Consider the following 56,041-nt stretch of genomic DNA (forward strand, 5'->3'; position numbering starts at 1 on the left):
GCGAGGATCGCCCCGACGCCGAGTTCGTCTGGGTGCTGGACCCCATCGACGGCACGCGCGCCTTCATCTCCGGCCTACCCCTATGGACCACCCTGATCGGCCTGCGCCACCAGGGTCGCCCGGTGCTGGGCTCCATCGGCCAGCCCTATGTCGGCGAGGTCTTCGTGGGCCACGCCGGCGGCTCGCGCCTGCTGTCGCGCGGCGGGGAAACGCCGATCCGCGTGCGCGCGTGCGCCAACCTCAACGACGCCGTCATCGCCACCACCGACGCCGACGCCTGTTTCGACGGCGCCGAGCGCGGCGCCTGGCTGCAGGTGCGCGCGGCTTCCAAGCTGGCCCGCCTGGGCTGCGACGCCTACGCCTACGCCATGGTCGCCATGGGCAAGATGGACATGGTCATCGAGGCGGGCCTGAAGTCCTGGGACATCGAGGCCGCCATCCCCCTGGTCGAGGGCGCCGGCGGCTTGGTCACCAACTGGCGCGGCGAGCCCGTCGGCCCGAACGGCGGCCAGATGGTCATCTCCGGTGACCGCCGCCCGCTGGACGAGGCCCTGGTCAGTCTGAGGCGTTCGGCGAAATAAGCGGTTCCTTCGGCGCGATCGGATCGACCGTCTCGTCGAAGGCGCGCCAGAAGATCGCCCGGCGCGGGTCGGTCTCGATCAGGATCTCGTGGAAGGCGCCCGGGACCTCCACGTAACGGCCTTTCGGGATGCGGTTGGCGATCGATTCCGCGTCGGCGTTCAGCACCCGGTTGTCCAGCTCGGCGGCGGCGATGGTCACCGGGATGGAGATCGCCTCCACGCCCTTGCTCCGCCGCAGCCAGGCGCAGGCCGAGATGGCGAAATCGGCCCAGCCCCAGGTCATGCCGCCCAGGGCGATCTCGGGATTGGCCCGCAACTGGGCCTGATAGCGGTCGTAGCGGGTCTCGTCGTGGGTCAGGCCATCGCCCTGAAAGGTCTGGACCAGCGGATCATAGGCGGCCGACACATACTCGCCGGCCAGGCCGACACGCGACATCGTCCAGGCCAGGGGCTTGGCCAGCCACGGCGGCACGCCGGCGCTGTTGAGGCCCAGCATCGGCGCGGACAGCACGGCCGCCGAGAATCGCGCCTCGCCATGGGCCAGGGCCAGCATGGTCAGGCAGCCGCCCATGGAGTGGCTCAGGGCGATCCACGGCTTGGGCATGCGGGCCTCGAACGCGTCGAGCAGCGCCTTGTAGTCGGACAGGAAGGTCTTGAAGCCCCGGGCGTGGCCCTTCAGGCGGTCGGGAAGGCCTCGGGCCGAAAGCCCCTGCCCTCGCCAGTCGTGCAGCAGCACGGCGAAGCCGCAGCTTAGGAGGTCCTCGACGACCTCGAAATACTTCTCGATCGGCTCGCTGCGTCCGGGGCTGAGCACCACCGAACCTCGGGGCGGGCCTGGCGGAAAGAACGTCGCGGCGCGGAGGGTCGCCCCATCCGCGCCGCGAAACCATTCGGCCTTACCGTTGTCGGGAACCGGAGCCTCGGGAATCGAGACCAGAAGCGCCGGTGTCTCCGTCATGCTCGGCTTAGCGCATCTTGGCGAACAGGGCGCCCATCTTGGGCTGCAGGGCCATGGCGGCGCCCATGTCCGACAGCTTCAGCTTGCCGGTCATGACGGCCATGGTCGGGTCCAGCGAACCGGCGCCGATGGCCAGCAGATCGTCCAGGCTGAGCGTCATGGTCAGGTCGGCCGGCTTGTCTTCGTTCGTCACCGAGCCGCCGTCGATGTGGATGACGCCGGCGTCCTTCAGGTCGAACTTCAGGCTCTTGCCCAGACCGCTGTCGTCGCCGACGGCGGCTTTGATGCGATCGGTGACTTCCTGAATAGTGGCCATGAGCGCGATCTCCCTCTGCGCGATGTCGTGTTGCGGATAGCTAGACCGGGCCGCCCGGTTAAGTAAACAGCGTTCAGACGACCCAGGGTCTTATTTCTTCCCGTCATAGAAGGCGACCTTAGTCGGGGTTCTTGTCAACTTTACCCGTACGGCGCCCTGGTGGTCGGCCGGGCGGAAATAGGGAAATTCGTTGACCTTCGGCAACGGCGCGCTATGGCCGTCGGCGAAGGCGATCATCCCACTTTCGGCCTTGGGAAAGACGACGCCGGTCATCTTCGGGGCCATGAAGGCCGCCACGCCAGCGGCCTTCCCGATAACGGTGTTGGCCTCGGTCACCGTCGCCGCCAACTCGCGCGCGTCATAGTCCTGCGCCGGCTTCAGCTGGGTGCCAAAAGTCATCATCGAGCCCATCTTCCAGCCCACGGGCACGTCGAACACGATGGCTGGATCGCCCTCCAGCTGGGCCAGGGTCGGCAGGCGCTCGAAATAACCCTCGCCGTCGACCGGCAGCGGCGTGCGCGCGCCGCCGCGCTCGACCAGGGTGGCTTTGAGGTTCGGCAGCATCTGGCCATCGTGGCGGACCGCATAGGTCAGCTTCAGGCGCGAGCGTTCGGCGGCGGGCACCTTCAGGAACTTGTCCAGGAACGGCAGCACCTTGGTCGCCTGGGCCGACTTCTCGGCGAAGGCCGGACCGGCGGTCGCGGCCAGCACGGCGGCCAGGATCAGCGCGAGCGGCCGACTCATTTCGGCTTCACGAACTTGAGGGTCATGCGGTCGCTCTCCCCGATGGCGTCGTACTTGGCGTGGTCGAAGCCCGGCTCGGCCGGCTCGCCGCGAGGCGCCGACAGGCGCGTGGGCGGCAGGGTCCAGACGCCGAACGGATGGTCCTTGGTGTCCTTGGGATTGGCGTTGATCTCGCTGGTCCCGGCCAGGACGAACCCCGCCTCCTTGGCCATCTGGATCACGTAGTCCTGCTGGACATAGCCGTCGGCCGCCAGCACGTCCTGGACCTTGCCCGGTTCGCCGCGATGTTCCTCGATACCCAGGACCCCGCCCGGCTTCAGGGCCGCCAGGGCGTCCTTGAAAGCCTTCTCGGCGATGCCGCCGGCCATCCAGTTGTGCAGGTTGCGCAGGAAGAGAACGAGATCCGCCGTCCCCGCCGGCGCGACCGGGCCGCTGGTCGGTCCGAAGGCGGTGAAGGTCACGTCGCCATAGACCCGCTTCTTCTCGGTCAGCTTGCGGCGATAGCCCTCTACGATCTCGGCGGCGGCCGGATCGGAGGGGTCGTTGGTCTGCAGCACGGCCTCGTAGAGCTTGCCCTTGGTGTCGGCCAGATAGGGCGCGAGGATGTCGGTGTACCAGCCCGCGCCGGGCCAGAACTCGACCACGGTCTGGCCCGGCGCCAGCCCCCAGAACTTCAGGCTCTCGACCGGATGGCGCCAGACGTCGCGGGCGCGGTCGGCGGGTGACCGCCAGTCGCCGGCCACCGCCGCCTCGATCGTCTTCGATCCAGCCTTGTCGGCCGCCTTGGCCTCGGGCTTGGCGGGATCGTTCTTCCGGCCGCAGGCGGTGAGCCCGAACGCGCCGACGCTCGCCAGGACTCCGCGCCGCGACCAATACTGAGCTGGAACCATCATCCCCCCGTTACGCGTACGCCAGCGTGTCCGCCGACCTTGGCCAAAGTCAGGCCGGCCCGATCAGGCTGGCCAGGATCAGGCGGGCCAGGATCAGGCGGGCCAGGATCAGGCGGGCTTGCGGAAGCGCAGGGTCATGCGGTCGCTCTCGCCGATCGCCTCGTACTTGGCGCGGTCGAAGCTCGGGTCGGCCGGCTGACCGCCCGGCGCGGTGCGGCGGGTGGGCGGCAGGGTCCAGACACCGAACGGATGGTCCTTGGTGTCCTTGGGGTTGGCGTTGATCTCGGACTGGGCGTCCAGCTTGAAGCCGGCCTTCTCGGCGATGGCGATCACCGTGGCGGTGTTCAGGTAGCCGTCGGCGCCGGCGGCCTTCTCCGAGCGCGGATCGGCGCGATGGTCCTCGACGGCCAGGACGCCGCCCGGCTTCAGCACCGCGAAGAAGTCGGCGAACACCTTGTCGGCCATGCCCGGCTGGACGGTCCAGTTGTGGACGTTGCGGGCGGTGAGAACGAGATCGGCGGAGCTGGGCGCGCCCAGCGGGCCCGACTGGGCGCCAAAATTGACGAACTGCGGCTTGCCGTACTTGGCGGCGTCCGAGAACCGGGCCTCGAAGTCGGCGCGGCCCTTTCGAGCCCCCTCGGATAGTTTCGGGTTCGACAGGTCGGCGACGCCGGCGACATAGATCCCCCCCGTGGCCTTGGCGTACGGCGCCAGGATCTCGGTCCAGTAGCCGCCGCCGGGCGAGATCTCGATCACGGTCTGCTGGGGCTTCAGCCCCCAGAACGACAGGCTCTCGACCGGGTGGCGCGCCCCGTCGCGGGCGACATCGCCCGCCGGGCGGGTCGGCGAGGCGACGGCGGCCTTCAGGGCCGGGTCCGTCGACGCGAAGGCGGCAGGCGCGGAAAGGGTCAGGGTGGCGGCGAGCAGCAGGACGTGGCGGCGAAGCGGCATGGGAATGTGTCCTTCGACGAGTTGATGCGCCGCGACCTTAGCCGGGGCTGACGGTGCGTCAAACGATTCAGATTTTCCGCTTCGACGCCCCTTGAACCCCAAAATCCGCTCACCAACTAGTTTCACGAAGGCGCTGGAAACCCGGGCCTTCCGGACCACCTGGCGATGCCGATTTCGGGTCGCCGACGGGACGAACATTCAAAGACCTTGCTTGATGAGAAGGATCTGACCCCATGCGTACGATCGACCTTTCGCCCCTGTACCGCTCGCTCGTCGGCTTCGACCGCCTCGCCGACCAGCTGGACGCCGCCGCCCGCACCGAAGCGGCCTCGGGCTATCCCCCCTACAACATCGAACGCACCGGCGAGAACGACTACCGCATCGAGATCGCGGTGGCCGGTTTCAAGCCGGATGAACTGAACGTCGAGGTGAAGGAAAACCTGCTGACCGTCACCGGTCGCAAGGCCGCCAACGATGGCGACGCCAAGCAGTACCTGCATCGCGGGCTCGCCGAGCGTAACTTCGAGCGCAAGTTCCAGCTGACCGACTACCTCGTGGTGGTCGACGCCGATCTGTCGAACGGCCTGCTGTCGATCGCGCTGAAGCGTGAACTGCCGGAAGCCCTGAAGCCCCGCACGGTGGAGATCAAGTCGAGCGCGCCGTCGACCCTGATCGAAGGCGAAAAGGCCGCCTAACCGGCGGCCCTGTTCCTAGTCTCCCCTAATCCCCTCTGAACTTGGGCGGCGTCGAAAGGCGCCGCCTTTTTCATGCCCAGAGGTCTAGTCGGGCATCGAGAGGTCCAGGCCCTGGACCTGGTTCAGGTCGACCTCGCGGAAGCTGGCTCTGGCCACGCGCGCGCCGGTGAAGTCCGCGCCGCGCAGGTCGGCGCCGTCCAGCATCGCCTCGCTGAGGTCCGCCGTCTGGACCAGGGCATAGCGCAGGCGGGCCGATTGCAGGCTGGCCCGGGTCCGGCGATCGGGCCCCAGCGGCAGCGGCGACAGGAACGCCTGGCGCAGGTCGGCCTTGGTCAGGTTGGCGCCGGTCAGCTTGGCGCCACGCAGGTCCGCGCCGCGCAGATTGGCCGTACGCAGGTCGGCGTTCTGAAGGTTCGCGCCCTGCAGCTGGGCGCCGGAGAGGTCCAGGCCGACCATGCAGGCGCCCTTGGCGCTCATGGCCGTCAGGCGCAGGCCCCTCAGCTTGTCGCCCAGCGGGCGCAGGTCCTCGCCGTCCAGGCGGGCGGCCGCGCCCTCCTTGCCGCCGGTCTGGCACCAGCGCTGATTGTCAAGGCAGCGCTGATAGAGCTCCTGCGCCTTGGCCAGGGCCTCGCGGGTCGAGGTCTTCAGCGCGCCGTCCATGCTGGCGCCGCCGACGCGGGCGGTGGAGGTGTCGACATTGGCCATCACCGCGCCGGAGAGGTTCGCGCCCTCCAGGTTCGCGCCCTTGACGTCGGCCCCGTCGAGGATCGCCCCGACCAGGTTGGCTTCCTTGAGGTTGGCACCCGACAGCTTGGCGCCGCGCAGCGAACAGTCGCTGAAGTCGGCCTTGAACGCCGAGACGCCCTCGAACTGCGAGCCGTCCAGGGTGGCGCCCGAGAAGTTGACCTCGTCCACCTCGCCCTGACGGGTCTCGTGGCGAAGGGTGTCGAGACCCTTGCGCGGATGGGGAATGGCCACCTGACCTTCGCGGAAGTCGGCCTGGGTCAGGTCGGCCTGGGCCAAGTTGGCGCCGCGCAGGCAGGCGCCGCGCAGGTCGGCGCGGACCAGCGAGGCCTGGCGCATGTCGCTCTTGCGCAGGTCGCTGCCGAACAGGCTGGCGCGGTCCAGCTTGGTGCGCACCATGCGGCAGCCTTCCAGGATCGAGGCGGACAGGTCCGCGTCGGTCAGATTCCGGAACGACAGATCAAGGCCCGACAGCTGCAAAAAGCGTAGGGAGGCCCGTTTGCCGCCCTGCTTGCCGGTAACGAATTTCTCGTGCGCCGTTACGATCATGTCGAGCTCGGCTTGGCTCAGGCGACGACGCCCGGCCACGCTTTGCGCGGCGTTCATAACGCTTTCCCCGTGGAGTTCTTTTATCAGTTGCGCGGGAGCGTAACGGCGATCGACGAGCGAACCGTTAAGCCCGCGTCGCTTTGTCGCGAAATATCAGATCACGTCTTCCAGGCCGCGCGCGCCCAGGCGGATCGCGCCGGTCAGGTCGATGTCGCGGAGCTGGGCCCCGGTGAAATTGGCGCGCGAGATGTCCGCCCCGGTCAGGCGGGCCTGGCGCAGGTCGGCGCGGGCCAGATCGGCGTTGGCCAGGATGGCCCCGGTCAGGTCGACGGGCAGCACGCGGTCAGCGGCGATCAGCAACGGGCCCAGCTGGGCGTCGCGCAGATCCGAGCCCGCCAGCTTGGCGCCCTTCAGCCGCGCCCCGCGCAGGTCGGCCCGGCGCAGGTTGCAGGCCCGCAGGTCCGCGCCCTCCAGCTGGGCGCCCTGCATCTGCACGCCCTCCATGTCGAGGCCGTAGAACACCGCCGCCTTGGCCGACAGGGCCGTCAGGTTATAGCCGCGGATCGAGCGCAGGTTACGCAGGTCGGCCTTGTCGAACACCGACGGCTTGCCCTCGACGCCGCCCGTGTCGATCCACCGCGCGTGGTCGGCGATCATCTGCTCGTAGGGCAGGTCCGAGACGCTCTTGCCCGACGGCTTGTCGGTCAGGGCGCCTTCCATGTTGGTGTCGTTGATGTTCCACGACATCGTCTTGACGCCGACCAGCACGGTGTTGCGCAGGTCCGCGCCGGTCAGGTTGGCGCCCGACAGGTCGGCGCCGGCCAGGTTGGCCCCGTTGAAATTGGCCTGCTTGAGATTGGCGCGGACCAGCTTGGCGTCCTTGAGGATCGCGTCGCTGAAGTCGGCCTTGGTGGCGACGATGCCCGACAGGCGCGAGCGCTCGAGATTGGCGCCCGAGAGGTTGGTGCTGGAAGCGTAGGCCTCGCGCTGGGTCAGCTCGATGACCTTGTAGCCTTCCTTGCGGTCGGCGGCGGCGATCGTGCCTTCGCGCAGGTCGGCCTCGAACATGTCGGCGCCGGTGAGGTTGGCGCCCCGCAGGCTGGAGCCGCGCAGGTCGGCGCGGCGCAGGCTGGCGTCCGTCAGGTCCGCCCCCTGCATGTCGGCGCCGTAGCAGTTGGCGTTGTCCAGCTTGGTCTTGCGCAGGTCGCAGCCGACCATGACCGCGCCGGTGAAATCGGCGTCGCACAGGTTACGGCCCGTCAGCGAGAGACCGGAAATATCGCAGAAGGCGAAGACGGCGCGCGCGCCGCCCATCCGGGCCGACCACAGGCGGTCGTGCTTGGCGCAGATGAGATCAACATCCTGCTGCGTCAGGCGCTTGTAGTCCTGTGTCGTCGGCGCGGCGGCGCTCATGGCAGGCCTGGAATCCCAAAGTGAGGGTTCACCATGCACCGGCCAAAATTAACGTCGTCTTTCCAAGGGCTTCTGGTGAAGCTTGAAAATTAACCGACTTGCGGAAGAGCCTCGGCGCGCTTCTCGTCCAGGTAGCGCGCGCTGGTGGGCTTCAGGTTCGCATCCAGCTCGATGACTAGCGGGTTGCCGGTCGGGATCTCGACGCCGACGATCTTGTCGTCCGGCACGTTGAACAGGTGCTTGACGATGGCGCGCAGCGAGTTGCCGTGGGCGGCGATCAGCAGGGTCTCGCCGGCCTTCAGGTGCGGGGCGATATCGCTTTCCCAGTACGGCAGCACCCGGACCAGGGTCGTGGCCAGGCTCTCGGTCGAGGGCAGGTCCGCGCCCTTGTAGCGACGGTCCTTGCTGAAGTCGTACTCGCCGCCCGGGGCCAGTTCCGGCGGCGGCACGTCGTACGAGCGACGCCAGATGGTGACCTGGGCCTCGCCGTGCTTCTCGGCGGTCTCGGCCTTGTTCAGGCCGGTCAGGCCGCCGTAGTGGCGCTCGTTCAGACGCCAGTCCTTGGTCACCGGCACGAACGATTGCTTGGCGGCGTCCAGGGCCAGGTTGCCGGTGCGGATGGCGCGGGTCTGGACCGAGGTGAACAGGTGGTCGATCTGGATGCCGGCCGCCGCGATCAGCTCGCCGCCCTTGCGGGCCTGGGCCTCGCCCTCGGCGGTCAGGTCGACGTCGACCCAGCCCGTGAAGCGGTTTTCCAGGTTCCACTGGCTTTGGCCATGGCGGAGCAGGACGAGCGTCGGCATCGGGCTTCCTTCGTAGATCGGGCGAATGTCAGGCGCGGGCTAAGGCCAGCCGACGGCAGCGTCAAGCACGGAAGCCGTCTTTAGCCTCGCCCTTCGCCTTCATCGCCCCTCCCCCGCGCCGCCGCCCGTGCTATAGGCGGGCCATGCCTGATCGCATCTTCATGCCGCTGATGGGGCTGATCGCCCTGGCCTTGATCACCTTCTCGCTCGTCTGGCCGCAAGGCCAGGGCGACCGCTCCTGGGGCCCGTTCGGCCATACGCCTGAGCAGCAGACGCCCGAGATGAAGGCCAGGATCCAGCGTGAGAAGGACGCCGCCACCCGTCGCGACGCGGCGGCCAAGAAGGCCGTCGAGGCCTCGACCCCGCTGCCGCAATGAGCGCCTTCGACGCCGTCGCGGTCGCCCGCCGCGTGCTGAGCATCGAGGCCGACGCCCTGGCCACGCTGTCCGAGTCGCTGGGCGAGGCCTTCGCCCGAGCGGTCGAGACGATGTTCGACGCCAAGGGCCGCATCGTCTGCACCGGCATGGGCAAGTCCGGCCACGTGGCGCGCAAGATCGCCGCCACCCTGGCCTCGACCGGCACCCAGGCCATGTTCGTCCACCCCGCCGAGGCCTCGCACGGCGACCTCGGCATGATCGGTCCTGACGACGTGGTGCTGGCGCTGTCGAAGTCGGGCGAGGCGCGCGAGCTGTCGGACGTCATCGCCTATGCGAACCGGTTCTCGATCCCGCTGGTCGCCATGACCGCCTTCTCGGACAGCCAGTTGGGACGCGGCGGCGACATCGTGCTGCTGCTCCCGGACGCGCCGGAGGCCACGGCGGAAGTCAGCGCCCCCACCACCTCGACCACCCTGCAGATCGCCCTGGGCGACGCCCTCGCCGTGGCCCTGCTGGAGCGGCGCGGCTTCACGGCCAGCGACTTCCGCGTCTTCCATCCCGGCGGCAAGCTGGGCGCGATGCTGCGCACGGTCGCCGACCTGATGCATGGCGACGGCGAGCTGCCGCTGATCGCCGCCGACGCCCCGATGCCCGCCGCGCTGCTGGTGATGAGCGAAAAGCGCTTCGGCGCGGTCGGCGTCGTCGATCCCGCGGGCCGCCTGGCCGGCCTGATCACCGACGGCGACCTGCGTCGCCACATGGACGGCCTGCTTCAGCACACCGCCGGCGAGGTCATGACGCGCGGTCCGCTGACGATCGCCCCCGGCGCCCTGGCCGCCGAGGCCCTGAAGATCATGAACGAGCGCCGCATTACCGTCCTGTTCGTGGTGGAAGCCGACCGCCCCGTCGGCGTGCTGCATGTCCACGACCTGCTCCGCGCCGGCGTGATCTGAAGTCCGCGTAAGCGCCGCCCGCCGATCGGGCGGCGTCTTTCTGACCCAAGCGAGTCTCCGATGTTCACCGCTCCCCGCGCCGATCTGGTCGCGAACACCGCCGCCTATGAGAACGAACCGCTGGTCAAGGCGACCGGCTTTCGCGAATACGACGCGCGCTGGCTGTTCGGGCCGGAGATCAACCTCTTGGGCGTCCAGGCCCTGGGTCTGGGCCTGGGGACCTACATCCACGAGCTGGGCCAGTCGAGGATCGTGGTCGGCCACGACTTCCGCTCATACTCGTCGTCGATCAAGAACGCCCTGATCCTGGGCCTGATCAGCGCCGGCTGCGAGGTGCACGACATCGGCCTGGCCCTGTCGCCGACCGCCTATTTCGCCCAGTTCGACCTCGACATCCCGTGTGTGGCCATGGTCACCGCCAGCCATAACGAGAACGGCTGGACCGGCGTGAAGATGGGCGCCCAGAAGCCGCTGACCTTCGGCCCCGACGAGATGAGCCGGCTGAAGGCCATCGTGCTGGGCGCCCAGTTCGTCGAGCGCGACGGCGGCAAGCTGATCCGCGTCGAGGGCGAGGCCCAGCGCTATATCGACGACGTCGCCAAGCGCGCCAGCATCACCCGTCCGCTGAAGGTGGTCGCCGCCTGCGGCAACGGCACGGCCGGGGCCTTCGTGGTCGAAGCCCTGCAGAAGATGGGCGTCGCCGACCTCGTCCCGATGGACACCGACCTCGACTACACCTTCCCCAAATACAATCCGAACCCGGAAGACGCCGAGATGCTGCACGCGATGGCCCACGCCGTCCGTGAGACCAGGGCGGACCTGGCTTTCGGCTTCGACGGCGACGGCGACCGCTGCGGCGTGGTCGACGATGAGGGCGAGGAGGTCTTCGCCGACAAGATCGGCCTGATGCTGGCCCGCGACCTGGCTCCGCTGCATCCGGGCGCGACCTTCGTCGTCGACGTTAAGTCGACCGGCCTCTTCGCCACCGACCCGATCCTGCGAGAGCATGGCTGCAAGGTGATCTACTGGAAGACCGGCCACAGCTACATCAAGCGCAAGAGCGCCGAGCTGGGCGCCCTGGCCGGCTTCGAGAAGAGCGGCCACTTCTTCATGAACGGCGAGCTGGGGTACGGCTACGACTGCGGCCTGACGGCGGCGGCGGCCATCCTGGCCATGCTGGACCGCAATCCGGGCGTGAAGCTGTCGGACATGCGCAAGGCCCTGCCGGTGGCCTTCACCTCGCTGACCATGAGCCCCAAGTGCGGCGACGAGGTGAAGTACGGCGTCGTCGACGAGGTGGTGAAGGAATACCAGGACCTGTTCGCCGCCGGCGGATCGATCCTGGGCCGCAAGATCACCGAGGTGATCACCGTCAACGGCGTTCGCGTCCACCTGGAAGACGGCTCGTGGGTGCTGGTCCGCGCCTCGTCGAACAAGCCCGAGGTGGTGGTCGTGGTCGAGAGCACCCAGTCAGAGGACGACATGCGCGCCCTCTTCCGACAAGAGGTGAAGCCGCGCCTAGGCGACCGCGTCGGCAAATACAACCAGGAAATTTGAGCCGGCTCGCGGCCTACATAAAGCAAAGGGCCGGGGAATGATCCCGGCCCTTTCATTGTCTGAATTTCAGTCGTCAGCGCTCAGGCGCCTTGGCCGCCCGACAGCGGGTTTGGCCCCACCGTCGTTCCGCGCGCCAGGCGATGGTCCAGCTGTTCGGTCAGCCGGCTGACCTGGGCGCTCAGGTCGGTGACGTCGCCCTGCAGCTGCGCGCAACGCTGCTTCAGATAGGCGTTCTCGCGTTCAAGACGTGCGATGTCGTCCGTCATGCGGATCTCCCTGAGCTAGGACGTCCTGGTTCCGCGACGGGCCAGCGTGTCGACCGGCTTCGACGGCGGAGGGCCGCCGGTAGAGCGCGGATCGTTCAGCCCCCGAAGCGGCGAAGGCTGCGTGCCTGAATAGGTTTTCATGGCGCCACCTTGGAACGGCGATAGGCCGACCGTGATTGGCTCGGTGTGACGACGAAAAGGCGGAAAACAGGAAGCATCAGCGCCGCGGCGAGGATGCAGGCGACGGAAAGCTGGAAGAGCCAGTCCATTGGGGAGATCTCAAGCGTCGCCAAGCCCAAGCGTTGACCGCGAAGCGGTTCGCTTCCGACGGCGACTGAGCCTCATATGGGGAGCCACGGCCGCGTTTATCAGGGGGGGCCTCGATATAGCCGACCGGCTGGCGCGGGAAGCGACGTCGGGTTAGGTCACCGCCCATGATCAAACTCCGCCCTTCCCGGCCCGAGGACGGCCAACGCGTCGTCGAGATCTGGCGCGCCGCGGTCGACGCGACGCATGATTTCCTCTCGGCCGAGGACAAGGCGGCGATCGATGTCGAGGTGCGCGGTTTCCTGCCGAGCGCGCCGCTGATGCTGGCCGTCGACGACCGCGACCGCCCGCTGGGCTTCATGCTGATCGACAACGGCCACATGCAGGCGCTGTTCATCGATCCCGAGCATCGCGGCGCCGGCATTGGCGCGATCCTGATCGACTACGCCCTGGCCGTTCATCCCGTCCTGACCACCGACGTCAACGAACAGAACCAGCAGGCTGTCGGCTTCTACGAGCACATGGGCTTCGAGCGCACCGGCTGGTCGGCGACCGACGGCCAAGGCCGCCCCTATCCGCTGATCCACCTGCGCTTTGGCGTCTGAAGCGGTTTTCGGCTTAGCTGGCGGCGTTCCATCGCGAGTCGCCCCATGCGCCGTCTTCTTGCCGCCCTGACCCTGATCCTGGCGCCCGGCCTGGCCGAAGCCGCCCAGCCAATCCTGCTCAAGCCCGACCGGGTCTGGACAGCCGAGAACGCCGGCCCGCCGCGCGAAGGCTGGGCCGTGCTGGTCAAGGACGGCAAGATCGCCGCCGTCGGCCCCGCGTCTCAGATCGACGCGGCCGGCGCCGAGGTCGTCGCCCTGCCCGGCGCGACGGTGGTCCCGGGCCTGATGGACCTGCACAGCCACCTCTTCCTGCATCCCTACAATGAGACCCTGTGGGACGATCAGGTGCTGAAGGAGACGCCGACCTACCGCACCCTGCGCGCGGCGGTGCAGGCCAAGGCGACGCTGGAGGCCGGCTTCACCACCCTGCGCGACCTGGGCACCGAAGGAGTCGGCGCGGCGGACGTCCCGCTGAAGAAGGCCATCAACGACGGCCTGATCCCGGGTCCGCGCCTGTTCGTGGCGACCAAGGCCATCGTGGCCACCGGCTCGTATGGCCCGGCCCGCAAGAACTACAATCCCGAGGCCGACCTGCCCCAGGGCGCCCAGGAGGCGAGCGGCGTCCCCGAGGTGATCAAGGCCGTGCGCGAGCAGGCCGGCGCGGGCGCCGATTGGATCAAGGTCTATGCGGATTATCGGGTGGGTCCGGACGGCTCCACCCAGCCGACCTTCAGTCTCGAGGAGCTGAAGGCCCTGGTCGAGGCGGCCCATTCCAGCGGCCGGCCGGTCTCGGCCCACGCCTCCAGCGACGAGGGCATGCGCCGGGCGGTGCTGGCCGGGGTCGACACCATCGAGCACGGCTACGGCGGATCCGACGCCACCTTCAAGCTGATGGCCGAGAAGGGCGTCGTCTTCTTCCCCACCCTGACGGCGGTCGAGAGCACCTCGACCTATTTCGGCGGCTATGTCGCCGGCAAGACGCCGCCGACGGCCGCGATGACCAACGCCGAGCGGGCCTTCAAGCTGGCCGTGAAGAACGGCGTCACCATCGGCATGGGCAGCGACGTCGGGGTCTTTCGGCACGGCGACAACGCCCGCGAACTGGTCTGGCTGGTCAAGGAAGGCCTGACCCCGGCCCAGGCCCTGCTGGCCGCGACGGCGGTCGACGCCAAGGTGCTGGGCCGCGCGGGCGACCTGGGCCAGCTGAGGCCCGGCTACCTGGCCGACATCGTCGCGGTGAAGGGCGACCCGACCCAGGCGATCGAAGCGACCCGCGACGTGGTCTTCGTGATGAAGGGCGGCCAGGTCGTCCGGCGTCCCTGACGGCGGATCAGACCGGCTCTGGCCGGGGTTCCCCGTCGGCGATCGCCGTCGCCATGGCCGCGATCAATCCCAGCGCGGACAGAGGCTTGGCCACGTGTCCGGCGAACAGGTCGTCGACCGGCACGGCGGACGCGTCGGCCGAGAAGGCCAGGATCGGCCGCGTCCGGTTGGGCCCCCGCCCCTGGCGGATACGAAGGGTGGCCGTTCTTCCGTCGACGCGCGGCATGCGCAGGTCCATCAGGATGATGTCGAAGGCGCGCGCCTCGGCCTCGACCACGCCTTCGTCGCCGTCGGACGCCTCGGTCAGATCGACCTCGAACGGCGTCAGAATGGCGCGGACCAGATGCCGATTGGCGGCGTTGTCGTCCACGATCAGCACCCGGCAGCCCGGCGGCAGGCCGACCGCCGTTTGGTCCTCCTCCTCGACCGCCGGGGCCTCGACGGGGGAGGCCGGAACCTCGAACCAGAAGCGCGAGCCGGCGCCGGGCGTGCTCTCGACCCCGACCTCGCCGCCCATGGCCTCGACCAATCCCTTGCAGATGGCCAGGCCCAGCCCCGTACCGCCGGACCGGCGGGTCGAGCCGCCGTCGACCTGTGAGAAGCGCTGGAACAGCTGGCCGGACTGCTCGGCGGCGATTCCCGGCCCGGTGTCGGAAACCTCGAACACCAGGCGCGAGCCGCGGGTCTCGAAACGCGTGGCGACGATCACCGCGCCGTGGTCGGTGAACTTCACCGCGTTGCCGATCAGGTTCAGCAGGATTTGGCGCAAGCGGTCGGGGTCGGCCTCGACCAGTGGCGGCAGGTCGCCCAGGCCCACGCTCCGCAGCGCCACGCCCTTGTCGCGCGCCTGGGCGGTGAACAGTTCGACGGTCTCGCGGGTAAGCTCGGCGGGCGACATCGCCTGCGGCTTGATCTCGACCTGCCCCGCCTCGAGCTTGGAAAAATCCAGGATGTCGTTGACGGTCGCGCGCAGGGCCTTGCCGGCGTTAGCCACGCGCTGGACGTAGGCCCGGGTCTCGGCGCTGAGCTCGGGCTGCCGCTCGACCAGCTGGGTGAAGCCCAGCATGGCGGTCAGGGGCGTACGCAGCTCGTGGCTCATATTGGCCAGGAACTCGGCCTTCACGTGCGCGGCCGCCTCGGCCTCGAGCTTGAGGCGGCGGCGCTGGGCGCTGGTCGAGGCCAGCGGCAGGGCGGAGAAGATCGCGACGACCAGGAACAGCTGCAGGAACAGCGCGCGCTCGGTCAGGTCGCCGCTGACCAGGCCGATTGGTCCCGAGCCAAACGCCGTGAACACCACCGCCACGGCGCCCACAATGACCACGCCGACCGCCGCGCCAAGCACTTCCAGCTCCAGGGCCACGAAGGCCAGGACAGGCGGCAGCAGGAACAGCAGCGGATAGCGGTTCTGACCGAACACCAGCAGGGCGGTCGCGCCCAGCGCAGCCAAGGCCAGCCATCCTCGGCGAGTCAGGGGCCGTTCGGCCAGCAGTTCCCGCGCTTGGCTCAACGCCAGGAGGCATGGAACCAAGGCCATCAGGCCCAGGGCGTTGGACAGGATCCAGCTCATCGCCCGCAGCCACAGGCTGTCCACGCCCAGGACGGCGAAGGTGGCGGTGGAGATCACGCCCGAGATCAGCGGGCCGCAGACCGCGAACAGGGCCAGCAGGCCAAGGTCTCGGGGCCGGCCAATCGCGATCTCCCGCCCCACCGTCCGACGCAACGCCCAGGCGCAGAAGACATATTCGGCGGCGTTGGCGAGCATCAGGCCGCCGGCCAGGCCCGGCTTGGCCCGCAGGCAGAAGCTGGCCAGGAAGGTTCCGGTCGCCGCCGCGACGACCAGGAGCGGCCAGCGACGCGTCTCCGTGCGCAAGAGGACGGTCAGCACCACCGCGTTGGACAGCCAGATCGGCGCGCTGTGACCCAGGCGCCGGGGCAGCTCGATGCAGACATAGGCCAGGGCGAAGACCGCCAGCCCCAGCCCGAGCGCGGCCGCCAGCTCGCCTAAGCGGCTCGGGCCTGGTCGAGGTTCGGGGCGGTCGTCCATCTTTCGTCCATACTGCCGGTCACGTCTGTCTTAGCAATTAACAGGCGTCTCGGATGCGACCTTGATCACAAAGCAAAACTCGGCGCGCCGTATGCGCATGGCCCTTGGGTCCGCGCCGCGCGGCGGATAAGCAGAGCTCGCCGTTCCAAGGAGTCGCCATGCGCCTGCCCGCCCTCGTCCTGGCCCTGCTGTGCCTGATCGCCTCTCCCCTCTTCGGTTCGCCGGCCTGGGCCCAGCGCCTGGACGAGACGCCCCGCGTCGCGGTCATCTCAGCCTTCCCGCCCGAGATCGTCGCCCTGAACGCGGCGACCAGCCAGCAGAAGACCTTCGACGTGAACGGGGTGACGTTCATGACCGGCCAGTTGGAGGGCAAGCCAGTCGTGGTGTTCCTGAGCGGCGTGTCGATGGTCAACGCGGCCATGACCACCCAGATGGCCCTGGATCGCTTCAACATCACCCGCATCGTTTTCTCCGGCATCGCCGGCGGCGTCGACGAGCGCCTGGATATCGGCGACGTCGTGGTCGCCGACCAGTGGGCCCAGAACCTGGAAAGCGCCTTCGCCCGCGAGACCGACAAGGGCTTCGAGCTCGCGCCCAGCATCCGCACTGCGCAACTGGCCAATTTCGGCATGATCTTCCCGCGCGGCATCCACATGCCGGGCGACGCCCTGGGCGCGCCGGCCCGCGTCTGGTTCCCGGCCGATCCGGCCCTGCTGGACACCGCCCGCGAGGTCGCTGCGCAGGTCGCCCTGCAGCGCTGCGCCGCCGACAAGTGCCTAGTCCATCCGCCGAAGGTGGTGGTCGGCGGCAACGGCGTATCCGCCCCAGTGTTCCTGGACAACGCCGCCTATCGCAAATACCTGCGCGCCACGTTCGAGGCCCGCGTGGTCGACATGGAAAGCGCCGCCGTCGCCCATGTGGCCCTGGTCAGCAAGACCCCGTTCATCGCCTTCCGCAGCCTCTCGGACCTGGCCGGCGGCGGCGCGGGCGCCAACGAGATGCACACCTTCATGGCCCTGGCCTCGGACAACTCCGCAACGGTGGTGAAGGCCTTCGTGAAGGCGCTGCCGAACTAGGCGCCGGATCGCTTACGGCTCCGTTTGCGTTTCAGGCAGCCAGGAGGCGCTCATCGCCTCGCGGTATCGGAGCCCTAGACCATGAACCTGCTGCGTCCCCTCGTCCTGACCCTAACCGCCACGATCGCGCTGACCAGCCTGAGCGCCTGCGACAAGGAAGCCGGCCGCAAGCAGGAGACCGTCGGCAAGGTCGAGTCCGGCGTGGGCAAGATCGTCGGCGACAAGGACCTGAAGAGCGAAGGCAAGAAGGACAAGGTCGCCGGCAACATCAAGCAGGGCGACCTGAAGGACGCGGTCAAGGACGCCAAGAAGTAGCCGCGACCGCTTACCGCGTCCCGAAGGTCCGGTCGCCCGCGTCGCCCAGGCCCGGCACGATATAGCCATGCTCGTTCAGCTTGGCGTCGACCGCCGCCGTCCAGATCGGCACGTCCGGATGGGCCTCGCGCAGGGCGTCGACGCCGGGCTGCGCCGCCAGCAGGCAGACGAAGCGCAGGTTGGTGACGCCGTAGTGCTTCAGGCGCGAGATGGCGGCGATGGCCGAGTGGCCGGTGGCCAGCATCGGGTCGACGACGATCACCAGGCGGCCGGCGATGTCCTCGGGCGCCTTGAAGTAGTACTCGACCGCCTCGAGCGTATCGTGGTCGCGATAGAGGCCGATGTGGGCCACGCGGGCCGACGGGACCAGGTCCAGCATCCCCTCGCACATGCCCAGGCCCGCCCGCAGGATCGGAGCGAAGACCAGCTTCTTGCCGGCGATCTCGTAGGCCGTGGTCGGGGCGACGGGGGTCTCGATCTGGACCGGATCCATCGGCAGGTCGCGGGTGATCTCGTAGCAGATCAGGGTCGCGACCTCGCGCATCAGGGCGCGGAAGGTCTTCGTCGAGGTCTGCTTGTCCCGCATCTTGGTCAGCTTGTGCTGGACGAGCGGGTGGCTGACGACGGTGACCTGGGACATGGAAGAGCCTTGCTGGGAGCGTACCGTCACGCTCCTAGCACGCCCCCTCGAAATCAAGCCAGTTGGTCGCCGACCGGCAGGGATCGGATGCGTTTGCCGGTGGCGGCGAAGATGGCGTTGCACAGCGCCGCCGGCGCGGGCGGATAGGCCGGCTCGCCCAGGCCCGTCGGGTTGTTGTCCGACAGCTTGAAGTGAACCTCGACGTCGAAGGCGTCGGCCATGCGGAGCAGCGGGAAGTCGCCGAAATTGCTCTGGGTCGTCGCCCCGCCCTCGAAGGTGATCTGCTGGTGCAGCGCCGCGCCGATCGCGTCGAGCACCGAGCCCTGGACCTGCTGCTCGGCGCCCTTGGGGTTGATGATCTGGCGTCCGCAGTCGACGGCGGCCCAGGCCTTGTCGACCTTGATCGCGCCGTCCTTGACGGTCACCTGCACGACCACCGCCACATAGCCCATGTGGCTGTAGTGGCAGGCCACGCCCAGGCCCGAACCCCTGGGCAGTTTGCGGCCCCAGCCGGATTTCTCGGCGACGAGGTCCAGCGCCCCGCGCATGCGGCCGGTGTGGAAGCTGTCGCGCTCGCTGGCCGCCCCCAGAAGGCGCGGCTCGCCCAGCAGGTCTCGGCGGAAGGCCACCGGATCCTTGCCGGCGGCGATGGCGACCTCGTCGGTGAAGCTCTGCAGGACGAAGCCGAACGCGTTGTTGCCCGGCGCCCGCAGCGGCCCGGTCGGCGCGCCCAACGGCATCACCGACACCTGGACTCGATAGTTGTCGACGGCCCGGCACGGGAACTGAGTGGCGTTGAAGCCGGCGCTAGGCGCGAAGCCGTTCCCCTCGCCGAAGCTGACGAAGTGATCGTTCCAGGCGACCAGCTTGCCCGAGGCGTCCAGGCCGGCCGTCAGATTGTGCCAGCCGCCGGGGCGGTAGAAGTCGTGCTGGATGTCGTCCTCGCGCGTCCAGATCAGTTGGACCGGCGCACCGGCCTTGGCGGCGATGGCGGCGGCCTCGACCATGTAGTCGTTGTTCAGCCGCCGACCGAACCCGCCGCCGCCACGGATCAGGTGAATGGTGATCGCGTCCTCGGGCACGTTCAGGGCGGCGGCGACCAGCTTGCGGCCGGGCTCGGGGTTCTGGGTCGGGGCCCAGATCTCGACCTTCCCGTCCTTGACCAGGGCGGTGCAGTTCTGCGGCTCCAGCGGCGCGTGGGCGATGAAGGGATAGCTGTAGGTCGCCTCCACCGTCTTGGCCGCGCCCTTCAGGGCCCCGTCGACGTCGCCGTCGGCCCGGTCGACCCGCTGCGGCGGCCCCTTGGCCAGCTCAGCGGCCTTGGCGGCGAAGGCCGCGCTGCTCTGGGCCGAGGTGGGGTGGTCGGCCCACTTGATGTCCAGGGCCTCGCGCCCCTTGCGCGCCGCCCACCAGCTGGTCGCCACCACCGCCACGCCGGGCAGCAGGCCCTGAAGGCTGGTCCCGCCCTCGATCACGAAGGCGTCCTTTACGCCCTTGACCGCCTTGGCCGGCGCCAGGTCGACCGAGGCGACCTTGGCCCCGAAGACCGGGGCTTTTGCAAAGGTCGCGAACAGCATGCCTGGAACGCGGGTGTCGATACCGTACAGCGGCTGGCCCGTGGTGATGGCGTCGAGGTTCTGGCTCTTGTGGCTCTGGCCGATGATCCGGAAGGCCTTGGGGTCCTTCAGGACCAGGGTCTTGGGATCGGGCGGCGTCAGCTTGGCGGCGTCCTCGGCCAGTTCGCCATAGGCGGCGCGGCGGCTGCCCGAGATCACGAAGCCCCGCTCGGTCGAGCAGCTCTCGACCGGGACGCTCCAGCGCGTCGCGGCGGCCTGGATCAGCAGCGCCCGGACCGTGGCCCCGACGCGGCGCAGGCCGTCATATTCCAGCGTGGTGGCCATGCTGCCGCCGGCCACCTGGCGGCCATAGACCTTGCTGTCGGCGATGGCCTGCTCGACCGTCACGGCCGACCAGTCGACGTCCAGCTCCTCGGCGATCAGCATCGGCAGCGAGGTCTTGATCCCCTGCCCCACTTCCGGGACCTTTGAAGCAATAGTGAGCTTGCCGTCCGGTGCGATGCGGACATACGCGTTGATTTGGGGCGCGTTGACCTGGGTCGCGCCCGCGGCGCCCCCCTCGGTCGCCATGGTGAAGCTGAGCAGCAGGCCGCCGCCGGTGGCGGCGCCGCTCTTCAGCACGAAGCGGCGGGTCGGGTCGCGCAGGATCTCGCCGTCCATGATCAAGCCTCCGCCTGGCCGGAGGCGACCTTGATGGCCTTCCGGATACGGATGTAGGTGGCGCAGCGGCACAGGTTGCCGTTCATCGCCGCGTCGATATCCGCGTCGGTCGGCTTGGGCTTGGCGGTCAGCAGGGCCGTGGCCGACATGATCTGACCGGCCTGGCAGTAGCCGCACTGGGGCACGTCGATCGCCTTCCAGGCCTCCTGCACCTTGGCGCCGACCGGCGTCTTGCCGACGCCCTCGATGGTGGTGACCTTCTTCTTGCCCACACGGGTGACGGGCGTGACGCAGGCGCGGACCGGCGCACCGTCCAGGTGCACCGTGCAGGCCCCGCACAGGGCCGCGCCGCAGCCGAACTTGGCCCCCACCAGACCCAGCGTGTCGCGCAACACCCACAGCAGCGGCGTGTCGCCATCGACGTCCGCTGTCCTGGTTTCGCCGTTGACGGTCAGCGTGAAGGCCATGACGCCGCTCCCATACCCAGAGGTTGCGCCATCCTGCCCTAACGTCGCCGTTCGCGCGAGACGGTGTCACATAACTTTCACAGATAGGATTTGACGGGCAAATCCTTCCGTGGTTCCGGTGCGCCGCGCGCGATCCGTTTACGGACAAACGCCATTTCGCAGCAAGGAAAGACGCTGATGCTGGGCTTGTTCAAGGCCGTCATGCCGAAGGAAGACGCCTTCTTCGACCTGTTCTCCGCCCATGCGCGGACACTGGTCGCGGGCGCGAAGGCGCTGCACGACATGACCGCCGGCGGCGACGCGGTGGAGGCCGCCAGCGCCCGGGTCTACCAGCACGAGGAGGAGGCCGACGAGGTCACCCGCCAGGTGATGGTCGCCGTGCGCCGCAGCTTCATCACCCCGTTCGACCGTAGCGACATCCAGGACCTGACCACCTCGCTGGACGACGCCATCGATCAGATGCGCAAGACCGCCAAGGTGGTCAGCCTGTTCGAGGTCAAGACCTTCGAGCCGCAGATGCGCGAGATGACGCGCATCATCGTCGAGGCCGCCAAGCTGACCGAGGAAGCCGTCGGCCTGCTGCCCAAGATGCGGCTGAACGCGCACAAGCTCAGCGAGATCGCGGTGAAGATCACCCAGATCGAGGAGCAGTCCGACCACATGTACGACCAGGGCCGCAAGGACCTGTTCCTGGCCCACCGCACGGCCGACCCGATGGCCTTCGTGATCGGCGTCGACATCTACAGCCACCTCGAGAAGGTCATGGACCGCTTCGAGGACGTCGCCAACCGCATCAGCGGCATCGTCGTCGAACAGGTCTGATCACCGTGGACCCCACGCTCCTGATCCTGGTCTTCCTGGTCTTCGTCGCCCTGGCGTTCGACTTCCTGAACGGCCTGCACGACGCCGCCAACTCGATCGCCACGATCGTCTCCACCCGGGTGCTGTCCGCCCGCTGGGCGGTGATCTGGGCGGCGTTCTTCAACTTCATCGCCTTCCTGTTCTTCGGCCTGCACGTGGCCAAGATGGTCGGCTCGGGCATCGTCGACCCGCACGTGATCAGCGACCGCCTGATCTTCGCGGCGCTGATGGGCGCGATCAGCTGGAACCTGCTGACCTGGTGGGCGGGCATCCCCTCGTCCAGCTCGCACGCCCTGATCGGCGGCTTGGTGGGCGCGGCCATCGCCAAGGTCGGCGGCATCGGCGCCATCCAGTGGGCCGGCCTCGGCAAGACCGCCGCCGGCATCGTGGTCTCGCCGACCATGGGCTTCCTGCTGGCCCTCGTTCTGGTGCTGATCGTCTCGTGGACCTTCGTGAAGAGCTCGCCGTTCTTCGCCGACCGGGTGTTCCGCAAGCTGCAGTTCGTCTCGGCGGCGATGTACAGCCTGGGGCACGGCGGCAACGACGCGCAGAAGACCATGGGCATCATCGCCGCCCTGCTGTTCGCCCACGGCGCCACCGACCAGCCGGGCCACATCCCGTTCTGGGTGGTGCTGGCCTGCCAGACCGCCATGGGCCTGGGCACGCTGTTCGGCGGCTGGCGCATCGTCCACACCATGGGCAGCAAGATCACCCGCCTGACCCCGATGCAGGGCTTCTGCGCGGAGACCGGCGGGGCGATCACGCTGTTTTTGGCCACCCATGTGGGCGTTCCGGTCTCGACGACTCACACGATCACGGGCGCTATTGTCGGCGTCGGCGCTTCGCGCCGGGTCTCGGCGGTGCGCTGGGGCGTGGCCAAGGACATCGTCATCGCCTGGATCGTCACCTTGCCGGCGGCGGCTCTCACGGCGGCGCTGTTCTACTACCTGGGATTCTGGATGAAGTGACCGAGACGGGGGGAAAGCAGGAGGGACGCAAGTCCGGCGGCAAGCGCCGCCAGGTCGCCGCCCTGCCGTGGCGGGGCGAAGGCGAGGCCTTGCGCATCCTGCTCGTCTCCTCCCGCGAGACCCGCCGCTGGGTGATCCCCAAGGGCTGGCCGATGAAGGACAAGACCGACTTCGCCGCCGCCGCCCAGGAAGCCTATGAGGAAGCCGGCCTGGACGGCGTCATAGCCGAGACGCCGGTCGGCGAGTACGAGTACCTCAAGAAAATGAAGAGCGGCGCGGCGCGGCTGGTGAAGGTCGACGTCTTCCCGCTGCGGGTCACCGGCGAGCACGCCAGCTGGCCCGAGAAGGGCCAGCGCACCCTGGAATGGATGGCCCCCGTCGAGGCCGCCCTGGCCGTCCAGGAGCCGGACCTGCGTGACCTGATCGCCCGCTTCGCCGGCGTCGACCTGCCCGAGGAGGAGCGCCCCTCGCCTCACCTGGCCCCCACGCCGGTGCGCGTGGCCTTCCAGCGCCTGCGCCGCCGCGTGACGGCGCTGTGGGGCCGCTACCGCCCCTGATCCCTGACCGAACGAGACCTGTGGACAAGTCCTCGTCGCGCGCATAATGTTCTCATTATGTTCCGGCGCGGCGAGATCCCATGCAGCTGTCCCTAGGCCTGGCCCGATCCCCGCTGGAAAGCGTGCGCGACGCCCTGCTCTGCGAATTCGGCCCGCAGCGGCCCGTGACGCGGATGGATCCGATCTCACAGCTGGTGAAGTCGTCGATCAGCGGCCGCACCCAGGACGCCGTCTCGTGGGGCGCCTTCCTGCGCCTGCGGGCCGATTTCAGGAGCTGGGAGGACCTGGCCAGCGCCCCGGTCGCGGCCGTGGCGCGGATCATCGACGATGTCACCTTCCCGGGCGACAAGGCCCGCCACCTGACCACCGCGCTGAAGATGATCCAGGACAAGGTCGGCTGGCTGTCGCTGAGCCACCTGAAGGGCCTGGAGGTCGACCAGGCGCGTTGGGAGCTGCAGGCCCTGCCCGGCGTCGGGGTCAAGGTCGCCGCGTGCGTGCTGAACTTCAGCGACCTGGCCATGCGGGCCCTGGTGGTCGACACCCACGTCCACCGCGTCGCCAAGCGCATCGGCCTGGTCGGCGCGGGCGATGCGACCCAGACCTATCACACCCTGATGGGCCTGGCGCCGGACGCGTGGACCGCCGACGACCTGTTCGAGCTGCACTGGCTGATGAAGCGCGGCCTGGGCCAGATGCTGTGCCCGCACGAGGGGCCCCGATGCGGGGCGTGCCCGGTGAAGGCGATGTGCGCCAAGGCCGGCGTCGGCCACAGCGCCGATGTCCTGGCCTGGCGGCCGCGTGGATAGGCTTGGGCGACTGAACCTGACACACATTCGTGCGCTGATCGGAGCATGACCATCCGCATCGCCACGGCCGGCTGGGGCTTTCCGCGCGACCTCGACTTCCCCGTCGAGGGCTCGGGGCTGGAGCGCTACGCCGCGCGGTTCGACGGCGTCGAGATCAACTCGTCCTTCTACCGGCCGCATCAGCGCAAGACCTATGAACGCTGGGCGGCCAGCACGCCGGCGGATTTCCGCTTCGCGGTGAAGGTCCCGCAGACGATCACCCACGAGCGAAGGCTGACGGCCGTCGATGACCTGCTGGCGCGTTTCCTGGACGAGACCGACGGCCTCGGCGGCAAGCGCGGGCCGCTGCTGGTGCAACTGCCGCCCAGCCTGAGGTTCGAGGTCGAGCGGGTCGCGGTCTTCCTGGAAACCTGGCGCGGCCGCACCGAGGCGCCGACCGTGCTGGAGCCGAGACACGCCAGCTGGTTCGCCGACCAGCCGGAACGGATGCTGGCGGACTTCCGGATCGCGCGCGTCGCCGCCGACCCGGCGGTCGTTCCGGAGGCGGCCGAGCCCGGCGGTTGGCGCGGCCTGACCTATCGCCGCTGGCACGGCTCGCCGGTGATTTACGAGAGCGCCTATCCGCCACAGACGCTGGAGCGCCTGGCGGCGCGGCTGGCTCAGGAGAGCGAGACCTGGTGCGTCTTCGACAACACCAAGTTCGGCGCGGCGACGCGGGACGCGCTGGCGGTGAAAGCCATCGTGTCATCCCGGCCTTAGCGAAGCCGAGCGCCCGGCCCCAGGGTCGCCGCGTCGCGCTTGCCCCCGGGTCGCGGATAGCGCTACGCGCTTGCGGGATGACACCCTAGGAAACGCTCATGTCCGCTTTCGACCCCACCATGATGGACGGCCCCGAGGCCCTCGCCCGCTTCCTGGAGACCGGCGACGAGGCCCTGCTGGACGGCGTCTTCTCGGACGGCGACGTCACCATCCTGGAGAACTTCCCGCCGCATGTCTTCCAGGGCCAGGCCGGCCTGGCCCAATGGCGCGCGACGATGGCCAAGCATGTCGGGGCGATCAACGAGCTGCGGCACACGTTCGAGCGGCCGCAGGATTTCGGCGTCACCGGCGACATCGTCCACTTCACCCTGCCGACCCGCTGGAGCGGCGTGCGCGACGGCGCGCCGTTCAAGGAGCTAGGGGGCTGGACTTTCGTGCAGGTGCGGGAGGGCGACCGCTGGCGGATCCGCTCCTACGGCTGGGCGGTCGTCGAGTTCGCCTGGATCGCCTAGCCGGCCTTGGCGAGTTGCGTGAAGGTCCGGGTCCCGATCGGATAGCCGCGCCAGTCCTTGTAGTCGAAGTGCCACCACTCCTCGGGATAGACCTCGAAGCCCTCGGCGACCATGGCGTCGCGCAGGATCTGGCGCAGGGCCCGCTGCCTGGTCGTGCCGCCGATGAAGTCGGCATAGGCTCGGAACGAGAACTCGTCGTAGCGGCTGGGCATCTCGACCGGTTCGCCGGTCTTCAGGGCGTAAAGGGTCAGGTCCACCGCGCAGCCGCGATTGTGTCGCGAGCCCTTGGCCGGGTCGGCGACGAAGGCGTGGTCCTCGGGCGGGGTCGCTTCCCAGAACATCCAGGTGACGAACCAGGGCCGGTAGGCGTCGTGGATCAAGAGGCCATAGCCCTTGTCCGCCAGCGTCGCCTGGGCCCGCCTCAGGGCTTCGGCCGCCGGTCGCTGCAAATAGGCGGCGGCGCGCTCGTACAGCGGAATGCCCATGAAGTTGTTGGCGCCGGCGTAGCGGATGTCGAGCCTGATGCGCGGATCGATCGTCGTCAGGTCGACCAGGTCGGACGGCAGGCGCGGCTCGGTCTCGACCGGCGGCGTCGCGGCCAGGGCCCGCTGGCGCAGGGCGGCCGGATCGGCGCGGACGGCCTTGTGGATCGCCGCCTGGGTCTCGGCCCCGAAATCGTGGAAGGCCAGGGTCTTGCCGTTCAGGTGCACCGCGCCCTTTTCCAGCGCCAGCTCGCCGCCGCCCCCGATGGCGTAGCGATCGGCGCCCAAAGGCGTCAGGCGGGCCGACTTGAACCCCTCCCCGTCGACATACAGCGCCTCATCCTGCTCGAAGACGGTGAAGGGCGCGGCCTTGTCGCCGTACTGGCCGATGGCCGCCCACCCCGCCCTGGACTGGGCGAAGGCCGGTCGCGCCGCGAAGGCGGCGGCGAGAACCAGGAAGGATCGTCGAACCAGGCCTCTCATCGCGCCTACTCCGCGTCGACATGCACCCGGCGGAACCGGCCCTGCAGATAGACGAGCGGCTCGTGGTCCGGGTCGTAGCGCAGCTTCACCACCCGTCCGACATAGACCCGGTGGTCGCCGGCGTCGAAGACGTGATGTGTCTCGCACTCGAAATTGGCCATGCAGTTGGGCAGGATCGGCACGCCCGTGCGCCAGGTCTCGGTCTCGATGCCGGCGAAGCGGTCGGTGTCCTTCTGCACGAACTGGCGGGCCAGCTGCTGGTGGTCGGCGTGCAGCACGTTGACGGCGAAGCGTCCGGCGGCGTCCAGCCACGGCAGGCTGCTGGACTTCAGGTCCACGCAGATCAGGGCCAGCGGCGGTTTCAGCGACACCGAGGTGAAGGAGTTCGCCGTCAGCCCGACCTTGCGGCCGTCCTCGCAGACGGTGGTGACCACCGTCACCCCCGTCGTGAAACACCCGAACGCGTTGCGCAGGGCCCGGGCGTCATGCTCGGCGCCCTCCCCCAGTTCGATCGTAACCGCCTTACTCATTGTCTAAGCAGTGGGGCAAAGCCGAGCGGTCGGCAAGAACCAGGCTTGAAGTTGATCAAGTAAAACGCCCGACCGATGGGCATGGCCTAAGCGAAGGTCGCCTTGAGGATCTTCTCCAGCCACTCTTGGTCGGTCTCGTCGAACGCGGCCGGCTTGTCGGAATCGACGTCGAACACCGCGATCAGCTGGCCGTCGGGGCCGAACACCGGGACCACGATCTCGCTCTGCGAGCGGCCGTCGCAGGCGATGTGGCCCGGGAAGGCGTGGACGTCCGGCACCAGCTGCGTCTCGCCCGTCGCCGCCGCCGTCCCGCAGACCCCGCGGCCATAGGCGATGCGCAGGCAGCCCAGCGTGCCCTGGTAGGGCCCGACCACCAGCTCGCGTTCCTTGGCGGGATCGACGACGTAGAAGCCGGTCCAGAAATAATGATCGAAGCTGTTGGCCAGCATCGAGGCCACTGTCGCCATGCGGGCGGTGACATTGCCCTCGCCGTCCAGCACGGACGCGATCTCGTCGGCGACCTCGGCATAGCGGGTCGCCTTGTCGGCGGAGAGGGTGAGGTCGTTGAATGCTTCGGCCATGGCGGGGATATAGCGCGCCGCGCGGCGGATGCGAGGGGTTTCGTATGACGGGAGCCCGTTGACCTTGCGACGCCTGGTCGCGCCGCCACGGCCGTACTCGTAATGGATTTTAGTCAGTAAAATCGCCATCCTACGGGCATGACAGCGATCGCCTGCCTGAAGGTATTCGTCGGCGAGGACCTGCGGTTCGCCAGTTCCGAAGCCATGGCCGCGCTCGTGGCCAAGGTCGCCAGCGCCTACCTGGAAACCGCCTGGGCCTGGCCCAGGCGCTATGGCCTGGTCGCGCCCTATTCCTTCGTCCTGGCCGATCCGCGCGCCACGCGGCTGGATGCGCACGAACTGCAAGCCATGGCGCGGGACCTGCAGATCAAGATGTTCGGCGACAGGGGCGACGGCGAAATCGCGCTGCTGATGTTCGAGGGCGACCAGACCGACGTCATGCGGTTCGCCAGTATGCATGGCGACGCGCTCAAGGCCCTGCTGGCCGGCGTGGACGACGGCGCGTTCGCCGGTCGCGTCTGCAGGATCACCCCGAGCACCGTGACCAGCATCAAGCCGCCAGGCGGTCCGCTGGAAGGCGCGCCGCCGGCAGAGGAGCTGGCCGCGATCGAGCCCGAGCCGCCGCCGGGCGACATCAACGACCTTCTGGACGCGCCCAAGCCCAATACCGGCTGGTGGGGTATCTACTATCTGAACAAGGAACGCTTCGTCGGCAGCGGCGTCGACTGGCGGATGGCCTGGGACGACCTGTCCTTCGGCGCGATCGAGGACGCCGACGTGACCGCCCGCGACCTGGCCTGCCTGGACGCCGCGCGGGAGCAGATGGCGCACCCGCGCCCGGGCTACATGTTCCTACCGTTCTGCTTCTCGTCCCTGATCAAGCCGTCGGTGCGCGAGCAGTACCGGTCGCGCATCGAAAAGCTGCCGCGCGGGCTGCGTCCCCGGATGGCGGCCAGCGTCCACGATGTCCCGCGCGAGCCGTCCTACGGCGCGATCGGCCAGATCCGGAACTTCCTGAGCCCCTATTTCTCGCTGATCGACCTGCATGTGCGCGATCCGGGCTTCCGGATCGAAAGCCTGCCGGCCGGGGTGGTGAACAGCATCACCCTCGTCCTGGAGGGCGCGGACGAACGCGCGCGCCTGGCGGCGATCACCCGCTTTCTCAAGGATCCCGAGGTCTATCGCGCCAAGCGCACCTGGCAGGGCGTGGCGATGGTCAACAGCCTGAAGGAGCTGGACCTGTGCCGTCGCCTGAAGGCGCCATTCCTCAGCGGTCCGATGGTGGCCCCGCTCGCCGCCGTCCCGGCCGGAGAGGTCGCCTGTCCGGCCCTCAACCTGCCCTATCGCACCTGAGCCGACCTCGGCTCCGGACCACGATCGACCGGGCGTTCAGTTGAAGAAGGCGGTCAGGCCCAACAGGCCGCAATTGGGTTCGTTGACGAGGTAGAGCGGCACGTCCCGCAGATAGGCGGCCATCCGTCCCTTGGCCTCGAAGCGTTCGCGCACGAGCGCCCGATCCAGCATCTCGGCCCAGGACAGCACCGTCGCGCTGATGATGTAGACCCCGCTGCGCGCACCGGCCATCAGGACCAAGTTGCCGGACACCGCGCCCAGCCAGCCTGAGACCAGGGCGAAGGTTTCGCGCGCGATCGGATCTCCCTGACGCGCCGCCGCCAGCAGCGCCGCCATGTCGATGGGCCGCGCCGGCGCGCCGGCCAGGACCGACAGCGCGTAGGCGACGTCCAGAACTCCCTGCCCGGACAGGACGTGCTCGGTCGAGACATGGCCGTGCATGTCGCGCAGCACGCCGATCACCTCGGCCTCACGGGCGTTGGCCGCCGCAAGGTCCACGTGGCCGCCCTCGGCCGCCGCGGCCATCCAGCCGACGAAGCCGTCCGGATTGAGAATGGACATGCCGACACCGCCCTCGGAGGGGCCGATGGCGCCGGCCGGGGCGTCGCGATGCGGCGCGCCGCCGCCGATCTGCTCCAGGGCCGGCCCGTCCAGCAGCGGCACGGCCATCGCCCTGGCGGTGAAATTGTTGACCAGATGCAGACGGTGCAGATCCAGTCGCTCGGCGATGACGTCGGCTTCCAGTCGCATGGGCGAGTGGGTCAGCTGGATGACGCCGTCCAGGTTGGGGCCCGGCGCGGCGACGCCGACGCCAAGGACCGGCCCGTCGAAGCCGTCGCGGAGCTTGACCAGGAGCGCGATGAGCTCGTCCTGGCTGGCGCAGTCCACCGTCTTGACGTCCGTCGGCGTCCCGCCGCGTTCGACCAACGCGATGCTCGCGCGCAGGCCGTTCACGTCCGCCAGCAGTATGTGCGGGATCTGGTCTCTCGGGTCGGTCATGACTTGATCTCCCCAATCGTCGACGCCAGGCGGACACGCGGCGCGCACGGTCGCGCGTCGCACAGTAGGAGTCTCCGCAAAGACGCGCCATCGGCCAATGGGGCGCGGCGTCGCAGCCCCGGCCTCAGAACTCCTGCCACTCGCCCGGACGCGATCCGGGCTGCACCTTCAGCGCGGCGCCGCCCTGCACGTACCGCTGACGGAAGCTCTCCCGGGTCGGGGCCGCCGCCGGACGCGACGCGGGGGCCGCCGGGCGGCGCTCGACGCGCGCGGGTATCTCGTGGACCACCACCCCGACCTGGAAGCGGCCGATCAGGCGCTCCAGCTCGGCGGCCTCGGTGGAGAGGGCATGGCTGGCGGCGGTCGACTGCTCGACCATGGCGGCGTTCTGCTGGGTGACCTGGTCCATCTGGTTGACGGCCTGGTTCACCTCGGCCAGGCCCACGGCCTGCTCCTTGGACGAGGCGGCGATCTCGCCGACCAGATCGTTGATCTCGGCCACCTGGGTGAGGATCTGCTCCAGGGTCTCGCCGGTCTCGCCCACCAGCTTGACGCCCTTGCCGACCTGGTCGGTCGACGCGCTGATCAGGCCCTTGATCTCCTTGGCCGCGTCGGCCGAGCGCTGGGCCAGGGCCCGGACCTCCTGGGCGACGACGGCGAAGCCACGACCGGCGTCCCCAGCCCGCGCCGCCTCGACGCCCGCGTTCAGGGCCAGGAGGTTGGTCTGGAAAGCGATCTCGTCGATGACGCCGATGATCTGGGTGATCGACCGCGAGGACTTCTCGATGCCGCCCATGGCCTGGACGGCCTCCTTGACCACCGCGCCGCTGCGTTCGGCGGCGGCCTTGGCGCTGATCGTCACCTGACGGGCCCGCTCGGCGCCTTCCGAGCTGCGCTTGACCGTGGCGGTGAGCTGGTCGAGGGCGGCGGCGGTCTGCTCCAGGCCCGCGGCCTGGCGTTCCGTGCGTTGCGCGAGGTCGTCTGAGGCGCTGCTGATCTCGGCGCAGCCGCCGCGGATGCTGCGGGCGGCGGTCAGGATGCCGGCCATGGTCGCCTGCAGGCTCTCGACGGCGGCGTTGAAGTCGCGCGGCATCTTGACCGCGTCGCCCTGGAAGTCGTCCTCGCCCATGCGCCAGATCAGGTCGCCGTCGGCCAGACGCTCCATACCCTCGCCGAGCGCGGAGACGGCCTTGGCCTGGGCGGCGGCGAAGGCCTGCGCCTCCTGCTCGTGACGCCGGCGCTCGGCCTCGGCCACGGCGCGTTCGGCCTCCTGCTCGGCCCGGCGGCGCTGGCCGTCGGCCAAGTCGTGGCGGAAGCCGTCGAGGGCGCGGGCGATGGCGCCGATCTCGTCGCCGCCCTCAACGCCCGGGACGGCCTCGTCGTAGCGACCGGCGCTGAGCTTGTCGACGCTGCGGGTCAGGCCGTTCAGCGGCGTCTTGACCAGCGCGGCGCTGGCGAAGAACAGCGCGGCCAGCACGGCGGCGGTGATGACAAGGCCGCCGATGAACAGGATCCGGGCCAGGCGGTCGGCCGGGCCGGTGATGGCGGCCACCGGCACGTCCATCACGAGGGCCCAGGTGGTGTTCAGGGCCGGCATCGGCACAGGACGGATGATGCGGGCCATCGGGACGCCATCAGCGATCACGCCCTTAACCTCGACGGCCTCGCCGCCGGCCAGCACGCCCGGCACTTGGTCGGCGCCAGCGTCGGCATAGGGCTGCATGCGCTTGGCCGCGTCGGGATGGGCGACCCACTTGCCCGTCGACGACAGCATCATCACCCGGCCACCGCCCAGCGGCTTCAGGGTGCCCAGCTTCCTGGAGACGCTGTCCAGGGCCATGTCGAGGCCGGCCACGCCGATGAAGCGCCCGTGCGAGGTCACCGGATAGACGACCGAGGTCATCAGCACCGACTTGCCGGCCACCGTGTAGGGATAGGGCTCGACGACCGCCGCCTTGCCGGTCTGCTGCGGGATCGTGAAATAGGCCTCGGCGAAGTCATCCACGCCGTTCAGCGGCTCGAAGATCACCTTGTCGCCGTCGTGCACCCAGTACGGGGTGAAGGCGCCGATCTTGTTGGAGCCCGTCTCGGTCTTGCCGGCGAACTCGGCGTCCTTGCCGTCGAAGTCCTTGCCCATGAACCAGCTGCCCAGGACCATGTCCGAGGACTCGGCGTTGGGCTTGAGCATGCCGACCACTGTCGCGCGGTCGGTCATGCCGGCCTCGTGGGCGGCGCCGATCGAGACGGCCATGGCCCGCGCGGTCGACTGCACCTTGCCGATGTCGGCCTGGACGCTCTGGATCGCGTCATCGGCCACCGCGCCGGCGTAGCGGTTGGTCAGGCCCGAGACGATTGCGCTGGTGTGCGACGACACCGCCACCGCCGCCCCGATCAACAGGAGGCCGATCGCCAGGCCCGCCACCAGGATCAGTTTCCAGGCGATGGTCAAACGGCGGAACGCTGGCATTTCAGGAGGTCTCCGGCCACGAGGATGGCTGTTAACCATGTCTTCGCGGCCGAATCCTAAAGCGCTCGTTAACTATGCCGTGGACGCGGCGAACTGCGACAATCCGCGCGCTGGAACAGCCACCCTAACGCGAGAAGCGGGCCTTCACGGGCGCGTAGTTGTCCCAGACTTGACCGTCGCTGACCGAGCGCAGCAGCTTGACGTATTCGGCGTGGCTCCAGGCCAGCGGGGTGGCGCTATCGGTGCCCTCGCCGCGCGTGTACGCATGCGGGCTCTCCGCGCCGACGCCGTCCCAGACCTGCTCGGGGATCAGCAGACCCTCGTTGGCGAACAGCTCCATGGCCTTGACGTAGGTGTCGCGGATCTTCTTGACCGCCGCCGGATCGGGCTTGCCCGACAGGCCGGCCAGCGCCAGTTCGTAGTGGCCGCGCTCGCCGGTGAAGATCGGCCACACCCGGCCGCGCTGGCCCGGACGCATCTGGTCGCCCTCGCCATAGTTCGCGCCGCTCTTGGTGTCCTCGCCGTAGCCGTCGACGCCATAGCGCCGCCAGCCGGGGAAGCGGCCTTCAACGCCCAGGAAGGTGAAGCTGTAGCGCACGCGATAGAGGTCCTCCATCGCCTCGTCGTCCAGCTTGGGCAGGGTCGCGACGATGGCCGGGTCGTCGGCGCGGCGCACGCCGTAGCGGACCAGCTCGAGGAAGCCGGCGTCCAGCATCTTGTCTTCCGGCACGGCCGCCTGACCGTTGCGCTCCTCGACCGGGCTCTTGTTGTCCGGATCCTGGTCGCCGTTGAGGCGCAGATAGTAGTGGCCGTCGCCGAACGCGCCCTTGGTCGTGACCATGCGGGCCTCGACCTTGGACGAGTAATCGTCGGCGGTCTTGCGGTAGAGCTCGGCGCCGGCCTTGTCGCCCGCTGTCTCGGCGATGTCGCCGGCGACCACCAGGCCCGCGATCACGGCGGCGGTCGTCGAGGGCGAATAGCCGCCCTGCTCTTCCCAACGCTCCTGCTGGGTGAACGGCGGCGTGATCGTCGAGTGGTTCCAGCCCAGGTCGACCTTGCCCCCCTTGACCAGGAAGTCGGCCGCAGGTTTGAGCATCTTGCCGTAATAGGCCTTCAGCTCGGGCTCGGAGAGCCAGCCCAGCTTCCAGAGCTTCCAGCCCAGCATGATCGGCATGGCCGTCTGGTCCAGCTGGACGCCGACCCATTCGGGCGTGCCATCGACATGCGACTTCTGCAGGAACCAGCCGCCGTCGCCCGTATTGCCCGGAGTCTTGGGGCCGACCTGCACGGTGGGCAGGTAGTGGAACGCCGCCAGGGGCGTGTCCCTGTCGCCCAGGGCCGCCAGGGCCATGGCGCACTGGTAGAAGTCGCGCGGCCAGACGGCCTTATACCCCGTAGAGGACTTGGTGGCGTCGACCGTGTCGCCCCACGGGTTCGACAGCGAGGCGATCAGGGCGCCGGCGTGGGTGCGGTCCTCCTGGACCTTCAGCATCAGGGCCGAGGCCTGGACCAGCTTGCCTCCGTCCTCCGAGGCCTCGCGCAGACGCGGCAGCTCGGTAAGCGAGGCCAGGTAGTCCTCCCAGCCCACGCGCGCGCCCTCGCCGTTGAAGCGGGCCAGCACCTCGGCGTAGCCGGTCTTCAAGGTGGCCGAAGCCGCGGCGTCGGCGACCTTGGCGTCGGGGCCGAAGCCCAAGGCGAAGTCGAAGGTCGCTTCCTTGGCGACGGCCGACAGTTGGCCGGTCAGGACGATCGCGCCCTTGGCGGAGGTCGTCGTGGCCTTCAGGTCCGCCAGGGCGTCGCCGTCCTTCAGCACGCTGGCGCCAGCCTTGGCGAACGGCTTGGCCCCCTTCAAGCTTAGATGCGCCTTGCCTTCGAAGGCCGTCAGGGCGGTCGACGAGGCCGCGCCCGTGTCGCCGCCGCCGGTGTTGGCCATGTGCGGCTCGAGCACCAGGGTCGGGGTCACCGGGCCCTTCAGCGCCTTGACCGTGACGCGCACGAACAGGCTGTCGCGGTCGGGATCGGTGAAGATCCGCTTTTCGATGACGAAGCGGCCTTGGCGGTCGGTGGTGGTGATCTTGTAGGCCGGCGACAGCGGCCGGCCGGCGGCGTCGACGTGCAGATATTCGGTCTTCGAGGTCGTGTCCGCGCCCTCGACCGCCAGGCCCGTCGCGGTCTGGACGGCGATGCGCATCTGCTTGATCTGGGCCTCGTGGATCAGGCCGTACATGGTCTCGGTCAGCACGCCGTCGGCGATCGAGAACCAGACCTTGGACACCGCCCCGGTCTTGCCGCCGGCCTTGTAGGCCCCGTTCACATAGGCCTCGTAGGACGCGCCGACGCCGGTCTTGGCCGAATAGGCCCAGGTGGTGGGCGTGGCGGCGTGCGCCGCGCTGGCGGTCAGGGCGGCCGAGGCCAGGGCGAGAAGTTTCAGGCTGCGCATGGCGAGGACTCGTCAGGCTGGAAGGGAAAGGAATTCAGGCCGGCTTGGCGGCGTCAGGACGGCGTTGGGTGTCGGTGTCGCGAACGGCGAAGGTCGCGGCCGCCGCGATCGCGAACGAGGCCGCGCCCAGCACCAGGGCGAAGATCGCCTGGCCGCCGAAGAAGGTCTTGAGCAGCAGGCCCAGCACCGTCGCCGCCAACAGCTGCGGGATGACGATGAAGAAGTTGAAGATGCCCATGTAGACGCCCATCTTCCGCGCCGGCAGGGCCCCGGCCAGGATCGAGTACGGGGCCGACAGGATCGAGCTCCAGGCGAAGCCGACGCCGACCATGCCGATCCACAACAGGCCCGGCTGGCGGATCAGCAGGAACGACAACAGGCCCAGCGCGCCAAGGCCCAGGCAGATCGCGTGGCTGACGCGGCGGCTGGTGGCCTGTACCATCAGCGGAATGAGCAGGGCCGCCAGGGCCGCGACGCCGTTGTAGACGGCGAACAGCACGCCCACCCAGTCCGCACCCTGGTTATAGGCCTTGGACGCCGCGTCCGTGGCGTGGAAGTGGACCGCCGCCACCGCCGGGGTCGTGTAGATCCACATGGCGAACAGGCCAAACCACGAGAAGAACTGCACCACCGCCAGCTGGCGCATGGTCCTGGGCATCCGAAAGACGTCGGACAGGACTTCCGAGAAGCCGTTGTCCGTCCGGCCGATGCGCTTGAACCGCGCGCCGGCGACGCCCGCCACGCCGAACACGAAGATCAGGCCGGCCAGGACATAGAGTTCCTTCTCCAGGCCCGCGCCCCAGACCAGCAAGGCCAGGGCGAGCCCGCCCAGCACGCCGCCAACGCCCAGAGCGACGTAGGCGTTGACCGAGGGCTCGGGTTCTTCATGCGGGCCGAAGCCCAGCGCCTCGTGCTCGGCGACCTCGAAGGCGGCGAGCTGGTCGGGGCTGTATTCCCTGGTCGTGAACACCGTCCACAGCACGGCCAGCAGCAGGCCCGCGCCGCCGGTGTAGAAGGCGATGCGCACCGCGTCGGGGATCTGGCCGGCCGGCGCGGTGTTGGCCACCTGGAACCAGTTGGTCAGCATCCACGGCAGGGCCGAGGCCAGCACCGCGCCCAGGCCGATGAAGAAGCTCTGCATGGCGTAGCCGGTGGCCCGCTGCGCGTCGGGCAGGTTGTCGCCGACGAAGGCCCGGAACGGCTCCATGGTGATGTTGATCGAGGCGTCCATGATCCACAGCGCCGCGGCCGCCACCCACAGGGTCGGCGAGTTGGGCATGACGACCAGCGCCAGGGTGGTGAGGATCGCGCCCCAGAAGAAGTACGGCCGACGACGGCCCAGGCGGCCCCAGGTCTTGTCGGAAAGGTGGCCAATGATCGGCTGGACCAGCAGGCCCGTGGCCGGCGCGGCGATCCACAGGATCGCCAGGTGGTTCACATCGACGCCCAGGGTCTGGAAGATGCGGCTGGTGTTGGCGTTCTGCAGGCCGAAACCGATCTGGATTCCGAAGAAGCCAAAGCACATGTTCCAGATCTGCAGGAAACTGAGCCTCTGCCTGGCCATGGATCCTCCGCCCCACTCCGACCGCCGGTTGCTTCCGGCTGGTTCGCAAGTTTTTTCATAAACTGACCTGGTCGGCATTTGCGCACGCGTCGCCGTCACGCGCAACGCAAATTCCATACTTTATTGGATTTTCGAGTTCAGTCCGGGCGGTCCTTCGCCCGCCACTTCCGCGCTTCGCGCCCTGAGCTTCAACATTATTTGCAGTAGTTTTCACGACGAAATTTCAACCGGAGCCACCCTCGCCCGGCTTGCAAACCCGCCCGAACGGCGCCTTATGGGCGATTGAAAAAGTTTGCAGAAATCTTTGCATTGGGGACGGCGTAGGTGAGCAAGGGGGCGACGCGACTGGAGGATCTGGCCAAGCTGGCGGGGGTCTCGATCTCGACCGCGTCGCGGGCCCTCAACGACAGCCCGGCCGTCAACAAGCGCACCAAGCAGCTGATCTGGAAGCTGGCGCGCGAGATGGACTATCCGTTCCGCCGCTACATGCCCGCCGGCCCGATCGGGGCCGAGGCGACGATCGCCATCGTCACGCCTCGTCCACAAGGGCGTGACAGCGGCATGTCCGACCCGTTCTTCCTGGAGCTGCTGGCCGGCGTTGGCGAGGCGGCGCGTGAGCGCGGCTGCGACGTGATCCTCAGCCACATCGCCCCGGCCAATTTCGAGGACCTGTCGGCGGCCATGACCACCAGCCGGGCCGAGGGCGTGATCTTCCTCGGCCAGAGCTCGCTGCACGCGGCCTTCAACCGCCTGGCCGAGACCGAGACCCGCTTCGTGGTCTGGGGCGCGCAGTTCCCCGACCAGGCCTATTGCTCGGTGGGCTCGGACAACATCCAGGGCGGCCGCCGCGCCACGCTCCACCTGGCGCGCCTCGGCCGCAAGCGCATCGTCTTCCTGGGCGACACCGAGGCGCCCGAGGCCATGCACCGCCATCGCGGCTATCTGGAAGCGCTGGAGCAGGCCAAGCTGGGCGTCGATCCGGATCTGATCGTGCCGGCCCACTTCGAGGTCGAATCGGCCGAGGCCGCGGTCGACAGCCTGATCCACCACGGCGTGACCTTCGACGGCGTCGTCGCCGCCTCGGACCTGATCGCCCTGGGCGCCATCCGCGCGCTGAAGCACGCGGGCCTGTCGGTCCCGGGCGACGTCTCGGTGATGGGCTTCGACAATGTGCCCTTCAGCCGCTACGCCAGCCCCGCCCTCAGCACCATCGCCCAGGACACCGCCAAGGCCGGCCGGCTGATGGTGTCCAAGCTCCTGGACAGCGGCGAACGCGCCAGCCGGTCGGAACGGGTGCCGACCGACCTGATCATCCGGGAAAGCTGCGGCGGCTGACCGCTTGAAGTGCGGATTTCGGTGTGGAGCCCCATCAACCGCGACGCCTAACGCCCGAAAATCCACGGCACGGAGACGGCGATGCGGGATGAGGATCTGGAAGCGGCGGCCAGCAAGGCCCCGGCCGTCACCCTGGGCTTCTGGGTCATCAAGATTCTGGCCACGACCCTGGGCGAGACCGGCGGCGATACGCTGAGCATGACCTTGAACCTGGGCTACCTGCTCAGTTCGGCGATCTTCCTGACCATCCTGCTGGCCTTCGTCGCGGGCCAGGTCACGGCGCGGCGCTTCCACCCGCTCCTGTACTGGGCGACGATCGTGGCCTCGACCACCGCCGGCACGACCATGGCCGACTTCGCCACGCGCTCACTGGCGATCGGCTATGCCGGCGGCTCCCTGCTGCTGCTGGGCTGCGTGCTGGCGTCGCTGGCGGCGTGGCGCGCCGCGCTGGGCCGGATCGACGCCGACGACATCCATTCGCCCAGGGCCGAGCTATTCTACTGGGTGACGATCACCTTTTCCCAGACCCTGGGCACGGCGCTGGGCGACTGGACCGCCGACACCGCCAACCTGGGCTATATCGGCGCGGCGATCATCTTCGCGGGAATGCTGGCCCTCGTGGCGGCGCTGCATTTCCGCACCCGGGCCAGCAAGGTCGTGCTGTTCTGGGCCGCCTTCATCCTGACCCGGCCGTTGGGCGCGGCGGTCGGCGACTTCCTGGACAAGCCTTTGGATCACGGCGGCCTGGCGCTGAGCCGGCCGCTCGCCTCGGCCGCGCTGGCGGCGGCGATCGTCGCGCTGATCCTGGTCCTGCCCCAGCGCAGCGGCCAGCACGCGCCGGCCGCCGAGACCTAGCCTCGCCGCGCGATCAGCCCCGCGCAGGGCGGCATGTCACCCTCGCCGCCCAGGTTGACGCCGTCGATCATCGCCCAGCCTTCGGGCAGCGACCAGCTCACGGCCTCGTGGCCCAGGTTGAAGGCCAGCAGCAGCGCGCCTTCGCCCTCGCCGCGCTGGAAGATCAGCAGCGGACTGTTGGTGTCGACGAAGCTGATCGCGCCGGTGCGCAGGGCGGCATAGGCCTTGCGCAGGCCGATCAGGCGGCGGGCGACATGCAGGGTCGAGGTCGGGTCCGCCTCCTGGGCGTCGACGGCCAGTGGCAGGTGCTCGGGATCGACCGGCAGCCACGGCTCGACCGCCGAGAAGCCGGCATTGACCGCGCCCGACACCCACGGCATCGGCGTGCGAGCCCCGTCGCGCCCCAGGGTCTGGGGCCAGTTGGCGATGGCCTCAGGATCGACCAGGCGCTCGAACGGGACATTGGCCTGAGGCAGGCCCAACTCCTCACCCTGATAGACGAAGACGTTGCCGCGCAGGCCCATCAGCAGCAGCAGGCACATCTCGGCGAAGGCCTTGCGGTCGCGCCCCTCGGCCCAGCGCGACACCGCGCGCGGCGCGTCGTGGTTCGAGAAGGTCCAGGACGGCCAGCCCTCGCCGTCCGCGCCCGGCCACATGGCCGCGCCCTGCGGGATCATCGCGGGCGCCAGCTTGTCGGCGTAGAGATAGAGGAAGCCGTAGGCGCTGTTCAGGCGATCATCGCCCGCCGTGAACAGCTTCATCTCGCGATCGGCGTGGTCGCCGCCGACCTCGGCCACCGAGAACCGCCCGCCCGCTGCGTCGGTCAGCGCCCGCAGGCGGCCGAGGAACTTCGGGATGTCGGCGTGGCTCTGGTTGTGGATCTTGTCCTGGAAGTCGAACGGCCGCGTGCGCTTGCCGCCCGGCGGCAGCGGCGGGTTGTCCGTGAACTTCGGGTCGTGCATCGAGAAATTGATGGCGTCGAAGCGGAAGCCGTCCACACCCTTGTCGATCCAGAATTGGGTGACCGCCAGCAGGGCCTCCTGCACCGCCGGATTATGCAGGTTCAGCTGCGGCTGCGAGGCCAGGAAGTTGTGCATGTAGTACTGGCCGCGACGGGCGTCCCAGGTCCAGGCCGGCCCGCCGAACACCGACTGCCAGTTGCTGGGCGGGCTGCCGTCGGGCTTGGCGTCGGCCCAGACGAACCAGTCGGCCTTGGCGTTGGTCCGATCCTGGCGGCTCTCGGCGAACCAGGGATGCTCGTCCGAGGTGTGCGAGAAGACCAGGTCGATGATGATCTTCAGATCCAGCGCATGGGCCTTGGCGATCAGGGCGTCGAAGTCGCCCAGGGTCCCAAAGATCGGGTCGACGTCGCGATAATCCGAGACGTCGTAGCCGAAGTCCTTCATCGGCGAGGTGAAGAACGGCGACAGCCAAACCCCGTCAACGCCCAGCGAGGCGATGTGGTCGAGATGCGCCGTGACGCCCGGCAGGTCGCCGACGCCATCGCCGTTCGAGTCGGCGTAGCTGCGCGGATAGACCTGGTAGATGACCGCGCCGCGCCACCATTCGGCGTTCATCGACGTCTCCGCACCGGGGCGAGCAAGAACCTGAACTGTCACTATCGTCCCTCGGAAACGCAAATCTTGTAGTCGAGCGGCTTGAGCGCGATGGCATAGCTGCCCGGCGCGGCCGCGGTCGCGGCGCATGCGCCGTGCAGGGTCCGCCAGGCGACGGAGCCGGCCTCGACCGACACATTGGCCTTCAGCGGCTGGTCGCTGGTGTTGAATACGGCCAGCACCTCGGTCTTGCCCAGGATGCGCGAGACCGCCAGAAGGCCCGGCTGGTCGCCGGCGGCCCGGACCACCTGACGACCGTCGCGCAGGGCCGGCGTGGCGACGCGCAGCTTCGAGAGCTCGGCGATGCGCTGGTAGAGGACGCTGTCGGTCTTGAACGCCGAAATCGGCCCCTTGGCGGTCGAGCCGACCAGGCGGTTGTCGTTGTAGCTGGCGACCTGGCTTTCGAACATGTCCTCGCGGCTGTCGGAATAGTCGCCGTCGCCGGTGAAGCCCTGCTCGTCGCCGTAATAGATGGTGGGCGCGCCGCGCGCAGTCAGCATGATGGCGTTGGCCAGGGTCACGCGCGCCAGCAGCTCGCCGTCGGAGATGGCGGGCTTGGCTTTCAGCATGAACCAGCCGATGCGGCCCATGTCGTGATTGCCCAGGAAGGTCGGCAGCTGGCGCGCGCCGGCCTCGCCGCCTTCATAGGCCGGGTCGGCGGCGAAGACGCGGGCCAGGCGGTCGGTCCCGGTCCGGCCAATGGCGACGTCGGTCGCCGCCGACTGGAAGGCGAAGTCCAGCACCGCCGGCAGCTTGTCGACGCGGGTGTGGCTGGCCAGGATCGCGACATCGGGATCGAACACCTCGCCGAAGATGTGGAAGTTCGGGATGCCCCTGGCCTTGGCGCGCGCCAGCATCGCCGGGACGAAGGCCTGCCAGAACTCGGGGTTCACGTGGCGGGCGGTGTCGATGCGGAAGCCGTCGACGCCGAACTCGTCGATCCACCGGCCGTAGACCTCGATGAAGCCCTGGATGACCTGCGGGTTCTCGGTGAAGACGTCATCCAGGGTGGCGAAGTCGCCGGTCAGCGAGCTCTCGCCGGCGAACGTGCTCTCGCCCCGGTTATGGTAGTAGATCGGGTCGTTCAGCCATGCCGGCGCCTTGGCGTGCTCCTGCCCCGCCGGGATGTACGGCGTGTAGGCCCAGTCCGTCCGCTTGAGCTTGGAAAAGTCCTTGCCGTCGAAGCCGTCGTTGATCGGCGCGCCGCCGACCCCGCCCCGCCGCGTATAGGGATAGTCGGCGACTCCGCGATAGACGCAGCGGCTCTCCGGGCACTCGCGATACTGGATGATGTCCGCCGTGTGGTTCACGACGATGTCCATATAAACCTTCATGCCTCGGGCGTGGGCCGCGTCGACCAGGGCCTTGAAGTCGGCCTTAGTCCCCAGATGCGGATCGACATCGGTGAAGTCAGTGATCCAGTAGCCATGGTGCGCGGCCGACTCGTGGCCGGGCGGTCCCTGCACCGCGCGGTTCTTGAAGATCGGCGCCAGCCACACCGCCGTCGCGCCCAGGCCCTGGATGTAGTCCAGCCGTCGGGTCACGCCCTTGATGTCGCCGCCGTGATAGAAGCCCGCCCGCGTCGGGTCGAAGCCGTCGACCAGCGGGCCACCCTTCATCCCGCCGTGGTCATTGGTCGCGTCGCCATTTTCGAAACGATCGGGCAGGACGAAATAGATCACCTCGTCCTGCGGCTTGCGCAGCCGGTACGAGGCCAGGGATTGGGTGGGCGGAGCCGCCACGGCGCTCGTCGCCAGCGCGCTCGCGACCATCATGGTCAGCAGCGTCCTTCGCCAGGGCGTCAAGGCCGACATCGCTCCCCTCCCGTTGGCGGCGACCTCGATGATCGGATCGCCATTGCAACTCTTTGCAAGAATTTGCAGAGCCGATCGCAGGCTGTCAATCCGCCTTGTTGAAGGGATTTGCGTCCTACTCTTCGGAAAATGTCGCCAATGAGTGACGCAAAGAGGCCACAGGCGGCGCAATTCCGTTGCGAGCGCGGAACCCAGCTCAGCGTGTTTGCAATTTTTTGGGTTGATTACAGCTCGTTAATTTGCAGTAGTTTGCACCAACGGCCCGCGACACGATCAAAACGCGCAGAGCCGGACCAGGGAGGGTGAGACTCATGACCACTGAATTCGCGCGCCGTCGCGCTTGGCTGATGACCGGTGGAGCCACCGGCCTGGCCCTGGCCTTCGCCCTCGGCGGCGCGGCCCACGCCCAAGACACCGCCACCACCGCGCAGGACGACAGCAAGGTCGAGGAGATCGTCGTCACCGGCATCCGTCGCGGCATCGAAGGCGCCATTTCGCTGAAGAAGAGCTCGACCTCGATCGTCGAGGCGGTCTCGGCCGAGGACATCGGCAAGCTGCCGGACGTCTCGATCGCCGAGTCGATCGCGCGTCTTCCTGGGTTGACTGCACAGCGCCTCGACGGTCGCGGCCAGGTCATCTCGATCCGCGGCCTGGCCCCCGACTTCACCACCGCCCTGCTGAACGGCCGCGAGCAAGTCTCGACCGGCGACAACCGCGGCGTCGAGTTCGACCAGTATCCGTCGGAACTGCTGAGCGCCGTCGTGGTCTACAAGACCCCGGACGCGAGCCTGATCGGTCAGGGCCTGGCCGGCACCGCCGACATGCGCACCGTCCGCCCGCTGGCTTACGGCAAGCGCGCCCTGGCCATCGGCGCGCGCTACGAGTGGAACGACATCGGCGCCCTGAACGCCGGCACCAAGGCGCACGGCAACCGCCTGTCGATCTCGTATATCGACCAGTTCATGGACGGGAAGCTGGGCCTGGCCCTGGGCTACGCCCACATGGAGTCGCCCTATCAGGCCGAGCGCTGGAACTCGTGGGGCTATCCCACCGACGCGGCCGGCAACCTGGTGATCGGCGGCGCCAAGCCGTACGTGCAGTCCAGCATGCTGAAGCGCGACGGCGTCATCGGCGTCCTCGAATTCAAGCCGACCGACAACTTCAGCTCGTCGCTGGACGTCTTCTATTCGGAATTCAAGAACCACCAGATCCAGCGCGGCATCGAACTGCCGCTGGTCTGGGGCGGCGTGCCGCTGACCAACGCCCAGGCCTCGGGCGGCTTCGTCAACAGCGGGACGTTCAACGGCGTCAAAGGCGTCGTCCGCAACGACGGCAACGATCGCGACGCGACCATCAAGTCGGTCGGCTGGAACAACAAGCTGGAAGTCGGCGACGGCTGGACCCTGATCAGCGACCTCTCGTACTCGAAGGTCGAGCGCACCGACCAGATTCTCGAGACCTACGCCGGCACCGGCCGCTCGGGCACGGGCGCGACCGACAACATGACGTTCACGATGAACGGCGACGGCGTGGCGATCTTCAAGTCGACGCTGAACTACGCCGATCCCAACGTGATCAAGCTGACCAGCTCGCAGGGCTGGGGCAGCGACATCATCACCGGCGGCCAGGACGGCTATCTGAACAAGCCGACCATCGAGGACGAGCTGAAGGCGGCCCGCTTCTCGGTCAACCGCGCCCTGGATGACGGCCTCTCCAGCGTCGAGCTGGGCTTCAACTATAGCGAACGCTCCAAGGGCCTGGTGAACGACGAGTGGTTCCTGCGCGTGAAGGGCTCGCCCGCCAGCGTCACGATCCCCTCCTCGGCCCTCGTGGGCACGACCTCCCTGGCCTTCATCGGCATCCCGGGCATGGTCAGCTACGACCCGTTCGCCCTGGTCAATGGCGGGACCTACGACCTGGTCCGCAACCCGAACGCCGACGTGCTGGTCAAGAGCTGGGACGTCGAGGAGAAGGTCGCGGTCGGCTATCTGAAGGCCAATATCGACGCCGCCGTCGGCAGCGTGCCGGTGACCGGCAACTTCGGCTTCCAGATCGTCCACACCGACCAGGGCTCGACCGCCCTGGGCGCCAGCGGCACCGGTACGGGCGTGACCCGCACCAATCTGTCGGGCGGCAAGAAGTACGTCGACTTCCTGCCCAGCATGAACCTGCAGTTCGCCCTGCCCAACGAGCAGAGCCTGCGCTTCGCCGTCGCCCGCACCCTGGCCCGTCCGCGGATGGACCAGATGCGCGCCAGCAAGACCTTCAGCTTCGACCCGGCCAAGGGCGCCAACACCAATATCAACTTCTCGCCGTGGAGCGGCACGGGGGGCAATCCCGAGCTCGAGCCCTGGCGCGCCGACGCCTATGACGTGTCGTACGAGAAGTATTTCGGCCGTCAGGCCTACATCTCGCTGGCCGCCTTCTACAAGGACCTGAAGACCTACGTTTACGACCAGAGCGTGGTGTTCGACTTCACCGGCTTCCCGACCGGCGGCAACCCGGAGCCGGCCACGCGCCTGGGCCTGGTCACCACGCCGCAGAACGGCAAGGGCGGCGCGGTCAAGGGCGTCGAGTTCGCGGCCTCGATGCCGGGCGCGCTGCTGACCCCGATCCTGGACGGCTTCGGCGCCACCTTCAGCGCCTCGTACACCGAGAGCTCGATCCACCCGAACCCCAGCGACGCGGCCACCCCGATCCCGGGCCTGTCGAAGACCGTGGCCAACCTGACCGTCTACTACGAGAAGAACGGCTTCTCGTTCCGGATCAGCGACCGCTACCGCTCGAAGTTCCTGGGCGAGGTCTCGGGCTTCGGCAACGGCCGCAACTACCGGATGGTCAAGGGCGAGTCCGTGGTCGACAGCCAGATCGGCTACACCTTCAGCGACGGCCCGATGGACGGCCTGTCGCTGCTGGCCCAGGTCAACAACCTGACCAACGAGCCCTTCGTGACCTACCAGAACAACGACCCGCGCCAGGTCATCGACTACCAGAACTACGGCCGCACCTTCCTGGTGGGCCTGAACTACAAGTTCTAGTCGCCTCTCCTTCCCCAAAGCCTGCGGCGCCCCTGTCGGACCTGTCCGACAGGGGTTCTTTTTTGGCCGCTAGGGCTTCGGATCCGATGCCGACGCCGGCGCGCAGGCGCGGGTGACCTTCAGCGAGCCGCCGCCGGGCTGGCTCCTGTCCAGCGTCAGGTCGACGGTCCGTTCGCAGCCTTCGTCCAGGATCTTAACGGCCTGGGCCAGGGCCACGGGATCGGCGGCCAGGCCCGCGCAGCCCGACAGGGCGACGGACAGCAAAAGACCCGCCATCGGGCCGATGACGTGTTTCATCGAACGCTCCTTCATGGTTGGAAACGGGGCTCAGCGCCCCAGGAAGACCGCGCGCTCGGCCTCGCGGCGGGCGACCAGGCCGGGCAGCTCGCGGCCGCCGGCGAACCGCCACATTCGGAAGGCGTCGGCCGCCCCCTGCACGTCGCCGGCGATCAGCCGTCGGCGCACGCTGCTGTCGGCGAAGTCCGGCCCGCCGCCGACCTCGCCGACGCCGATGTTGTAGGCGAGCGAGACCATGGCGCCGAGCTGGCCGTCGGTCAGCCGGGTCGCCGGGAACAGCGCCAGGACCTTGTCGCAGACGGCTTGCGCGTCGGCCTTCAGCAGCGCGTCGGCGTCGGCCCGGATCATCCCGGCCGGCCACCGCGCCCGCCACAGCCGATAGGCGGCCTCACGGTCCTTCACCGGCCGTCCGCCGACGAACAGGGCATGGCCCCAGCCGACGGTGTAGATGCCGACCGGGTCGGCCTGGGGCTCCAGCACGGCGGTCCCGCGATCGCCGTCGTGCAGCCCCTCGAACCGCTGGATCAGCGCGAGCGCGCAGGCGGGAACATCCCGCGCCGGAGGCGTGGGCATGGGTGGGTTTCCTTTCGTGTTGGGGTCAGGCGGTCAGGCGACCGCTTCTCTTGAAGGCCTGGCGGTCAGGCGACCGCCGGGGCGGCCGGCTCGTCGGCCAGGCCGTGGGCGGCGAGGATCCGGCGATAGGCCGAGACCCTGGCCTCCAACTGACGCTTCTCGCCTTCCAGCTGGGCGATGCGGGCATCCTTGTCGAGGATCATGCGGCTATGCTCGCGGCGCAGGTCGCTCAGTTCGGCCTCGACCTGTTCGAGGCGCTGGGCCAGGCGATCGGCTTCCTCGCGCAGGGTGTGGATCACCCCCGAGGCGGCGTCCTGCGCCATCTGCATCAGATCCGCCTCGGCCTTGCGGGCGATCGCCCGCCGGCCGAGGAGGTCCTTGATCACCGCATAGACCCCCGGCGCGGCCACGACGAGGTAGGGCCACGACTTGGCGATGACGGTGGGGATGTCCATGCGGGGCCTTTAGTTTTCCGCCAGGGGGTCTTCCGCGGGCGCCAGGGCGGCCTCGGGATCGATCCAGTCCCGCAGATGCCAGGCGTTGGACGCCCAGACCGCCGACTGGCCCGGCTCAGCCTCAGGGGGCAGGGGCGCGAGGGTCCAGGCCTCGTCCCAGCCTTCGTGCTCCTCGACCTCGCGCGAAACCCCGGTCCATTGCCCCAGCGCGTCGATATTATGGATTGTCAGCATGTCAGAGCGCCTTGATGTAGGGGGAAAGACCGGTTCCCCAGCCGGTGACGGCGGGGGTCTGGAACTGCGTGGTGGAGACGTCGAGGCCAGACCGTAGACCGGCGTTCTGTACGGAAATGACGATAGGCGAGGTCAGCGCCCCGCTGGCCCTGGCCACACCGACGATCCAATCCGTGCTTGCCAGGCCAGTCGCCAGCACCTTCCACGACACACCATCGGTTGAGCTCGCCAGCCCGCCGCCGGATCCAGCAGCGAGAAATTGAGCGCCATCGAAGATCAGCGACTGAACGGAAAAGCCGAGATTCGTCCCTTGTCCGAAGCCATCCGCGCCGGTCGAGGATGAGAACACCGTGCTGTTGCTGTAAGCGACAAAACGGTTTCCCCCTCCGACGACCTGGGAAAAATTGTAACCCGTTGGAGCCGTCACGGACTGCCAGGTCGCGCCGTTGTCATCGGAAATCCAGTTCGCCGACCAGCCGCTCGAAACAAACCAGCGTGAAAGCGTGGCGTTGTACGCGCTAGCGGAAATATACTGGCCTCCAGGATTGGATTTCTGGGTCCACGTCACGCCATCCAGAGACGTCGCGAGATAAGGCGCGTCATTGCTTCGTCCGCTTGCCATCCAGAATGAACCACTGCGGGTAAGGCTATACAGATCCTGGCTTGTCGCACCGAGAGGATGAGCACGCGCCGTCCAGCTGATCCCATCAACGGAACTGAACGCCGTCGTATGCGAACAAGCTAGGAATAGGCCGTTCGCGAAGACAAGCTTGTTGGGAAGCGCCCCCGTACCAAATGGGTTGGCTCTCTGCGTCCAAGTCACCCCGTCCGGCGAGGTCAGGGTGATCCAGGCCGAAGCGTTGTAAGCCCAGGCTAGAAAAAGACCTGCCCCATAGGCCACAAGGCCCGACTGGTAGATGCTCGCACGCAGCACCATCGGATTGACGTACGGTGGCAGAACCGACGCGAGCGCCGGATAGCTGGTGATCGCGTACAGCAGGCCCGTGCAGGGCAGCCATCGCGTCCCCGGATTGGCGGCTGCCTGGACCGCCGTGCCGACGGGATAGGCATGGATCGGCGCCGCCTGGGCGGTGCGTTCGGGCGTCATCCAGGTCCCTCCGTCGACGCCGACCTCGGCCTGCGCCTGGGTCGCGACGGGGAGCGGCCGACCGGCGGACAAGCCACAGTTCCAGGCTGCGAACGTACCCGAACCACCGATGGTGTCGACCTGGACGGTCGCCGCCCCGGTGCTCGTGTTGTAGGCGGTCAGGACGCCGGTCATCCAGTTCGTCGGCGAGGCAGAACTGGCCAGGAAGAAGCCCTGCCCCGCCACCCAAGCCTTGCCGGCCTGGGTGGTGAAGGTCTTGGTCCCCGTGCCGACGGCCAGCGAAGTCGTCGACGCGCCGTTGGTGCCCGGGGCGCTCAGGGCGCTGACGGCGCTGGCGGCGGCGGCCGTGCGATCGGCCCCGGTCTGGACCCGGTCGGCGGCCACCTGTGTCGTATTGGCGTTCACCTCGCCGGCCAGCGCGTTGGCCTGCGTCACGAAGGTCGGCAACTGGCCGAGGAAGGCGTCGGCGCGGGTGTTGAAGTTGGCGGGATCGTTGGTGGAGGGCGGCGTCGGGAGCGCCGTGATTTGAGCGGGCACGGATCAGACCTCTTCGAGTTCGAGGGAAATCAGGGCGTCCTCGGGCTGGTCCATCGTGATCGTGAACCGCTTGTAGACGCCGACGATGAGCAGGGCCGAGAAGTAGCCGCTGTCCTGGTCGTCCAGGCCCGACCACAGCGCGGGCACGGCGTTGAGGTCGTCGCGCAGCTGCAGGATCCGATCGACGTCGGACTTCTTGCAGCGCAGGCTCTGGACGGTGCGTGGCACCGAGCGGCGCGGCACCAGGGTGGCGGTCCCGAAGTCGTCGCGGTCGATCTTCGAGAAGTTCAGCGCGTCGCTCTCGGCCTCATGCAGGGTGCGGCCCAGATAGACCGACGAGCCCAGCACCACCCCGCCGCAGGTCACGTCGTCGTTGGCCTTGGTCAGGGTGATGGTGACGACGGCGTCGGTGTAGGGCGGCAGGTCGAAGCGGGCGAACTCCTGCCGGTAGCGGAACGCGCCGAAGAAGTAGTCGTACCAGCCGCTGGTCGGCCGGTTCAGCAGGTCGGCCGAGGCGGTGTAGACGGTCGATCCGGCCACCTTGACCGTGACGGTCACTGCGTCGGCGACCATGCCGACGACGCCGATCGAGTCTACGCGCTGGCCTGGCGTGATCGAGACCGTCAGCGGCGAGGTCGTTGTCGTGCCGGTGTTGCGCAGCAGGTCGAACATCGCCCAGCGGTTGGTCGGGCCGACGTCGATCCACCAGGTTCCGTCATCGGTCGTCGGATCGTGCGCCTTGTTAACGTTCGAGCTAACCCCAGCGGTATGCACGCCGCTTTGCGACCCCGTAATCGAAATCGGGCCAGCTCCCCCCGGATTGCTTGAGATCCTGAAGGTGTTGGCGGTGTCGGTGACAACAAAATAGGTCTGGGTCGTACTCAAGGGGCTCGGCAGCGAGCCCGTGGTAGCAAAAGCGACTTGAGTATCAGGGGCGAGGCCATGGTTCGGCCAAGTGATCACGGATGAGCCCGTCACGATCGTCACCGACGAGGCCTTGCCCTTCAGTGACTCGTAGATGCGGTGAGTCGTCGCGCTGATAACCCTGTTGCCGCTCCCATACTGCAGGGCGGCGCTCCAGACCGCCTCCCCCGCCGAGGGCTCGGCGGGGGAGGCGCCAGTCAGCATGGCGGGCGTGATGGTAATGGGCGGAAGCGCGCGCATCAGGCGGCCGCCTGGGTCTGCATGGCGCGGCCGCCTTCGGTCACGTTGGTCAAGGTGCGCTCCATCTTGTCGTTGCTGGTGGCGATGCGGGCGCTCGTGGCGCGCAGGTCGGCGAGCTCGTCACGCAGGGCGCGCAGCTCGTTGATCAGGGACTTGTCGTTCTTCTGGTCGGCGCGCTGGACGTTGACCGCCTCGCCGGGGCTGAGCGCCAGGTTGAAGAGCTTGGAGTCGGGCGGACCGGAACCACCGACCTCGAAACTGCCGCCGGTAGCGTACTTGAGCGCGCCGCTTTGGAAGAAGGACAGCTTTCCCTGGGCGACCAACGCGTTGGCCGCGTCGATCCCCTGAGTGTTCACAATGTCCATGTAGCCGGGCTGGTAACGGGCGGCGCTGGTGTAGACCGCCTGAATTTCCGGATCCGTCGAGTCGGCGTTGCCGCTCCCCCGCCCGGCCATGCTGTTGACCAGACCCCAGTTCCAGGAAGCGTTGTTCAAATCCTTCTGGGCCTGGGTGAGCGTGGTGCTGGCGGCGCCGCTGCCCGAGCTGGCGCCATTGACGGGGACGCCCCCCACCGACACCACGCCCGCCGCCGCCGCGGCCTGGTTGGCCGCCTGCAGCCCGGCGATCGCCTCCCGCACCGAGACGATGCTGGCGTTGACCTGGATCAGCCCCTGCACCGAGGCGTCCAGCGCCTCCAGCTGCGCCTCGGCGATCGAGACCTGGCGATCGGCGGTGTCGGCAGCCTCGTCGACGGCGGCGCGGACCAGGCCGACGTCACGCAGATAGTCCTGGCTGGTCGAGACGTAGTCACGCGACGCCGCCGTGAACGCCTCGCCCTCGGCCTGCAGCCGCCCCATCGCGTCGGGGTCGCCCAGGCGGGCCAGGGACGCCGTCGTCAGGAAGCTCTGCCGCGTCGTGCGATAGCGGCCGGCCAGATCCGCTCCGGCGATCGTACCCGACAGGCTGGTGCTAAACGCGCGCAGCGACTTGGACAGGTCGGCGAACTTATCCTTGGTCGCCTGGAGCGCGTCGTGCTCGCGCTGATAGGCCTGGGTGAGCACGTCGCGCGCGGCGGCGACCTTGGCGGCGGCGTCCTCGGCGGCCCAGATCTGCTCCTGGTACTGCTTCTGGATCGGGTCGGTGATCGCCGCCAGGGCGTTGGCCCGGCGCAGCGCCTTGGCCTCCTCACTTCGTCCCTGAGCCTCCAGAAGATCGGCGTACATGTTGGAGCGATCGGTCGCCAGCTTGGCGGCCTCGGCGGCGTCCTGCAGGCCCCACAGGGTCTTCAGAAGCGGCGCCAGCGAGGCGTCCAGCGCCTCGACGGCCTCCATCTCCTTGGCCCGCGACTTCGCCAGCAGCGCGCCGGACGACAGGGTCAGCTCGTCGATCTGGTCCTGGATGGACGCGCGCTTGTCCTCGACCGCCGCCCTGGCGTTCTCGGCCGCCGTGGCGACCTTGTCGAACGCCGGGGCCAGAGCCATGAGGGCGGCGTAGAGTTTGGCCCCGTCCTCGTTCGAGACATTCTGCTTGAGGACAAGATCCTTGAAGCCTTCGCGCGTCAGGTCGGGCGACAGGCCCAACCGCTTCAGCTCGGCCGCCACCGAGTCCTGGACCGGCTTGAGCCGCTCGTCGTCCGACAGGAAGTGCTCGGCGAAGAAGGCCGCCTGGTCGGTCAGGTTGTCCAGCCCGCCGACCAGATCGACCAGCCGTTCGCGCGCCTCGAGCGAGGCCACGCCGACCGTGGCGAAGATCATGCCGACCGACTTCAGCGTCGTGTCGATCACCTCGTACTGGCGCGCCACCCGGACCAGGGTCTCGAAGGCCCCCTCGCCCACCTTCTGGAACTGGGCGATGGCCGGGACGGCGGCCTTGGCCATGTCGTCGCCCAGCTTGCCGAAGATCGCGTTCAGCGCCTCCTCGATCTGCGTCCCGGTCATGTCCTTGAAGGACAGCTTGCCCAGGTCGACCTTGAAGCTGGCCAGCGCCTCCTCGACGCCGGTCGCCTTGATGGCGCCCGCCGCGTCGGTGACGCCCTTGCCCAGCGACGTGATCAGCTTGGTGATCTGATCCAGGAAGTCGCCGTCCAGGGCGCCGGTCTCGGTGATCACCTTGCTCTTGCTGGATGTGGTGATCCCGAAGGCCTTCTTCTTCGTCGTCTCCAGCACCTGCTGGTAGGTCGAGCCGGACAGGCCGCCCTCGAGGATCGCGCCCAGGGTGGCGGCGTCGAACTGGATGCCCTGGTCCTGCAGGGTCCGCGTGGTGGACTTCGAGAAGCCCAGGTTCGACAGGGTGGGTGTCGAGCCGGTCTTGCCCAGGTTTAGCCCCTCGGTGCTCAGCATCCCGCCGGCCCCAAACGCCTTGGCCAGCGCGGCCGCCACGGCGCCGATCTGGTCGTCGATCGACTTCAGCGACCGGACCATGGCGTTGCCGTATTCCAGGTCCTTGTTCTCATAGGCCTGGGCGTGGGTCAGGGCCTTTTCCAGGCTCTCGGACTTGGCCTTAGAGTCGCCGAGGATCGAGCCGGAGCCCTGGGCGTCTTGGCGGGCCTTCATGTCGTTGGCGCCGGGGACCGAGCCGCCGCCACCAGTGTGCAGACCCAGACTTGCCAGCACGCCGATCATGGCCGCGACAATCGGGAAACCCCAGGGGCCTAGTTCCTCGAAGATCTTGGCCGCGCCGCCAGCTGCGGCCGCGACACCTCGGGCAGCGGAGTTCGCCACGCCCTGGCTCGTCGCGGCGGTGTCCAGGGCCATTGCCTGGATCGTCGCAGCGGCCTGCCAGAGGCGATAACCCCTTTCGACGCCCTCGATCGCCGCGTATCCGGCGCTGTGTTCCTTGAAGAAACCCTTGGCCGCCGCCGCCGCATCGCCGTAGCCCTGCAGGCGGATCGCGAGGGTCTCCCGATCGTAGCGCATCGTCTCGTCAGCAAGCCGCTTTTCGGCCTGCCCCCGCTCCTTGGAGTCGACGGCAGCTGCGTTGATAACTTCATTCAGTTGTTTGGCTTTCGCCGTGTGGCTGCTCGTCAGTTTCGCGCTGTTCAGTTCGTAGGACGAGAAAACCGTGAGCAGGCCGCCGACCGCCTTGCCGACATCGCCAAAAGAACTCGAAAGACCCTGCGCGGTGGCCTGGGCCTTGGCTTGCAGCTGAGTCCAAAGATCTACTGACTGAGTCAGAGAAGCATTGTATTCGTCCTGGATTGTTTTCAGGACAGCAGTCTTCTTGGCGACATCCTTGGCGTTATCAACATATTTGTCAGCCAACTCGATCTCTTCGGGGTGCGCGGCATCACGATTAAACCCCTTGGCTCTCAACTCTTGTTCGGCCTTGAGCTGGGCCAGGGCGACCGAACGCTCGATATTGCCCGCACCGACAAGTCGCGCCTCCTCGCTGAGCGTGTCTAACGTATCCCTTTGCTGCCCGATGGCGGTCAGCATCTGGGCGCGACGCGCCTGCTCATTACTTTCGGCCTGGGCGGTGGCGAGAGCGCGATACGCGGCCTGCAGCTTGTCTTTGGTCTCCCCCTCCGCCCGATTTGCAAACGCCAGGAGTTGCCGGCCGACGGCCTCGTCGCGCAGTTGCTCGGAAGCCTCCGCGCTAGTTAGAACTCCATTTGCGACCTGGTCGTTTACGACTCTTTGCGCTGCGGCGTTCGCCGTCAGGTTCGCCGCCTGTTGCGCGGTGGAGGCCGCCGCCTTCGACATCGCCAAGTCGTACTGACCGGCCACGTACCGAGTAATGTCCGCTTCGTCGGTGAGCCCCTTGCTTACGGCGTCCGACCGGGCTTGCGCGGCCATGGCCGCCTGGTCCGATTTTCCGTAGGCCTCCGCGAGATTCCAGTTGGCTTCCGTCGCCTTCTTCGTCGCTTCGACTTCCTTTTCGAACTGCGCTTGATGTTCGGCGCGAGGATCCTGCGCCGGGGCCGTCACACGAAGATGGGTGGCGGCCTGCCCCCTCGAAGCGGACGCCGGCGCATTGATCTTCGTCTCAAGCTCCTTGATTTCGCGAGCGTAGGCTTCAGACGCCCTATTGGCTCGCGCGAGGTCAGGGAGATTGTTTTCCCTAATGCCTCGGTCGACTTTCTTCTTTTGGATCTTCAGATCGGCGAGGATGTCGTAGTCACCGGTCTTTGCGTTTACAGCGTTAGTGGCCTCGACGGAGCGGTTGTCGCGAGCAATGGCGTCGGCGCGCCTTTTCCCTTCAGCCTTCTGGGCGTTGACCCGGTCCACCAGTGTCGACCCAAGACCCCCATAGGTGTTCGCGACCTGCTCATCGCTGGGATTGAAGAAGTTCCACGCCCCTTGCTGCATCTTCTCGAAGAAGTTCGAAGCGCCGTTCTTCGCCGAACGAAAAGCCTTGTCCAAATCCAGAACTTTGTCGGCCGTACCACCCGCGCTTTTGGAAACGCGATCAAGGATGATGGCCTGCGCCCCAGCGAGATCGTTCTCCTTGACCAGTGTCTTGACGAGTTCACGGGTCTTGCCGTCGAGACCCTCCACCTTCCCGTTCAGCAGATTCATGTTCTGGACGGGGTCGACGAGAACCTTGCCAAGTTCCTGCAGCGCCCCGGCTGCATCTTGCTTCGTCGCCGCCGCATAGTCGTCTGTGAGCTCGATCGCCCTTTGCAGGATCGGAGCGCTCGTCACGCCAAGCCGCAGATACGACTCCACCATGCCCTGCGCGGCCGAGATCGAAACGTTGCCCGCAGCCGACGAACGCTCGGCGAGAGCGGAAAGCTCCTGCCCGCTGAGACCGGTAGCGCGCGCCAGGCCATAGGTCATCTGCTCGACCTGCGACTGAGCCTGGCCATACTGATAGACGGCCTGCGTGACTTGCAGCAGGACCTCGGCGATTCGGCCGTAGGGGCCTAGCGCTCCTCCCGCGCCGGCGAGTTCTTCCGCGACGCTCGCCAGAGCCCCTTTAAGGCCTACGCCTCGACTGGCCGCGCTCGCCAGAGCTTCAGCCGCGCCCATGCCCTGCGTCGCGATAACCTTGAGCGGGTCGCCGCCCGAAGCGAATGCGGAAAAGGTGTCGGTGACCAATCCGCTGAGCTTCTTGACCTCCTCGCCTTGAAGACGCGCGGCCTCGCCGCCCGCCTTGAGAGCCGCGCCGAACGAGGCCTGGTCCTTCACGACCTTGGACTGCACCACGCCCAGCGCGCCGACCGCGACCGAAACCCCCTTCAGACCAGCGACGAGTTCGTTCAGATCCTTGTCAGCCACAACGGCTCTCCCAAAAAGTTCGGGCCGCGCCTCCTTGCGAAGACGCAGCCCGGTGGTGGTCAGCCGCCCTTGGCGGGGGCCGTCATGGTCAGAAGGTGCTCGGCGTCCAGGGCGATCAGGGCCCGGCGTTCCCACGGCTCCAGCCGCACGCCCTCGTCACGCTCCCAGGCCTGGATCTCCAGGCGCGAGAGGCGCGAGGGGCCGAACCCGCCGCTCTGGCGGGTCTGGCAGAGGTCGGCGTACCAGGCCCACAGGTGGGCCACGTGCGACGACAGCGGCGGCGGGTTGGCGAGCCGCCAGGTGGCCTCGGGATCGCCCTGTCGGGCCAGGCTCTCGAGGTGGACCCTGAGCGGCTCGCCGTCGTCCTGCCGGCCGGCGAGCTCGAACTGCTCGCGGCCGTAGGCGATCAGGCCGCGGACTTGCCCGGCATAAAATTTCCGAGGTTGTTCGACGCCGCGGTAACCTGTTCGGCGATCTCGGAATTGCGGCTGACCAGGCGGAAGGCGTTCTCGGCCGACCACTCCTGCTTGATGCCGCGCCAGCCGACCAGTCGGACGGCGGTCAGCCGGTGGCCGAAGGCGATGTCGTCCTCGATCGGCGTGAAGTCGGCCTTCTCGGGATTGGCGCGGCCGGTCATGGCGGCGGCCACGGCCTGGCGCTTGCGGCGGTCGTTGACGAGGCGGTTGACCTCGGCCTGGACCTTCTCGGACTGGCCGCCCAGCACCAGCAGGAAGACGCCGGAGCCGGAGCCGTCGGCGCGGACGTACTCGACCTCGAACGGGGTGTCGCCGGCGGCGACGGCGTCCAGGTCGTTGAGGTCGAACAGGGTTTCGGTCGAGAACTTGGTCATGGTCTGTCCTTGGGAAAAGGACGGCCGGGCGCGACCCGGCCGCTAAGTTGAGAGGGGACTTCGGAGGGAGAGGGACGGACGCCGCGCGGTTAGGCGGCGCTGTCCTGGATGGCGATGATGGTCTGATCGGTGGCCAGGGCCGCACCGCCGGCGCCGTTGATCTGGGCCGTGAACGGATAGGTCCGGATCACCGCCTTCTCGCCGTCGTCGGGGGTGTCGCCGGTCAGCTTGATCATCGGCAGGTTGACGACCACGAAGTCGGCGTTGGCCGTGGCGTCCTCGGTGATCGCCAGGACCAGCGAGGTGGTCGAGCGGCCGTCGAAGATCGTCTGCAGGGTCACGCCATCGAACTTGGCGGTGAAGCTGCCAGATACGGCCACGCGACCGCGCTGGATGTCGTCGACCACGTTCGAGCCCACCACGGCGTCGCTGTGGGCGGCGTTGCCGTTGATGGTCACCTGGGCGCCGGTGACGTTGGCGACGGGCGCGCCGTTGACCAGGATCACGCCGTTCACGGCCGTCAGGATGTCGGTGACGGTTTCGGCGTTGGGCGAGGTCAGCACCTGGGCCGCGCCCAGGGTGCGGGTGCGGCCGACGGTGTCGAGGCTGATGGTGGCGTTGCCGGTGGCCGGCAGGTTCAGCGCCGCCTGGCCGACCTGCTGGTCGGCATAGGTCTCCGAGCGGCCCAGGTCCGGATACCACTCCTCGAAGGTGTAGTAGTCGTTGGTGTGGGCGGTCAGCGGCACCAGCGACTTCTTGCCCGTCACCGCGACCGCGGCGCTGGCGATGTTGGTCTCGGCGAACATCGCCGAG

51 protein-coding genes and 1 pseudogene (2 of these 52 cut by a window edge) are annotated in these 56,041 nt (G+C 68.3%); 19 read left to right on the top strand and 33 right to left on the bottom strand.

Going from position 1 to position 56,041, the window contains the following annotated elements:
• Positions 1-581 carry the 3' portion of a histidinol-phosphatase gene (gene hisN / locus K8940_RS14845; RefSeq protein WP_223390751.1) on the top strand. The gene continues 256 nt to the left of window position 1, outside the view, so only the last 581 of its 837 coding nucleotides appear in the window; its start codon lies off the left edge, out of view; the stop codon is at positions 579-581.
• On the opposite strand, the gene K8940_RS14850 is transcribed toward hisN, so the two are convergent.
• The 5 genes from K8940_RS14850 to K8940_RS14870 form a co-directional block, all read right to left on the bottom strand.
• Positions 556-1,539 carry an alpha/beta fold hydrolase gene (locus K8940_RS14850; protein WP_223390752.1) on the bottom strand — a complete coding sequence of 328 codons (984 nt, stop codon included), beginning with the start codon at positions 1,537-1,539 and terminating at the stop codon, positions 556-558. The genes hisN and K8940_RS14850 overlap by 26 nt on opposite strands.
• Before the next feature lie 7 nt (positions 1,540-1,546).
• Entirely contained in the window at positions 1,547-1,855 is a 309-nt protein-coding gene (locus tag K8940_RS14855) for an SCP2 sterol-binding domain-containing protein (RefSeq protein WP_223390753.1), read from the bottom strand.
• 90 nt (positions 1,856-1,945) lie between these two features.
• A complete protein-coding gene (locus K8940_RS14860; protein WP_223390754.1) occupies positions 1,946-2,599 on the bottom strand; it encodes a DUF2987 domain-containing protein in 654 nt (217 codons plus the stop codon).
• Positions 2,596-3,492 (bottom strand): class I SAM-dependent methyltransferase, encoded by an 897-nt coding sequence (locus tag K8940_RS14865; protein ID WP_223390755.1) that lies wholly within the window; start codon positions 3,490-3,492, stop codon positions 2,596-2,598. The genes K8940_RS14860 and K8940_RS14865 overlap by 4 nt, the downstream gene beginning before the upstream one ends.
• 105 nt (positions 3,493-3,597) lie before the next feature.
• The gene (locus K8940_RS14870) at positions 3,598-4,440 is read right to left on the bottom strand and encodes a class I SAM-dependent methyltransferase (RefSeq protein WP_223390756.1); all 843 of its coding nucleotides are present in this window, start codon (positions 4,438-4,440) and stop codon (positions 3,598-3,600) included.
• Between the two features lie 233 nt (positions 4,441-4,673).
• On the opposite strand from K8940_RS14870, the gene K8940_RS14875 reads away from it, so the two are divergent.
• The gene (locus K8940_RS14875; RefSeq protein ID WP_223390757.1) at positions 4,674-5,135 is read left to right on the top strand and encodes an Hsp20 family protein; all 462 of its coding nucleotides are present in this window, start codon (positions 4,674-4,676) and stop codon (positions 5,133-5,135) included.
• Between the two features lie 84 nt (positions 5,136-5,219).
• On the opposite strand, the gene K8940_RS14880 is transcribed toward K8940_RS14875, so the two are convergent.
• From K8940_RS14880 to gpmA, 3 genes are all read right to left on the bottom strand, one after another.
• Positions 5,220-6,485, bottom strand: coding sequence for a pentapeptide repeat-containing protein (locus K8940_RS14880; protein ID WP_223390758.1), 1,266 nt, complete (start codon positions 6,483-6,485; stop codon positions 5,220-5,222).
• A gap of 96 nt (positions 6,486-6,581) precedes the next feature.
• A complete protein-coding gene (locus tag K8940_RS14885) occupies positions 6,582-7,841 on the bottom strand; it encodes a pentapeptide repeat-containing protein (RefSeq protein ID WP_223390759.1) in 1,260 nt (419 codons plus the stop codon).
• Between the two features lie 89 nt (positions 7,842-7,930).
• The gene (gpmA, locus tag K8940_RS14890) at positions 7,931-8,644 is read right to left on the bottom strand and encodes a 2,3-diphosphoglycerate-dependent phosphoglycerate mutase (protein WP_223390760.1); all 714 of its coding nucleotides are present in this window, start codon (positions 8,642-8,644) and stop codon (positions 7,931-7,933) included.
• 161 nt (positions 8,645-8,805) lie between these two features.
• Here gpmA and K8940_RS14895 point away from each other — a divergent pair, with 161 nt between their 5' ends.
• The 3 genes from K8940_RS14895 to K8940_RS14905 are packed head-to-tail and all read left to right on the top strand — an operon-like array spanning position 8,806 to position 11,531.
• Positions 8,806-9,021, top strand: coding sequence for a hypothetical protein (locus K8940_RS14895; RefSeq protein WP_223395872.1), 216 nt, complete (start codon positions 8,806-8,808; stop codon positions 9,019-9,021).
• Positions 9,018-9,974, top strand: a complete 957-nt coding sequence (locus K8940_RS14900) for an SIS domain-containing protein (protein ID WP_223390762.1) — start codon at positions 9,018-9,020, stop codon at positions 9,972-9,974. Before K8940_RS14895 ends, K8940_RS14900 begins: the two co-directional genes overlap by 4 nt.
• A gap of 60 nt (positions 9,975-10,034) precedes the next feature.
• A complete protein-coding gene (locus tag K8940_RS14905) occupies positions 10,035-11,531 on the top strand; it encodes a phosphomannomutase/phosphoglucomutase (RefSeq protein WP_223390763.1) in 1,497 nt (498 codons plus the stop codon).
• An 80-nt stretch (positions 11,532-11,611) separates the two neighbouring features.
• On the opposite strand, the gene K8940_RS14910 is transcribed toward K8940_RS14905, so the two are convergent.
• Both K8940_RS14910 and K8940_RS23865 read right to left on the bottom strand, forming a co-directional pair.
• Positions 11,612-11,797 carry an MbeD/MobD family mobilization/exclusion protein gene (locus tag K8940_RS14910; protein ID WP_223390764.1) on the bottom strand — a complete coding sequence of 62 codons (186 nt, stop codon included), beginning with the start codon at positions 11,795-11,797 and terminating at the stop codon, positions 11,612-11,614.
• A gap of 137 nt (positions 11,798-11,934) precedes the next feature.
• Positions 11,935-12,066 carry a hypothetical protein gene (locus tag K8940_RS23865; protein ID WP_263285777.1) on the bottom strand — a complete coding sequence of 44 codons (132 nt, stop codon included), beginning with the start codon at positions 12,064-12,066 and terminating at the stop codon, positions 11,935-11,937.
• A 165-nt stretch (positions 12,067-12,231) separates the two neighbouring features.
• On the opposite strand from K8940_RS23865, the gene K8940_RS14915 reads away from it, so the two are divergent.
• Both K8940_RS14915 and K8940_RS14920 read left to right on the top strand, forming a co-directional pair.
• Positions 12,232-12,669 (top strand): acetyltransferase, encoded by a 438-nt coding sequence (locus K8940_RS14915; RefSeq protein WP_223390765.1) that lies wholly within the window; start codon positions 12,232-12,234, stop codon positions 12,667-12,669.
• Between the two features lie 45 nt (positions 12,670-12,714).
• Positions 12,715-13,992: a metal-dependent hydrolase family protein gene (locus K8940_RS14920; protein WP_223390766.1), complete on the top strand. Its 1,278-nt coding sequence runs from the start codon at positions 12,715-12,717 to the stop codon at positions 13,990-13,992.
• A 7-nt stretch (positions 13,993-13,999) separates the two neighbouring features.
• Here the strand turns inward: K8940_RS14920 and K8940_RS14925 are convergent, their stop codons facing one another.
• Complete coding sequence (locus tag K8940_RS14925) at positions 14,000-16,036, bottom strand: ATP-binding protein (RefSeq protein WP_223390767.1); 2,037 nt, start codon at positions 16,034-16,036, stop codon at positions 14,000-14,002.
• A gap of 158 nt (positions 16,037-16,194) precedes the next feature.
• Between K8940_RS14925 and K8940_RS14930 the strand changes: the two genes are divergently transcribed.
• Together K8940_RS14930 and K8940_RS14935 are read left to right on the top strand one after the other, a co-directional pair.
• Positions 16,195-17,112, top strand: a complete 918-nt coding sequence (locus K8940_RS14930) for a 5'-methylthioadenosine/S-adenosylhomocysteine nucleosidase (protein WP_223390768.1) — start codon at positions 16,195-16,197, stop codon at positions 17,110-17,112.
• 81 nt (positions 17,113-17,193) lie between these two features.
• Positions 17,194-17,427 (top strand): CsbD family protein, encoded by a 234-nt coding sequence (locus K8940_RS14935; RefSeq protein WP_223390769.1) that lies wholly within the window; start codon positions 17,194-17,196, stop codon positions 17,425-17,427.
• A gap of 10 nt (positions 17,428-17,437) precedes the next feature.
• Here K8940_RS14935 and upp read toward each other — a convergent pair whose 3' ends face one another.
• The 3 genes from upp to K8940_RS14950 are packed head-to-tail and all read right to left on the bottom strand — an operon-like array spanning position 17,438 to position 20,771.
• Positions 17,438-18,067 (bottom strand): uracil phosphoribosyltransferase, encoded by a 630-nt coding sequence (gene upp / locus K8940_RS14940; RefSeq protein WP_223390770.1) that lies wholly within the window; start codon positions 18,065-18,067, stop codon positions 17,438-17,440.
• A 53-nt stretch (positions 18,068-18,120) separates the two neighbouring features.
• On the bottom strand, positions 18,121-20,304 hold the full coding sequence (locus K8940_RS14945) for a xanthine dehydrogenase family protein molybdopterin-binding subunit (protein ID WP_223390771.1): 2,184 nt from the start codon (positions 20,302-20,304) through the stop codon (positions 18,121-18,123).
• Between the two features lie 2 nt (positions 20,305-20,306).
• Entirely contained in the window at positions 20,307-20,771 is a 465-nt protein-coding gene (locus tag K8940_RS14950) for a (2Fe-2S)-binding protein (protein WP_223390773.1), read from the bottom strand.
• Positions 20,772-20,948: 177 nt separating this feature from the next.
• Between K8940_RS14950 and K8940_RS14955 the strand changes: the two genes are divergently transcribed.
• The 6 genes from K8940_RS14955 (at position 20,949) to K8940_RS14980 (ending at position 25,234) form a co-directional block, all read left to right on the top strand.
• Entirely contained in the window at positions 20,949-21,593 is a 645-nt protein-coding gene (locus K8940_RS14955; protein WP_223390774.1) for a DUF47 domain-containing protein, read from the top strand.
• A gap of 5 nt (positions 21,594-21,598) precedes the next feature.
• The gene (locus K8940_RS14960; protein ID WP_223390775.1) at positions 21,599-22,600 is read left to right on the top strand and encodes an inorganic phosphate transporter; all 1,002 of its coding nucleotides are present in this window, start codon (positions 21,599-21,601) and stop codon (positions 22,598-22,600) included.
• Complete coding sequence (locus tag K8940_RS14965) at positions 22,597-23,157, top strand: NUDIX hydrolase (protein WP_411675557.1); 561 nt, start codon at positions 22,597-22,599, stop codon at positions 23,155-23,157. The genes K8940_RS14960 and K8940_RS14965 overlap by 4 nt, the downstream gene beginning before the upstream one ends.
• 80 nt (positions 23,158-23,237) lie before the next feature.
• On the top strand, positions 23,238-23,963 hold the full coding sequence (locus K8940_RS14970) for an endonuclease III domain-containing protein (protein ID WP_223390777.1): 726 nt from the start codon (positions 23,238-23,240) through the stop codon (positions 23,961-23,963).
• A gap of 45 nt (positions 23,964-24,008) precedes the next feature.
• On the top strand, positions 24,009-24,722 hold the full coding sequence (locus K8940_RS14975) for a DUF72 domain-containing protein (RefSeq protein ID WP_223390779.1): 714 nt from the start codon (positions 24,009-24,011) through the stop codon (positions 24,720-24,722).
• A 98-nt stretch (positions 24,723-24,820) separates the two neighbouring features.
• The gene (locus tag K8940_RS14980) at positions 24,821-25,234 is read left to right on the top strand and encodes a hypothetical protein (protein WP_223390781.1); all 414 of its coding nucleotides are present in this window, start codon (positions 24,821-24,823) and stop codon (positions 25,232-25,234) included.
• On the opposite strand, the gene K8940_RS14985 is transcribed toward K8940_RS14980, so the two are convergent.
• The 3 genes from K8940_RS14985 to K8940_RS14995 all read right to left on the bottom strand — a co-directional run bounded on the left by K8940_RS14985 (position 25,231) and on the right by K8940_RS14995 (position 27,310).
• Positions 25,231-26,199 carry a M15 family metallopeptidase gene (locus K8940_RS14985; RefSeq protein WP_223390782.1) on the bottom strand — a complete coding sequence of 323 codons (969 nt, stop codon included), beginning with the start codon at positions 26,197-26,199 and terminating at the stop codon, positions 25,231-25,233. The genes K8940_RS14980 and K8940_RS14985 overlap by 4 nt on opposite strands.
• A gap of 5 nt (positions 26,200-26,204) precedes the next feature.
• A complete protein-coding gene (locus tag K8940_RS14990; RefSeq protein ID WP_223390783.1) occupies positions 26,205-26,729 on the bottom strand; it encodes a flavin reductase family protein in 525 nt (174 codons plus the stop codon).
• An 86-nt stretch (positions 26,730-26,815) separates the two neighbouring features.
• Positions 26,816-27,310: a GAF domain-containing protein gene (locus tag K8940_RS14995; RefSeq protein WP_223390784.1), complete on the bottom strand. Its 495-nt coding sequence runs from the start codon at positions 27,308-27,310 to the stop codon at positions 26,816-26,818.
• A gap of 138 nt (positions 27,311-27,448) precedes the next feature.
• On the opposite strand from K8940_RS14995, the gene K8940_RS15000 reads away from it, so the two are divergent.
• Positions 27,449-28,663 carry a hypothetical protein gene (locus K8940_RS15000; protein WP_223390785.1) on the top strand — a complete coding sequence of 405 codons (1,215 nt, stop codon included), beginning with the start codon at positions 27,449-27,451 and terminating at the stop codon, positions 28,661-28,663.
• A 36-nt stretch (positions 28,664-28,699) separates the two neighbouring features.
• On the opposite strand, the gene K8940_RS15005 is transcribed toward K8940_RS15000, so the two are convergent.
• From K8940_RS15005 to K8940_RS15020, 4 genes are all read right to left on the bottom strand, one after another.
• Entirely contained in the window at positions 28,700-29,662 is a 963-nt protein-coding gene (locus K8940_RS15005) for a glucokinase (RefSeq protein ID WP_223390786.1), read from the bottom strand.
• A gap of 124 nt (positions 29,663-29,786) precedes the next feature.
• Positions 29,787-32,129 (bottom strand): methyl-accepting chemotaxis protein, encoded by a 2,343-nt coding sequence (locus tag K8940_RS15010; protein ID WP_223390787.1) that lies wholly within the window; start codon positions 32,127-32,129, stop codon positions 29,787-29,789.
• A gap of 124 nt (positions 32,130-32,253) precedes the next feature.
• Positions 32,254-34,569 (bottom strand): glucan 1,4-alpha-glucosidase, encoded by a 2,316-nt coding sequence (locus K8940_RS15015; protein ID WP_223390788.1) that lies wholly within the window; start codon positions 34,567-34,569, stop codon positions 32,254-32,256.
• Between the two features lie 34 nt (positions 34,570-34,603).
• Positions 34,604-36,133: an MFS transporter gene (locus K8940_RS15020; RefSeq protein WP_223390790.1), complete on the bottom strand. Its 1,530-nt coding sequence runs from the start codon at positions 36,131-36,133 to the stop codon at positions 34,604-34,606.
• Between the two features lie 248 nt (positions 36,134-36,381).
• On the opposite strand from K8940_RS15020, the pseudogene K8940_RS15025 reads away from it, so the two are divergent.
• Positions 36,382-37,468, top strand: a pseudogene (locus K8940_RS15025) (LacI family DNA-binding transcriptional regulator).
• An 81-nt stretch (positions 37,469-37,549) separates the two neighbouring features.
• Positions 37,550-38,323, top strand: coding sequence for a hypothetical protein (locus tag K8940_RS15030; RefSeq protein ID WP_223390791.1), 774 nt, complete (start codon positions 37,550-37,552; stop codon positions 38,321-38,323).
• Here K8940_RS15030 and K8940_RS15035 read toward each other — a convergent pair.
• Positions 38,320-39,963, bottom strand: coding sequence for an alpha-amylase family glycosyl hydrolase (locus K8940_RS15035; protein WP_223390792.1), 1,644 nt, complete (start codon positions 39,961-39,963; stop codon positions 38,320-38,322). The genes K8940_RS15030 and K8940_RS15035 overlap by 4 nt on opposite strands.
• A complete protein-coding gene (locus K8940_RS15040) occupies positions 39,942-41,753 on the bottom strand; it encodes an alpha-amylase family glycosyl hydrolase (protein ID WP_223390793.1) in 1,812 nt (603 codons plus the stop codon). Before K8940_RS15040 ends, K8940_RS15035 begins: the two co-directional genes overlap by 22 nt.
• A gap of 311 nt (positions 41,754-42,064) precedes the next feature.
• Here K8940_RS15040 and K8940_RS15045 point away from each other — a divergent pair, with 311 nt between their 5' ends.
• Positions 42,065-44,791 carry a TonB-dependent receptor gene (locus tag K8940_RS15045; protein WP_223390794.1) on the top strand — a complete coding sequence of 909 codons (2,727 nt, stop codon included), beginning with the start codon at positions 42,065-42,067 and terminating at the stop codon, positions 44,789-44,791.
• A gap of 69 nt (positions 44,792-44,860) precedes the next feature.
• Here the strand turns inward: K8940_RS15045 and K8940_RS15050 are convergent, their stop codons facing one another.
• From K8940_RS15050 to K8940_RS15095, 10 genes are all read right to left on the bottom strand, one after another.
• Positions 44,861-45,088 (bottom strand): hypothetical protein, encoded by a 228-nt coding sequence (locus K8940_RS15050; RefSeq protein WP_223390795.1) that lies wholly within the window; start codon positions 45,086-45,088, stop codon positions 44,861-44,863.
• A gap of 30 nt (positions 45,089-45,118) precedes the next feature.
• Positions 45,119-45,661 carry a lysozyme gene (locus K8940_RS15055; protein ID WP_223390796.1) on the bottom strand — a complete coding sequence of 181 codons (543 nt, stop codon included), beginning with the start codon at positions 45,659-45,661 and terminating at the stop codon, positions 45,119-45,121.
• Positions 45,662-45,726: 65 nt separating this feature from the next.
• Positions 45,727-46,116 (bottom strand): hypothetical protein, encoded by a 390-nt coding sequence (locus K8940_RS15060; protein ID WP_223390799.1) that lies wholly within the window; start codon positions 46,114-46,116, stop codon positions 45,727-45,729.
• A 9-nt stretch (positions 46,117-46,125) separates the two neighbouring features.
• Positions 46,126-46,350 carry a hypothetical protein gene (locus tag K8940_RS15065; RefSeq protein WP_223390800.1) on the bottom strand — a complete coding sequence of 75 codons (225 nt, stop codon included), beginning with the start codon at positions 46,348-46,350 and terminating at the stop codon, positions 46,126-46,128.
• Position 46,351: 1 nt separating this feature from the next.
• Positions 46,352-47,995, bottom strand: a complete 1,644-nt coding sequence (locus K8940_RS15070) for a hypothetical protein (RefSeq protein WP_223390802.1) — start codon at positions 47,993-47,995, stop codon at positions 46,352-46,354.
• Positions 47,996-47,998: 3 nt separating this feature from the next.
• Positions 47,999-48,769 carry a hypothetical protein gene (locus K8940_RS15075; protein WP_223390803.1) on the bottom strand — a complete coding sequence of 257 codons (771 nt, stop codon included), beginning with the start codon at positions 48,767-48,769 and terminating at the stop codon, positions 47,999-48,001.
• Between the two features lie 389 nt (positions 48,770-49,158).
• On the bottom strand, positions 49,159-54,378 hold the full coding sequence (locus K8940_RS15080) for a phage tail length tape measure family protein (protein WP_223390804.1): 5,220 nt from the start codon (positions 54,376-54,378) through the stop codon (positions 49,159-49,161).
• 59 nt (positions 54,379-54,437) lie between these two features.
• Positions 54,438-54,641 (bottom strand): hypothetical protein, encoded by a 204-nt coding sequence (locus K8940_RS15085; protein WP_223390806.1) that lies wholly within the window; start codon positions 54,639-54,641, stop codon positions 54,438-54,440.
• Positions 54,642-54,784: 143 nt separating this feature from the next.
• The gene (locus tag K8940_RS15090; protein ID WP_223390807.1) at positions 54,785-55,228 is read right to left on the bottom strand and encodes a hypothetical protein; all 444 of its coding nucleotides are present in this window, start codon (positions 55,226-55,228) and stop codon (positions 54,785-54,787) included.
• Positions 55,229-55,317: 89 nt separating this feature from the next.
• A protein-coding gene (locus tag K8940_RS15095; RefSeq protein WP_223390809.1) for a phage tail tube protein crosses the window boundary here: on the bottom strand, positions 55,318-56,041 show its 3' portion. 491 nt of this gene lie beyond the right edge of the window; only the last 724 of its 1,215 coding nucleotides appear in the window; the start codon falls outside the window, past its right edge — the gene reads right to left on this strand; it ends in the stop codon at positions 55,318-55,320.

Source organism: Caulobacter segnis, from assembly GCF_019931575.1.
GTDB lineage: Bacteria > Pseudomonadota > Alphaproteobacteria > Caulobacterales > Caulobacteraceae > Caulobacter > Caulobacter segnis_C.

Bases quoted from the DNA above. Each gene is read 5' to 3' on its own strand.
- K8940_RS15045 (WP_223390794.1), top strand. From the start codon at position 42,065: ATGACCACTGAATTCGCGCGCCGTCGCGCTTGGCTGATGACCGGTGGA.
- K8940_RS15000 (WP_223390785.1), top strand. From the start codon at position 27,449: ATGACAGCGATCGCCTGCCTGAAGGTATTCGTCGGCGAGGACCTGCGG.
- K8940_RS14875 (WP_223390757.1), top strand. From the start codon at position 4,674: ATGCGTACGATCGACCTTTCGCCCCTGTACCGCTCGCTCGTCGGCTTC.
- K8940_RS15065 (WP_223390800.1), bottom strand. From the start codon at position 46,350: ATGCTGACAATCCATAATATCGACGCGCTGGGGCAATGGACCGGGGTT.
- K8940_RS15010 (WP_223390787.1), bottom strand. From the start codon at position 32,129: ATGCCAGCGTTCCGCCGTTTGACCATCGCCTGGAAACTGATCCTGGTG.
- K8940_RS14865 (WP_223390755.1), bottom strand. From the start codon at position 3,492: ATGATGGTTCCAGCTCAGTATTGGTCGCGGCGCGGAGTCCTGGCGAGC.
- K8940_RS15040 (WP_223390793.1), bottom strand. From the start codon at position 41,753: ATGTCGGCCTTGACGCCCTGGCGAAGGACGCTGCTGACCATGATGGTC.
- K8940_RS14935 (WP_223390769.1), top strand. From the start codon at position 17,194: ATGAACCTGCTGCGTCCCCTCGTCCTGACCCTAACCGCCACGATCGCG.
- K8940_RS14880 (WP_223390758.1), bottom strand. From the start codon at position 6,485: ATGAACGCCGCGCAAAGCGTGGCCGGGCGTCGTCGCCTGAGCCAAGCC.
- K8940_RS14985 (WP_223390782.1), bottom strand. From the start codon at position 26,199: ATGAGAGGCCTGGTTCGACGATCCTTCCTGGTTCTCGCCGCCGCCTTC.
- K8940_RS14905 (WP_223390763.1), top strand. From the start codon at position 10,035: ATGTTCACCGCTCCCCGCGCCGATCTGGTCGCGAACACCGCCGCCTAT.
- K8940_RS14900 (WP_223390762.1), top strand. From the start codon at position 9,018: ATGAGCGCCTTCGACGCCGTCGCGGTCGCCCGCCGCGTGCTGAGCATC.
- K8940_RS14920 (WP_223390766.1), top strand. From the start codon at position 12,715: ATGCGCCGTCTTCTTGCCGCCCTGACCCTGATCCTGGCGCCCGGCCTG.
- upp (WP_223390770.1), bottom strand. From the start codon at position 18,067: ATGTCCCAGGTCACCGTCGTCAGCCACCCGCTCGTCCAGCACAAGCTG.
- K8940_RS14870 (WP_223390756.1), bottom strand. From the start codon at position 4,440: ATGCCGCTTCGCCGCCACGTCCTGCTGCTCGCCGCCACCCTGACCCTT.
- K8940_RS15015 (WP_223390788.1), bottom strand. From the start codon at position 34,569: ATGCGCAGCCTGAAACTTCTCGCCCTGGCCTCGGCCGCCCTGACCGCC.
- K8940_RS14915 (WP_223390765.1), top strand. From the start codon at position 12,232: ATGATCAAACTCCGCCCTTCCCGGCCCGAGGACGGCCAACGCGTCGTC.
- K8940_RS15090 (WP_223390807.1), bottom strand. From the start codon at position 55,228: ATGACCAAGTTCTCGACCGAAACCCTGTTCGACCTCAACGACCTGGAC.
- K8940_RS14850 (WP_223390752.1), bottom strand. From the start codon at position 1,539: ATGACGGAGACACCGGCGCTTCTGGTCTCGATTCCCGAGGCTCCGGTT.
- K8940_RS14860 (WP_223390754.1), bottom strand. From the start codon at position 2,599: ATGAGTCGGCCGCTCGCGCTGATCCTGGCCGCCGTGCTGGCCGCGACC.
- K8940_RS14895 (WP_223395872.1), top strand. From the start codon at position 8,806: ATGCCGCTGATGGGGCTGATCGCCCTGGCCTTGATCACCTTCTCGCTC.
- K8940_RS14995 (WP_223390784.1), bottom strand. From the start codon at position 27,310: ATGGCCGAAGCATTCAACGACCTCACCCTCTCCGCCGACAAGGCGACC.
- K8940_RS15030 (WP_223390791.1), top strand. From the start codon at position 37,550: ATGCGGGATGAGGATCTGGAAGCGGCGGCCAGCAAGGCCCCGGCCGTC.
- gpmA (WP_223390760.1), bottom strand. From the start codon at position 8,644: ATGCCGACGCTCGTCCTGCTCCGCCATGGCCAAAGCCAGTGGAACCTG.
- K8940_RS14980 (WP_223390781.1), top strand. From the start codon at position 24,821: ATGTCCGCTTTCGACCCCACCATGATGGACGGCCCCGAGGCCCTCGCC.
- K8940_RS14950 (WP_223390773.1), bottom strand. From the start codon at position 20,771: ATGGCCTTCACGCTGACCGTCAACGGCGAAACCAGGACAGCGGACGTC.
- K8940_RS14910 (WP_223390764.1), bottom strand. From the start codon at position 11,797: ATGACGGACGACATCGCACGTCTTGAACGCGAGAACGCCTATCTGAAG.
- K8940_RS15060 (WP_223390799.1), bottom strand. From the start codon at position 46,116: ATGGACATCCCCACCGTCATCGCCAAGTCGTGGCCCTACCTCGTCGTG.
- K8940_RS14930 (WP_223390768.1), top strand. From the start codon at position 16,195: ATGCGCCTGCCCGCCCTCGTCCTGGCCCTGCTGTGCCTGATCGCCTCT.
- K8940_RS14990 (WP_223390783.1), bottom strand. From the start codon at position 26,729: ATGAGTAAGGCGGTTACGATCGAACTGGGGGAGGGCGCCGAGCATGAC.
- K8940_RS23865 (WP_263285777.1), bottom strand. From the start codon at position 12,066: ATGGACTGGCTCTTCCAGCTTTCCGTCGCCTGCATCCTCGCCGCGGCG.
- K8940_RS14885 (WP_223390759.1), bottom strand. From the start codon at position 7,841: ATGAGCGCCGCCGCGCCGACGACACAGGACTACAAGCGCCTGACGCAG.
- K8940_RS15055 (WP_223390796.1), bottom strand. From the start codon at position 45,661: ATGCCCACGCCTCCGGCGCGGGATGTTCCCGCCTGCGCGCTCGCGCTG.
- K8940_RS14970 (WP_223390777.1), top strand. From the start codon at position 23,238: ATGCAGCTGTCCCTAGGCCTGGCCCGATCCCCGCTGGAAAGCGTGCGC.
- K8940_RS15005 (WP_223390786.1), bottom strand. From the start codon at position 29,662: ATGACCGACCCGAGAGACCAGATCCCGCACATACTGCTGGCGGACGTG.
- K8940_RS15050 (WP_223390795.1), bottom strand. From the start codon at position 45,088: ATGAAACACGTCATCGGCCCGATGGCGGGTCTTTTGCTGTCCGTCGCC.
- K8940_RS15020 (WP_223390790.1), bottom strand. From the start codon at position 36,133: ATGGCCAGGCAGAGGCTCAGTTTCCTGCAGATCTGGAACATGTGCTTT.
- K8940_RS14955 (WP_223390774.1), top strand. From the start codon at position 20,949: ATGCTGGGCTTGTTCAAGGCCGTCATGCCGAAGGAAGACGCCTTCTTC.
- K8940_RS14945 (WP_223390771.1), bottom strand. From the start codon at position 20,304: ATGGACGGCGAGATCCTGCGCGACCCGACCCGCCGCTTCGTGCTGAAG.
- K8940_RS14855 (WP_223390753.1), bottom strand. From the start codon at position 1,855: ATGGCCACTATTCAGGAAGTCACCGATCGCATCAAAGCCGCCGTCGGC.
- K8940_RS14975 (WP_223390779.1), top strand. From the start codon at position 24,009: ATGACCATCCGCATCGCCACGGCCGGCTGGGGCTTTCCGCGCGACCTC.
- K8940_RS14925 (WP_223390767.1), bottom strand. From the start codon at position 16,036: ATGGACGACCGCCCCGAACCTCGACCAGGCCCGAGCCGCTTAGGCGAG.